The sequence below is a fragment of the Escherichia sp. WS568 genome (assembly GCF_046486085.1).
Lineage (GTDB): Bacteria > Pseudomonadota > Gammaproteobacteria > Enterobacterales > Enterobacteriaceae > Escherichia > Escherichia coli.
Genome location: NZ_JBJQMC010000008.1, coordinates 1 through 57,671, shown reverse-complemented (window position 1 = coordinate 57,671; position 57,671 = coordinate 1). Strand labels below are relative to the sequence as shown.

General features: G+C 49.9%; 53 protein-coding genes, 2 tRNA genes, 1 other RNA gene and 1 pseudogene (1 of these 57 running past the window's edge). 29 read left to right on the top strand and 28 right to left on the bottom strand.

From position 1 onward, the window contains the following. From treA to dhaK, 4 genes are all read right to left on the bottom strand, one after another. Window positions 1-751: the beginning of an alpha,alpha-trehalase gene (gene treA, locus ACJHWR_RS11070; RefSeq protein ID WP_000841922.1), read on the bottom strand. 947 nt of this gene lie to the left of the window's left edge; the window shows 751 of its 1,698 coding nt (coding positions 1-751); the start codon lies at window positions 749-751; its stop codon lies off the left edge, out of view. Window positions 752-1,069: 318 nt separating this feature from the next. Beyond that, window positions 1,070-2,488 (bottom strand): dihydroxyacetone kinase phosphoryl donor subunit DhaM, encoded by a 1,419-nt coding sequence (gene dhaM, locus ACJHWR_RS11065; protein WP_012311793.1) that lies wholly within the window; start codon window positions 2,486-2,488, stop codon window positions 1,070-1,072. A gap of 10 nt (window positions 2,489-2,498) precedes the next feature. Further along, the gene (gene dhaL / locus ACJHWR_RS11060) at window positions 2,499-3,131 is read right to left on the bottom strand and encodes a dihydroxyacetone kinase subunit DhaL (protein ID WP_001330441.1); all 633 of its coding nucleotides are present in this window, start codon (window positions 3,129-3,131) and stop codon (window positions 2,499-2,501) included. A 10-nt stretch (window positions 3,132-3,141) separates the two neighbouring features. Then, the gene (gene dhaK, locus ACJHWR_RS11055; RefSeq protein ID WP_000733694.1) at window positions 3,142-4,212 is read right to left on the bottom strand and encodes a dihydroxyacetone kinase subunit DhaK; all 1,071 of its coding nucleotides are present in this window, start codon (window positions 4,210-4,212) and stop codon (window positions 3,142-3,144) included. A 227-nt stretch (window positions 4,213-4,439) separates the two neighbouring features. On the opposite strand from dhaK, the gene dhaR reads away from it, so the two are divergent. Next, a complete protein-coding gene (gene dhaR / locus ACJHWR_RS11050; RefSeq protein ID WP_000011880.1) occupies window positions 4,440-6,359 on the top strand; it encodes a dihydroxyacetone kinase operon transcriptional regulator DhaR in 1,920 nt (639 codons plus the stop codon). Window positions 6,360-6,395: 36 nt separating this feature from the next. Here dhaR and ACJHWR_RS11045 read toward each other — a convergent pair whose 3' ends face one another. The 3 genes from ACJHWR_RS11045 to pth all read right to left on the bottom strand — a co-directional run bounded on the left by ACJHWR_RS11045 (window position 6,396) and on the right by pth (window position 8,556). Continuing rightward, a complete protein-coding gene (locus ACJHWR_RS11045; protein WP_169780884.1) occupies window positions 6,396-6,572 on the bottom strand; it encodes a hypothetical protein in 177 nt (58 codons plus the stop codon). A 191-nt stretch (window positions 6,573-6,763) separates the two neighbouring features. After that, window positions 6,764-7,855 (bottom strand): redox-regulated ATPase YchF, encoded by a 1,092-nt coding sequence (gene ychF / locus ACJHWR_RS11040; protein ID WP_000505866.1) that lies wholly within the window; start codon window positions 7,853-7,855, stop codon window positions 6,764-6,766. A gap of 116 nt (window positions 7,856-7,971) precedes the next feature. Beyond that, a complete protein-coding gene (pth, locus tag ACJHWR_RS11035; RefSeq protein ID WP_000152933.1) occupies window positions 7,972-8,556 on the bottom strand; it encodes an aminoacyl-tRNA hydrolase in 585 nt (194 codons plus the stop codon). 277 nt (window positions 8,557-8,833) lie between these two features. Here pth and ychH point away from each other — a divergent pair, with 277 nt between their 5' ends. Continuing rightward, the gene (gene ychH / locus ACJHWR_RS11030; protein WP_000823885.1) at window positions 8,834-9,112 is read left to right on the top strand and encodes a stress-induced protein YchH; all 279 of its coding nucleotides are present in this window, start codon (window positions 8,834-8,836) and stop codon (window positions 9,110-9,112) included. A 54-nt stretch (window positions 9,113-9,166) separates the two neighbouring features. On the opposite strand, the gene dauA is transcribed toward ychH, so the two are convergent. The 4 genes from dauA to lolB form a co-directional block, all read right to left on the bottom strand. After that, window positions 9,167-10,846 carry a C4-dicarboxylic acid transporter DauA gene (dauA, locus tag ACJHWR_RS11025; RefSeq protein ID WP_001033344.1) on the bottom strand — a complete coding sequence of 560 codons (1,680 nt, stop codon included), beginning with the start codon at window positions 10,844-10,846 and terminating at the stop codon, window positions 9,167-9,169. Window positions 10,847-10,970: 124 nt separating this feature from the next. After that, a complete protein-coding gene (gene prs / locus ACJHWR_RS11020) occupies window positions 10,971-11,918 on the bottom strand; it encodes a ribose-phosphate diphosphokinase (RefSeq protein WP_001298109.1) in 948 nt (315 codons plus the stop codon). 150 nt (window positions 11,919-12,068) lie between these two features. Then, entirely contained in the window at window positions 12,069-12,920 is an 852-nt protein-coding gene (gene ispE, locus ACJHWR_RS11015; protein WP_001260310.1) for a 4-(cytidine 5'-diphospho)-2-C-methyl-D-erythritol kinase, read from the bottom strand. Beyond that, entirely contained in the window at window positions 12,920-13,543 is a 624-nt protein-coding gene (gene lolB, locus ACJHWR_RS11010; RefSeq protein ID WP_001130698.1) for a lipoprotein insertase outer membrane protein LolB, read from the bottom strand. The genes ispE and lolB overlap by 1 nt, the downstream gene beginning before the upstream one ends. Before the next feature lie 213 nt (window positions 13,544-13,756). Here lolB and hemA point away from each other — a divergent pair, with 213 nt between their 5' ends. Genes hemA through kdsA form a run of 6 tightly spaced genes read left to right on the top strand, consistent with a single transcriptional unit; the run spans window position 13,757 to window position 19,062 of the window. Next, window positions 13,757-15,013, top strand: a complete 1,257-nt coding sequence (gene hemA / locus ACJHWR_RS11005) for a glutamyl-tRNA reductase (RefSeq protein WP_001330437.1) — start codon at window positions 13,757-13,759, stop codon at window positions 15,011-15,013. A 41-nt stretch (window positions 15,014-15,054) separates the two neighbouring features. After that, a complete protein-coding gene (prfA, locus tag ACJHWR_RS11000) occupies window positions 15,055-16,137 on the top strand; it encodes a peptide chain release factor 1 (RefSeq protein ID WP_000804726.1) in 1,083 nt (360 codons plus the stop codon). Further along, window positions 16,137-16,970 (top strand): peptide chain release factor N(5)-glutamine methyltransferase, encoded by an 834-nt coding sequence (prmC, locus tag ACJHWR_RS10995; protein WP_000456446.1) that lies wholly within the window; start codon window positions 16,137-16,139, stop codon window positions 16,968-16,970. The genes prfA and prmC overlap by 1 nt, the downstream gene beginning before the upstream one ends. Continuing rightward, window positions 16,967-17,359 carry an invasion regulator SirB2 gene (gene sirB2, locus ACJHWR_RS10990; RefSeq protein ID WP_000200374.1) on the top strand — a complete coding sequence of 131 codons (393 nt, stop codon included), beginning with the start codon at window positions 16,967-16,969 and terminating at the stop codon, window positions 17,357-17,359. The genes prmC and sirB2 overlap by 4 nt, the downstream gene beginning before the upstream one ends. Window positions 17,360-17,362: 3 nt before the next feature. Then, window positions 17,363-18,172 carry an invasion regulator SirB1 gene (gene sirB1, locus ACJHWR_RS10985; RefSeq protein WP_001257044.1) on the top strand — a complete coding sequence of 270 codons (810 nt, stop codon included), beginning with the start codon at window positions 17,363-17,365 and terminating at the stop codon, window positions 18,170-18,172. A gap of 35 nt (window positions 18,173-18,207) precedes the next feature. Then, window positions 18,208-19,062, top strand: coding sequence for a 3-deoxy-8-phosphooctulonate synthase (kdsA, locus tag ACJHWR_RS10980; protein WP_000811065.1), 855 nt, complete (start codon window positions 18,208-18,210; stop codon window positions 19,060-19,062). 148 nt (window positions 19,063-19,210) lie between these two features. On the opposite strand, the gene ACJHWR_RS10975 is transcribed toward kdsA, so the two are convergent. The 3 genes from ACJHWR_RS10975 to chaA form a co-directional block, all read right to left on the bottom strand. Then, a complete protein-coding gene (locus ACJHWR_RS10975; RefSeq protein WP_000176713.1) occupies window positions 19,211-19,318 on the bottom strand; it encodes a type I toxin-antitoxin system toxin Ldr family protein in 108 nt (35 codons plus the stop codon). A gap of 427 nt (window positions 19,319-19,745) precedes the next feature. After that, window positions 19,746-19,853 carry a type I toxin-antitoxin system toxin Ldr family protein gene (locus ACJHWR_RS10970; protein ID WP_000170956.1) on the bottom strand — a complete coding sequence of 36 codons (108 nt, stop codon included), beginning with the start codon at window positions 19,851-19,853 and terminating at the stop codon, window positions 19,746-19,748. A gap of 405 nt (window positions 19,854-20,258) precedes the next feature. Beyond that, the gene (gene chaA, locus ACJHWR_RS10965) at window positions 20,259-21,359 is read right to left on the bottom strand and encodes a sodium-potassium/proton antiporter ChaA (RefSeq protein WP_001317783.1); all 1,101 of its coding nucleotides are present in this window, start codon (window positions 21,357-21,359) and stop codon (window positions 20,259-20,261) included. A 269-nt stretch (window positions 21,360-21,628) separates the two neighbouring features. Here chaA and chaB point away from each other — a divergent pair, with 269 nt between their 5' ends. Both chaB and chaC read left to right on the top strand, forming a co-directional pair. Further along, window positions 21,629-21,859 carry a putative cation transport regulator ChaB gene (gene chaB / locus ACJHWR_RS10960; RefSeq protein ID WP_001146444.1) on the top strand — a complete coding sequence of 77 codons (231 nt, stop codon included), beginning with the start codon at window positions 21,629-21,631 and terminating at the stop codon, window positions 21,857-21,859. Window positions 21,860-22,016: 157 nt separating this feature from the next. Then, entirely contained in the window at window positions 22,017-22,712 is a 696-nt protein-coding gene (chaC, locus tag ACJHWR_RS10955) for a glutathione-specific gamma-glutamylcyclotransferase (protein WP_012311798.1), read from the top strand. A 43-nt stretch (window positions 22,713-22,755) separates the two neighbouring features. On the opposite strand, the gene ychN is transcribed toward chaC, so the two are convergent. After that, window positions 22,756-23,109 carry a DsrE/F sulfur relay family protein YchN gene (gene ychN / locus ACJHWR_RS10950; protein ID WP_001169669.1) on the bottom strand — a complete coding sequence of 118 codons (354 nt, stop codon included), beginning with the start codon at window positions 23,107-23,109 and terminating at the stop codon, window positions 22,756-22,758. Between the two features lie 184 nt (window positions 23,110-23,293). Here ychN and ychO point away from each other — a divergent pair, with 184 nt between their 5' ends. Further along, entirely contained in the window at window positions 23,294-24,688 is a 1,395-nt protein-coding gene (gene ychO, locus ACJHWR_RS10945) for an inverse autotransporter invasin YchO (RefSeq protein ID WP_000086193.1), read from the top strand. On the opposite strand, the gene narL is transcribed toward ychO, so the two are convergent. Both narL and narX read right to left on the bottom strand, forming a co-directional pair. Beyond that, window positions 24,689-25,339, bottom strand: a complete 651-nt coding sequence (narL, locus tag ACJHWR_RS10940; RefSeq protein WP_000070491.1) for a two-component system response regulator NarL — start codon at window positions 25,337-25,339, stop codon at window positions 24,689-24,691. Further along, on the bottom strand, window positions 25,332-27,128 hold the full coding sequence (gene narX, locus ACJHWR_RS10935) for a nitrate/nitrite two-component system sensor histidine kinase NarX (protein WP_000918063.1): 1,797 nt from the start codon (window positions 27,126-27,128) through the stop codon (window positions 25,332-25,334). The genes narL and narX overlap by 8 nt, the downstream gene beginning before the upstream one ends. A 338-nt stretch (window positions 27,129-27,466) precedes the next feature. On the opposite strand from narX, the gene narK reads away from it, so the two are divergent. The 5 genes from narK (at window position 27,467) to narI (ending at window position 35,914) form a co-directional block, all read left to right on the top strand. After that, window positions 27,467-28,858: a nitrate transporter NarK gene (gene narK, locus ACJHWR_RS10930; RefSeq protein WP_000019836.1), complete on the top strand. Its 1,392-nt coding sequence runs from the start codon at window positions 27,467-27,469 to the stop codon at window positions 28,856-28,858. A 393-nt stretch (window positions 28,859-29,251) separates the two neighbouring features. Further along, window positions 29,252-32,995 carry a nitrate reductase subunit alpha gene (locus ACJHWR_RS10925; RefSeq protein WP_024175803.1) on the top strand — a complete coding sequence of 1,248 codons (3,744 nt, stop codon included), beginning with the start codon at window positions 29,252-29,254 and terminating at the stop codon, window positions 32,993-32,995. Beyond that, window positions 32,992-34,530 carry a nitrate reductase subunit beta gene (gene narH / locus ACJHWR_RS10920; protein ID WP_000702650.1) on the top strand — a complete coding sequence of 513 codons (1,539 nt, stop codon included), beginning with the start codon at window positions 32,992-32,994 and terminating at the stop codon, window positions 34,528-34,530. The genes ACJHWR_RS10925 and narH overlap by 4 nt, the downstream gene beginning before the upstream one ends. After that, window positions 34,527-35,237: a nitrate reductase molybdenum cofactor assembly chaperone gene (gene narJ / locus ACJHWR_RS10915; protein ID WP_000571695.1), complete on the top strand. Its 711-nt coding sequence runs from the start codon at window positions 34,527-34,529 to the stop codon at window positions 35,235-35,237. The genes narH and narJ overlap by 4 nt, the downstream gene beginning before the upstream one ends. Further along, a complete protein-coding gene (gene narI, locus ACJHWR_RS10910; RefSeq protein WP_001160110.1) occupies window positions 35,237-35,914 on the top strand; it encodes a respiratory nitrate reductase subunit gamma in 678 nt (225 codons plus the stop codon). The genes narJ and narI overlap by 1 nt, the downstream gene beginning before the upstream one ends. 183 nt (window positions 35,915-36,097) lie before the next feature. Here narI and ACJHWR_RS10905 read toward each other — a convergent pair. From ACJHWR_RS10905 to ACJHWR_RS10885, 5 genes are all read right to left on the bottom strand, one after another. Then, window positions 36,098-36,228, bottom strand: a non-coding RNA gene (locus tag ACJHWR_RS10905) — RtT sRNA. A gap of 47 nt (window positions 36,229-36,275) precedes the next feature. After that, window positions 36,276-36,360, bottom strand: a tRNA-Tyr gene (locus ACJHWR_RS10900). A 34-nt stretch (window positions 36,361-36,394) separates the two neighbouring features. Further along, window positions 36,395-36,479: transfer RNA gene (locus ACJHWR_RS10895), tRNA-Tyr, on the bottom strand. 159 nt (window positions 36,480-36,638) lie between these two features. Next, a complete protein-coding gene (purU, locus tag ACJHWR_RS10890) occupies window positions 36,639-37,481 on the bottom strand; it encodes a formyltetrahydrofolate deformylase (protein ID WP_000555849.1) in 843 nt (280 codons plus the stop codon). Between the two features lie 49 nt (window positions 37,482-37,530). After that, entirely contained in the window at window positions 37,531-37,989 is a 459-nt protein-coding gene (locus ACJHWR_RS10885) for a YchJ family protein (protein WP_001389926.1), read from the bottom strand. Window positions 37,990-38,101: 112 nt separating this feature from the next. On the opposite strand from ACJHWR_RS10885, the gene rssA reads away from it, so the two are divergent. The 3 genes from rssA (at window position 38,102) to galU (ending at window position 41,222) form a co-directional block, all read left to right on the top strand. Then, the gene (gene rssA / locus ACJHWR_RS10880; protein WP_001226476.1) at window positions 38,102-39,007 is read left to right on the top strand and encodes a patatin-like phospholipase RssA; all 906 of its coding nucleotides are present in this window, start codon (window positions 38,102-38,104) and stop codon (window positions 39,005-39,007) included. A gap of 91 nt (window positions 39,008-39,098) precedes the next feature. Beyond that, a complete protein-coding gene (gene rssB, locus ACJHWR_RS10875) occupies window positions 39,099-40,112 on the top strand; it encodes a two-component system response regulator RssB (RefSeq protein ID WP_000193447.1) in 1,014 nt (337 codons plus the stop codon). Window positions 40,113-40,313: 201 nt separating this feature from the next. Continuing rightward, entirely contained in the window at window positions 40,314-41,222 is a 909-nt protein-coding gene (galU, locus tag ACJHWR_RS10870; RefSeq protein ID WP_000718991.1) for a UTP--glucose-1-phosphate uridylyltransferase GalU, read from the top strand. 144 nt (window positions 41,223-41,366) lie between these two features. Here the strand turns inward: galU and hns are convergent, their stop codons facing one another. After that, window positions 41,367-41,780 carry a histone-like nucleoid-structuring protein H-NS gene (gene hns / locus ACJHWR_RS10865; RefSeq protein WP_001287378.1) on the bottom strand — a complete coding sequence of 138 codons (414 nt, stop codon included), beginning with the start codon at window positions 41,778-41,780 and terminating at the stop codon, window positions 41,367-41,369. Window positions 41,781-42,383: 603 nt separating this feature from the next. Between hns and tdk the strand changes: the two genes are divergently transcribed. Further along, window positions 42,384-43,001, top strand: coding sequence for a thymidine kinase (gene tdk, locus ACJHWR_RS10860; protein ID WP_000068076.1), 618 nt, complete (start codon window positions 42,384-42,386; stop codon window positions 42,999-43,001). Between the two features lie 302 nt (window positions 43,002-43,303). Here tdk and adhE read toward each other — a convergent pair whose 3' ends face one another. Further along, window positions 43,304-45,979 carry a bifunctional acetaldehyde-CoA/alcohol dehydrogenase gene (gene adhE, locus ACJHWR_RS10855; RefSeq protein ID WP_000301651.1) on the bottom strand — a complete coding sequence of 892 codons (2,676 nt, stop codon included), beginning with the start codon at window positions 45,977-45,979 and terminating at the stop codon, window positions 43,304-43,306. 392 nt (window positions 45,980-46,371) lie between these two features. Between adhE and ychE (ACJHWR_RS10850) the strand changes: the two genes are divergently transcribed. Next, window positions 46,372-46,425 (top strand): protein YchT, encoded by a 54-nt coding sequence (gene ychE / locus ACJHWR_RS10850; RefSeq protein WP_211180492.1) that lies wholly within the window; start codon window positions 46,372-46,374, stop codon window positions 46,423-46,425. Between the two features lie 30 nt (window positions 46,426-46,455). Next, window positions 46,456-47,103 carry an NAAT family transporter YchE gene (ychE, locus tag ACJHWR_RS10845; RefSeq protein ID WP_000616773.1) on the top strand — a complete coding sequence of 216 codons (648 nt, stop codon included), beginning with the start codon at window positions 46,456-46,458 and terminating at the stop codon, window positions 47,101-47,103. Between the two features lie 157 nt (window positions 47,104-47,260). On the opposite strand, the gene ACJHWR_RS10840 is transcribed toward ychE (ACJHWR_RS10845), so the two are convergent. After that, window positions 47,261-47,422: a hypothetical protein gene (locus ACJHWR_RS10840; protein ID WP_000021850.1), complete on the bottom strand. Its 162-nt coding sequence runs from the start codon at window positions 47,420-47,422 to the stop codon at window positions 47,261-47,263. Window positions 47,423-47,840: 418 nt separating this feature from the next. Between ACJHWR_RS10840 and oppA the strand changes: the two genes are divergently transcribed. From oppA to oppF, 5 genes are all read left to right on the top strand, one after another. Next, on the top strand, window positions 47,841-49,472 hold the full coding sequence (gene oppA, locus ACJHWR_RS10835; RefSeq protein ID WP_000182039.1) for an oligopeptide ABC transporter substrate-binding protein OppA: 1,632 nt from the start codon (window positions 47,841-47,843) through the stop codon (window positions 49,470-49,472). Between the two features lie 85 nt (window positions 49,473-49,557). Then, window positions 49,558-50,478: an oligopeptide ABC transporter permease OppB gene (oppB, locus tag ACJHWR_RS10830; RefSeq protein WP_000911112.1), complete on the top strand. Its 921-nt coding sequence runs from the start codon at window positions 49,558-49,560 to the stop codon at window positions 50,476-50,478. 14 nt (window positions 50,479-50,492) lie between these two features. Beyond that, window positions 50,493-51,401, top strand: coding sequence for an oligopeptide ABC transporter permease OppC (gene oppC / locus ACJHWR_RS10825; protein WP_000979659.1), 909 nt, complete (start codon window positions 50,493-50,495; stop codon window positions 51,399-51,401). An 11-nt stretch (window positions 51,402-51,412) separates the two neighbouring features. Then, window positions 51,413-52,426 carry a murein tripeptide/oligopeptide ABC transporter ATP-binding protein OppD gene (gene oppD / locus ACJHWR_RS10820; protein ID WP_000110931.1) on the top strand — a complete coding sequence of 338 codons (1,014 nt, stop codon included), beginning with the start codon at window positions 51,413-51,415 and terminating at the stop codon, window positions 52,424-52,426. Next, on the top strand, window positions 52,423-53,427 hold the full coding sequence (gene oppF / locus ACJHWR_RS10815; RefSeq protein WP_000994905.1) for a murein tripeptide/oligopeptide ABC transporter ATP-binding protein OppF: 1,005 nt from the start codon (window positions 52,423-52,425) through the stop codon (window positions 53,425-53,427). Before oppD ends, oppF begins: the two co-directional genes overlap by 4 nt. A gap of 52 nt (window positions 53,428-53,479) precedes the next feature. Here oppF and ACJHWR_RS10810 read toward each other — a convergent pair whose 3' ends face one another. After that, the gene (locus tag ACJHWR_RS10810) at window positions 53,480-53,809 is read right to left on the bottom strand and encodes an HI1450 family dsDNA-mimic protein (RefSeq protein ID WP_000366959.1); all 330 of its coding nucleotides are present in this window, start codon (window positions 53,807-53,809) and stop codon (window positions 53,480-53,482) included. A gap of 34 nt (window positions 53,810-53,843) precedes the next feature. Next, complete coding sequence (gene cls, locus ACJHWR_RS10805) at window positions 53,844-55,304, bottom strand: cardiolipin synthase (RefSeq protein WP_000214516.1); 1,461 nt, start codon at window positions 55,302-55,304, stop codon at window positions 53,844-53,846. A gap of 143 nt (window positions 55,305-55,447) precedes the next feature. On the opposite strand from cls, the gene ACJHWR_RS10800 reads away from it, so the two are divergent. Next, window positions 55,448-55,621 carry a YciY family protein gene (locus ACJHWR_RS10800; RefSeq protein WP_001309467.1) on the top strand — a complete coding sequence of 58 codons (174 nt, stop codon included), beginning with the start codon at window positions 55,448-55,450 and terminating at the stop codon, window positions 55,619-55,621. Window positions 55,622-55,675: 54 nt separating this feature from the next. Here the strand turns inward: ACJHWR_RS10800 and kch are convergent, their stop codons facing one another. Continuing rightward, window positions 55,676-56,929 carry a voltage-gated potassium channel protein gene (gene kch, locus ACJHWR_RS10795; protein WP_001306570.1) on the bottom strand — a complete coding sequence of 418 codons (1,254 nt, stop codon included), beginning with the start codon at window positions 56,927-56,929 and terminating at the stop codon, window positions 55,676-55,678. Window positions 56,930-57,432: 503 nt separating this feature from the next. On the opposite strand from kch, the pseudogene ACJHWR_RS10790 reads away from it, so the two are divergent. After that, window positions 57,433-57,561: pseudogene (locus ACJHWR_RS10790) on the top strand (Arm DNA-binding domain-containing protein); the annotation flags it as partial. Window positions 57,562-57,671 lie beyond the last annotated feature (110 nt).

The following is a 57,671-nucleotide window of genomic DNA, read 5'->3' as shown; positions in this document are numbered from 1 at the left end:
CGGCTTGCAGGTTTTCAACACCGTCCATCCAGTAAGCATATTCTTTTTGCATTTGCGGCAGGTATTGTTTCAACGCGGCATCGCCTTCATGCTGCGCCAGTAACTCTACCATCAGGGCAAAGAAGGGCGGCTGCGAGCGGCTTAAATAGTAACTGCGGTTGCCGTTGGGAATATGACCGTAAGTGTCTATTTCATGAGCAAAATTGGCCACCATATCCGCGACTTTATCCCAGTGACCGCTTTCGGCAAGTCCTAACATGGTGAAGTAACTGTCCCAGTAATATACCTCGCGAAAACGTCCGCCCGGCACGACATAAGGTTCCGGCAGCGGTAACAGAGAATCCCATTTTTCGGTATTTTCGGTAGCACGCGTTAATACCGGCCAAAGTCCGTCAATATGTTCGCGCAGTGACTGCCCCTCTGGCGGAACATATTTCTCGCCCTCTTTTGGCAGGGTGAAATTGACGTTAACGAAATGGCGCAGATCAAATCCGCTCTGGTTTTGCTGCATCCGATAATCAGCAAGGATCATCAGCGGATCGCTGTTCGGCACGGCATCGGCAAAGGTTTTTTGGTCCGGAAAAAGTTTGGCGTTTTGCACATCATTAAACAGCGGCCCTAATAAAATATCAGGCGGCTGTGGCGTTACCGATGTTTCTTCTGCCTGCACCGATAGCGCAGCAAAACACAAAAAGATGCAGGCTGGAATTAACGCCATTTTTTGCGGGCGAGAAGGGGTGGGGGATTTCATCAATCATTCTCCTTTGGCGAAACCGAATAAAACGGTATTCAAGTATCAGAAAACCTTAGTTCAGGATCGCACTAGCTGCATGATCGAAATCACATTCTGCGAACTGACAGACATTTTAGAAAAGGGAATTAAAGGGATAAATAACGGCGAAATAGAGTGATTAAATAACGTCTGTTTATTAGCCAGCCAGCGACGTTGGGTTCGCGATTAGCGAAGAAAAATCATCATAATTTGGTGAAAAATATAACAGGTAGTTAAAAACATCAGTGCAGAGTAAATTGCCGGATGACATCAGAATGATGCCATCCGAACGGTGGTTTAACCCTGACGGTTGAAACGTTGCGTTTTAACGTCCAGCGTTAGCGTTTCTTCTGGTTGTATCGCATACAGTTTCTCACCCTGCTGGCAAATCCAGCCAATTCCCAGTTCACGGGCGATTAGGGCACTGTGGGATAGCGGACTTCCGGCGCTAAGGCAGATACCTTTTACAACCGCTGGATCCAGTTGCAGTACTGTGGAGGGATAAATGTTCTCCGCCAGTAGAATAGTTGGTGAGTTAAACTGCGGGAGTTCTTCTTTCGTTTGGGTCAGGTGGACCAGGGTGCGATGCAGAAGATCGTCCACATCGATATAGCGAGCCTGTAGATATTCATCATCCAGCTGTTGGTATTGCTGGCTAAGTTCTTTAAGAACGTGTTGCCAGGCATATTCCGCCGTGCAATGTTCATGCTGAAGGAGTTCGCTTGCCGCCGCCTGCAGTTCCGGATCATCTAACAGTGTATGGTGACCAGAAAAGATTGCGGCAATATCGTCAAGCCCGCTGGTTTCTGCTTTCGCTGTTAACGTCATCAGATCTAATAACGTGAAGTCAATGGCCTGGCGTAATCGTTCTTGTTCTTCTTCCACGGTCAGGATTGATTTTGCCTGTACCGTACATAAAACAGGTTGATAATAAAAGGCTTTACCCGAAACAGGCGGAACGGGACGCAGAGTAGGTGGAGCAACTTCCTCCGTTTCACCAAAGTTATCTTCAGCCAGCTGACGGAAGGCGATCAGTGCCTCTTCAGCTTCTGGTCCTTTCGCAATCAGGCGCAGCGTATCGTTATAGCGAACTTGTAGTAACGCAATCTGGTTAATACTCTCCGGTGTAACGCATTTGCCGTTTTTCTCCAGCAACATATCGGCATTAAATGTCGATAAGGTATAAACCAGCCGGGAGGCCGGACGTACATGCAGGCCGTTACGGTTTTTTATGACCACCGACAGAGAACGGGCTTCTTCATCGTACGGAGGACATGTGTCAGAGATTTCAGTGTCGGAGGACGGTAAACCCAGTTGTTCACGTTTGGCTTCCAGCGCATGCATGGCGTCAAAGATGACTTTGTCGATATCCGCCCCCGAGGCCGCGCTGACCGTTGCTGCCAGTGTACCTTCGACCAACGGCGCAGCACACAAACGTACTTTTGCGGCGATCTCGGGAGCCAGCAATTCCAGCGCAGTTTCAGCACTCAATAATGCGCTACCCATATCCATCATGACCAGCACATGGTCGGCATCAGCAACAGATTCGATGGCCTCCATCACTTTGACGGCATCGGTACCAATGGGATTTTGTGGATCGTCAATTCCCGCGGCAATGGCGATTTTACAAATATCACCCATTAACATCTGACGGGCTAGTTCACCGACACCTTCTCCCAGTCGGCTGCTATGTGAAACTATGACCAGGTTTACCATCACCAATTCCTTACTCTTTTGCGGCTAACGCCAACATTTGCATCATAAACATCACCGAGGTCGCGCCGGGATCCTGGTGACCAATACTGCGTTCACCGAGATAACTGGCGCGGCCTTTGCGGGCTTGCATCGTAATCGTACTTTGTGCAGCGGATTCGGCGATGCTACTGGCAGTGTCGAGGGCCGCCGGAACAGAAAGATTTTGCTCGCAGGACTGACGTAACGATTCCACCACCGACACCCAGACATCACACATGGTTTTATCGCCAGGTTCGGCTTTACCGCGACTGATTACGCCGTCCGCGCCATCGCGGAACATCTGATAAAGCTCTTCCAGCGTCAGGCTTTGCCGTGCCTGGGTCGCCTGTGCGGCGCGGATAAAGAAGGTACCGAACAGCGGACCACTGGCACCTCCGACGCTGGAAAGTAGCGTCATACCGGTATTCTTAAGAATGAAACCGATATCTTTATCTGCGATAGCAGGGAGTTTTTCCACCACTTTGCTAAAGCCTCGGTTCATATTTAGCCCGTGGTCAGCGTCGCCAATTTCGCGATCCAGTCCGGTAAGATACTCGCTCTCGGTGCTGAAAATATCGCCACAACGAGTGAGCCAGTTAACAATTTGAGTTCTGCTCAGTGACATAGCTATCTCCTTATTTACCCCAGTTAAGGGCCGGGGTGTGGACCGGGGCGTCCCAGAGTGCCAGCGTTTCGTCATCAACTTTCAGTAAGGTGATTGAGAAACCGGTCATATCCAGTGAGGTGCAGTACGCGCCAATTAAATTACGTTCGATAGTCAATCCCGCTTGCTGGCAACGTGTGGTCAGGCGGTTATAGACGCCGTACAGCTCAGAAAGCGGAGTTGCGCCAAGATTGTTAACCAGCGCAATCACCCGATCGCCAGACTGGAGCGGTTGTTTGGTTTGTGGTTCTTCCTGCCAGCTGCCTTGTTGATAATCCCAGAAACGCAAAGTGCGATGGTATGAGCCATTTTCCAGCAGGGTGTCGAACATTTCATCGACGGTTTGATCAAGGGAAGAGAAGGGGCGGCGGTCAATACCTGGCTCACCATGAATGCCGACGCCAAATTCCATCTCATTATCCGCCAGGGTAAAAGAAGGTTTGCCCGCGGCAGGAACAGTACAGGCACCGAGAGCGATACCTATTGAATGGCCTTGATTATTCAACTTACGCCCCAGTTCCGCACAGGCGTCCAGTGAGTCGCCACGCTCCGCCGCTGCACCTACGAGTTTTTCAATTAATACGGTGTTGGCAACGCCGCGCCGCCCGGCGGTATAAAGACTGTCTTTTACTGCAACGTCGTCATCAATGACCACAGTGGTCACTTTTACGCCGCTATCGTGCAGTAACTCGGTTGCTGTTTCGAAGTTAAGAATATCGCCGGTGTAATTTTTGATAATCAACAGTACACCTTCGCCGCCATCAATTTGCATGGCGCATTCAAAGATTTTATCGGGCGTCGGTGAGGTGAAAATTTCGCCCGGACAGGCTCCCGAAAGCATCCCCTGACCGATATAGCCACAGTGCATCGGCTCGTGTCCGCTGCCGCCACCCGACAGCAGGGCGACTTTACCTGCAACGGGGGCATCAGCTCGGGTGACATACACCGGATCCTGGTGCAGTGTCAGCGATGGATGCGCTTTCGCTAGTCCTGCCAGTTGTTCGTCCAGTACGTCTTGCACATCATTGATCAATTTTTTCATTATTTTGCTCCAGCAATTACGGTAGGGCATGGATGATGTTCAACGACACGGCGACCACTGACTGCCGATGAATCCATTGTGCATCAGGCAAGGGAAAAGAAAATTAGCCCAAATTATGTTTCATAGTGAAACATATTCTTTAATGAATGTTCCATATTGAAACTTTTACGTGTATTAATACTTAAAATTGCGAGCCGGAACACCTTTTGTCATAAGGGATGCGGGATATGAGTGGCGCTTTTAACAACGATGGTCGGGACATATCTCCCTTAATTGCAACCTCCTGGGAGCGATGCATTAAGCTGATGAAACGGGAGACATGGAACGTACCACACCAGGCCCAGGGCGTGACATTTGCTTCTATTTATCGGCGTAAGAAAGCGATGCTGACGCTCGGGCAGGCTGCGCTGGAAGATGCCTGGGAATATATGGCACCGCGAGAGTGTGCGTTGCTTATCCTCGATGAAACCGCCTGCATTCTCAGCCGTAATGGCGATCCGCAAACCTTGCAGCAGCTAAGTGCACTGGGATTCAATGACGGCACGTATTGCGCCGAGGGAATTATTGGTACTTGTGCGCTATCATTAGCGGCTATCTCTGGTCAGGCCGTGAAAACGATGGCCGATCAACATTTCAAACAGGCACTCTGGAACTGGGCCTTTTGTGCAACGCCGTTGTTTGACAGCAAGGGCCGATTGACGGGAACAATAGCGCTGGCGTGTCCGGTTGAACAAACTACCGCAGCTGATTTGCCGTTGACGTTGGCAATCGCACGCGAGGTCGGAAATTTACTGCTGACGGACAGTTTGCTCGCTGAAACTAACCGTCATTTAAATCAACTTAATGCCCTGTTAGAAAGTATGGATGATGGCGTGATTAGCTGGGACGAGCAGGGTAATTTGCAATTTATCAATGCCCAGGCGGCGCGGGTCTTGCGCCTTGACGCGACGGCAAGTCAGGGAAGGGCGATCACTGAACTCTTAACGTTACCCGCCGTATTGCAACAAGCAATAAAACAGGCACATCCGCTCAAACACGTAGAAGCAACCTTTGAAAGTCAGCACCAGTTTATTGATGCGGTGATAACCCTTAAACCGATAATAGAAACGCAGGGAACCAGCTTTATTTTGTTGCTCCATCCTGTGGAACAGATGCGGCAGTTAATGACCAGTCAATTAGGAAAAGTCAGCCATACTTTCGCTCATATGCCACAGGACGATCCGCAAACCCGCCGCTTGATTCATTTTGGTCGCCAGGCGGCGCGCAGTAGCCTTCCTGTCCTGCTTTGTGGAGAAGAGGGCGTGGGCAAGGCACTGCTAAGTCAGGCAATTCATAATGAAAGTGAGCGTGCAGCGGGGCCTTATATCGCCGTCAATTGTGAGTTATATGGTGATGCGGCGCTGGCGGAAGAATTTATTGGCGGCGATCGCACGGACAATGAAAATGGTCGTCTGAGTCGGCTGGAACTGGCGCACGGCGGCACGCTGTTTCTTGAAAAGATTGAATATCTGGCGGTGGAGTTACAGTCTGCTTTGCTTCAGGTTATCAAGCAGGGGGTTATCACGCGACTGGATGCGCGGCGTTTAATACCCATTGATGTCAAAGTGATTGCCACAACGACCGCGGACCTCGCAATGCTGGTGGAACAAAATCGTTTTAGTCGCCAGCTGTATTACGCGCTGCATGCATTTGAAATTACCATCCCGCCACTGCGTATGCGGCGTGGCAGCATTCCGGCGCTGGTGAATAACAAATTACGCAGCCTTGAAAAACGCTTCTCTACGCGGCTGAAAATTGATGACGATGCCCTCGCTCGCCTGGTTTCTTGTGCATGGCCAGGCAACGATTTTGAACTTTACAGCGTCATCGAGAATCTTGCTCTGAGTAGTGATAACGGGCGCATTCGCGTCAGTGATTTACCTGAACATCTGTTTACCGAGCAGGCGACAGATGATGTCAGCGCCACTCGCCTTTCCACCAGTCTGTCATTTGCGGAAGTTGAAAAAGAGGCAATTATTAACGCAGCCCAGGTCACAGGCGGTCGCATTCAGGAAATGTCGGCTTTACTTGGAATCGGCCGCACTACGCTGTGGCGGAAAATGAAGCAACATGGCATTGATGCAGGGCAGTTTAAGCGCCGTGGATAGCGGGAGAGTATGTACTTTCCCGCTATGAATTGCTAATTAATAGCCACCATGACTGCCGTGATTTGGTCCACCATTTGAAGGTGGCATTGCCTTATCGGAGGGCGCAGGACCACGAGGGCCATCGCTGTGGCGGTGATGATGGTGGGGAACACAAGCACTCAACAGGCTTGCAAAGACAATTGCTAACAGGCTGAAGGTAAATGTTTTTTTCATGACAAACTCTTGAACGGTTAATGCACTGTGATTGTTATCACATAAAAGCTGCATTGTTAATATTGTCAGGAGTCTGATTATGAGTTTTGGTAACTCAGAATTGAAAGAAGACGCGTAGCAGGCGTAAAAAAGCCATTACGTGCAACTCACATAATGGCTCGTTATTAACCGCCAGAGTAGTATTAGCGGAATTAGACGTTGAACAGGAAGTTCATTACATCGCCATCTTTAACGATGTAATCTTTGCCTTCTGCACGCATTTTGCCTGCTTCTTTCGCGCCTTGTTCACCTTTGTAAGTGATGAAATCTTCAAACGAGATGGTTTGTGCACGGATAAAGCCTTTTTCAAAATCAGTATGGATTTTGCCAGCGGCCTGCGGCGCGGTTGCACCAACCGGAATGGTCCATGCACGTACTTCTTTCACCCCAGCGGTGAAGTAAGTTTGCAGGTTCAGCAGCTTATAACCGGCACGGATCACACGGTTCAGGCCCGGCTCTTCCAGCCCAAGCTCCTGCATAAACTCGTCACGTTCTTCGTCGTCCAGTTCGGCAATGTCTGCTTCAACAGCAGCACAAACCGGAACCACAACAGAACCTTCTTTCGCCGCGATTTCACGCACCTGGTCAAGATACGGGTTGTTTTCAAAACCGTCTTCGTTGACGTTGGCGATGTACATTGTTGGTTTCAGCGTCAGGAAGCTCAGGTAACGAATAGCCGCTTTCTCTTCAGCGCTTAAATCCAGCGCGCGCAGCATACCTGCGTTTTCCAGCTGGGGCAGGCATTTTTCCAGGACCGCCAGCTCAGCTTTCGCGTCTTTATCGCCACCTTTGGCTTTCTTCTGTACGCGATGAATCGCACGTTCACAGGTGTCGAGATCCGCCAGCGCCAGTTCGGTGTTGATAACTTCAATATCATCCGCCGGGTTAACTTTGCCGGAAACGTGAATGATGTTGTCATTTTCAAAGCAGCGAACAACGTGACCGATCGCTTCGGTTTCACGGATGTTGGTCAGGAACTGGTTACCCAGACCTTCGCCTTTCGATGCGCCTTTTACCAGACCGGCGATATCGACAAATTCCATGGTCGTGGGAAGCGTACGCTGCGGTTTTACGATTTCAGCCAGTTGATCCAGGCGAGGGTCAGGCATTGGTACGACGCCTGTGTTCGGCTCAATGGTACAGAATGGAAAGTTGGCCGCTTCAATACCGGCTTTGGTCAGCGCGTTGAACAGGGTAGATTTCCCGACGTTGGGCAAACCGACGATACCGCATTTGAATCCCATGATTTAAATCACCTTAATATCTTAATAATCAACCTGTTATTGCTAACAGATTGCAGAAATGGAAATAACTTTGCCTATTATACACGGCACTCGGCAAAAATGCCGCAGACAACGACTTATTGCGCTTTAAAGGCGTGCAATCGGTTCGTTGCTTTGGTCAAGCCATCTGTAAACCACATTTCAGTACAACGTGCCGCTTCGTCGATGGCTTCATCAATTAACTTCTGTTCACTAACAGGCGGTTTGCCTAACACAAAACCGACAACTTTATTTTTATCGCCTGGATGACCAATTCCGATGCGTAAACGGTGAAAGTTAGGGTTATTACCCAATTTACTGATGATGTCTTTCAGTCCATTGTGACCACCATGGCCACCGCCCAACTTAAATTTGGCGACGCCAGGAGGCAGATCCAGTTCGTCGTGGGCCACCAGAATTTCGTCCGGATTAATACGGAAAAAACTGGCCATCGCCGCAACGGCTTTGCCGCTGAGATTCATAAATGTAGTCGGGACTAACAGGCGGACATCTTCGCCTCCAAGGGTGACTCGCGAAGTATAACCAAAGAATTTAGCCTCTTCGCGCAGCGGAGCGCGCAATCGCTCTGCCAGTAAGTCAACGAACCAGGCACCAGCATTATGTCGCGTTGCGGCGTATTCAGCGCCGGGGTTCGCCAGGCCGACAATCAATTTAATCGTCACGTTTTTTTGTCCTGAGTGTGTACATAACTGGCGCGTAGTTTACTGGTTGCGGCCCCGCTTGACAAAAAACTGCGTATCAAATGCAGATAACGCAATAATTGCCTGAGTGGACTATTAGAAAGCCAAGGTGTTCAGGCGTTTATTTGTAAAGTTTTGTTGAAATAAGGGTTGTAATTGTGATCACGCCCGCACATAACCCACAGGGTGTTGTCTATACTTTACACATAAGGAAGAGGGGTATTCCCTGTTACAACCCAGAAAGTTCCGGAGGTGACATATGAAACGCAAAAACGCTTCGTTACTCGGTAACGTGCTCATGGGGTTGGGTCTGGTGGTAATGGTGGTCGGTGTGGGGTATTCAATCCTCAACCAGTTACCACAGTTTAATATGCCCCAGTATTTCGCACATGGTGCAGTGCTAAGTATTTTCGTCGGTGCCATTCTCTGGCTGGCGGGTGCCCGTGTTGGCGGGCATGAACAGGTGTGCGACCGTTACTGGTGGGTTCGCCACTATGACAAACGTTGCCGCCGTAGCGATAATCGCCGTCATAGCTAACAAATACTGCAGTTTACTGACCAGTCAGTTTGCTCTGACTGGTCAATCTCGTACTTATAAATCCGCCATCGCCGCGCGACGATTCGGGAAGAAAGCAAGGCGGCCCGGGATCGGTTGAATGCCTGCGCGAGCCATCGTGCGCAGTGGCTGGAATTCCACGTTGCACACGCGCAGTTCACATCCTTCGGGTAGACGCTTCACAAAACGCTGGAACGCATCAAGACCACCAGCATCAAGTACCGGAACGGCATCCCACTTCAGAATCACAATCCGTTTGCCTTCAAGACGTGACTCCAGGTCTGTGAATAAGCCTTCAGCAGCAGCAAAAAACAGCGGGCCAATAACGCGCAGTACCAGGACATCGTCTGGAACATCTACGACTACCGGTGCCAGGCGAGTCATACGTGCGATACGACGCATAAACAGCAGCGATGCCAGCACGATCCCCACGCTGATGGCAATAACCATATCAAACAGCACGGTCAGCGACATGCACAACAGCATGACAATGATGTCATCTTTCGGTGCATGACGCAGCAAGTCGACCACTTTGTGCGCTTCACTCATGTTCCACGCCACCATCAACAGCAGGGCTGCCATGGCGGAAAGCGGCAGCCAGGAGAGCAGCGGTGCCAGTACCAGCAGGGCAAGAATAACCAGAATAGAGTGGATCACCGCCGAGATAGGGGAAGTTGCCCCGGCACGGACGTTAGCGGCAGAACGCGCGATGGCAGCTGTAGCGGTAATGCCACCAAAGAACGGAGCGATAATATTCCCCAGTCCCTGTCCAACCAGTTCGCTGTTCGCTTTGTGTTTCGTTCCGGTCATACCATCCAGTACCACGGCGCAGAGCAGAGATTCGATTGCGCCGAGCATTGCCATTGAGAATGCCGCAGGCAGCAGTGTGCGAATAGAATCCCAGGTTAGCGTGAATTCTGAATCAGGCAGATCCCACGGCAGCACAAGTTGCGGCAGCAGTTGCGGAATACCGTTACCCTGAGAACCATCGGCCAGGACGTAGTGGAATTGCGAACCGATGGTAGCAACATGTCCGCCGAGCAGATTAACAATCCCCATCACCGCGCAACCAGCCAGCAAGGCCGGAAGATGACCGGGTAAACGAATGCCCAGACGCGGCCAGAAAACCAGAATACCAAGCGTCACAATGCCAATGGCTGCATCACCCACATTAATGGTCGGCAGCGCCATAAATAATGCGCCGACTTTTTGTAGATAATGTTCCGGGACATGGGCCATTTGCAGACCGAGAAAATCTTTAATCTGCATGGTACCGATGGTGATCCCGATACCCGAGGTGAAACCTAAGGTGACGGAAACCGGAATATACTCAATCAGGCGCCCAAAGCGTGCCAGCCCCATCAGAATCAAAAAGATCCCCGACAGCAAGGTCGCAACCAGCAGTCCTGCCAGTCCAAACTGTTGCGAAACGGGATAGAGAATTACCACAAATGCCGCAGTCGGACCGGAAACGCTAAAGCGTGACCCCCCCGTCAGAGCAATGACAATCCCCGCAACAGCTGCGGTATATAAACCGTACTGGGGTGCCACACCACTACCAATAGCCAACGCCATCGCCAGCGGGATAGCAATAATCCCGACGGTTATCCCGGCAATCAGGTCACGGGTAAACCGTGCGGCAGTATATTTTTCTTTCCAGCAAGCGTCGATCAGAGCGCGGAAAGGCATCACATGTGAGGAAAATATTTTGTTCACAATAATGTTTCATCCGTGAGCGCATCATCTGTCAACTAAATGGCAGGTGAAGGAGGCATAGGTCATACAAATGGATATTACAGACAAAAAAACCCGCCGCAGCGGGTCTTTGAGCCGGGTTCGATTAGTGTTCGAACATGGCAGAGATCGATTCTTCGTTGCTGATACGACGAATCGCTTCGGCCAGCATACCTGACAGGGTCAGAGTACGCACGTTCGGCAGTGATTTGATTTCATCGCTCAGCGGAATGGTATCGCAGACAACGACTTCATCAATTACAGAGTTACGCAGGTTGTTCGCCGCGTTGCCAGAGAAGATCGGGTGAGTCGCGTACGCAAATACACGTTTAGCACCACGTTCTTTCAGAGCTTCAGCAGCTTTACACAGCGTACCGCCAGTGTCGATCATATCATCGACCAGTACGCAGTCACGACCTGCAACGTCACCGATGATATGCATCACCTGGGAAACGTTCGCACGCGGACGACGTTTGTCGATGATTGCCATATCGGTATCGTTCAGCAGCTTAGCGATAGCGCGGGCACGCACAACGCCGCCGATGTCCGGAGAAACCACAATAGGGTTATCCAGATTCAGCTGCAGCATGTCTTCCAGCAGGATCGGGCTACCAAATACGTTATCAACCGGAACGTCGAAGAAACCCTGAATCTGTTCAGCGTGCAGATCCACTGTCAGCACACGGTCAACACCGACGCTGGAGAGGAAGTCTGCAACCACTTTCGCAGTGATTGGTACACGAGCGGAACGGACGCGACGGTCCTGGCGCGCATAGCCAAAGTAGGGGATAACAGCGGTGATACGACCTGCGGAAGCACGACGCAGGGCATCAACCATAACGACTAATTCCATCAGGTTGTCGTTAGTAGGGGCACAAGTGGACTGGATGATGAAAATATCACCACCGCGTACATTTTCATTAATTTGTACGCTGACTTCGCCGTCGCTAAAGCGACCTACAGCGGCGTCGCCGAGTGAAGTGTACAGGCGGTTGGCAATACGTTGTGCTAGTTCCGGGGTGGCGTTACCAGCAAAAAGCTTCATATCAGGCACGAGAAGAACCTCAGGCATGCGTCCATTGGTGGAAAGAATCTGCCGAAAACTGTGCGGGCCAGGCATGATTCTTTCCAGGCGGTGTATTAAAGAGCGCGATGCAACGTCTGGAACAAGGTGACGTTGTCACCGAAACTCAGCTTGCCCGGCTTAAAGCATGGCTCTGTGCAATGGGGAAAGATTAACGCCTTTCGCCACAAAGCCATTGAGCCATTCCGGGGCTTGCTCTAGCACCTGGCGGGCTTCAGACTCTGTATCAAATTCAGCAAAGACACAGGCCCCTGTCCCAGTCAGGCGCGACGGGGCGTATTCTAACAGCCAGGAAAGCACCGCATCAACCTCGCGAAAACGTTTTCTTGCGATAACCTCGCAATCATTGCTGAATTCACATTTTAGCAACGTTTCTATTGACCTTTTTGGCGTATTGCGCGGGAGTTCAGGATCTTTAAAAATCACCGGTGTCGGAATACTTACACCAGGGTGCGCCACCAGATACCACTTCTCTGGCGGATCCACCGGCGTTAGTATTTCACCAACGCCTTCGGCAAACGCGGCATGCCCCCGAACAAAGACAGGAACATCTGCGCCCAGCGTCAGTCCCATTTCCGCCAGCTCATCCATGCTTAGCCCGCATTGCCAGAGATGATTTAATGCCACCAGGACCGTCGCGGCATTGGATGAACCACCGCCGAGACCGCCGCCCATCGGCAAACGCTTGTCAATGCTGATATTCGCACCGCTTCCCGTCGGAAGACGCCCGCTGTCTGCCGCAGTTTTCATCAATAACCGCGCTGCGCGAACGATCAGGTTATCTTCATGTTCCACGCCTTCAACGGGCGTTAACAGACGAATATCCCCATCGTCACGAAGCTCAATGTTGATGGTGTCGCCGTAATCAAGAAACTGAAACAGCGTTTGCAGCGTGTGGTAACCATCCGCACGCTGACCGGTAATGTATAAAAACAGATTAAGTTTTGCCGGAGAGGGCCACTGTGTCCGCATTATTTCACTATCCAGTTATCCATTTTTAACTTGATGCGTTGACCACCGTCGGTGAGTTCCATATTGGCTGGCATCGCAGGTTGAGTTTTTGTGTCATAACCACCGTAAACAACTTTCCAGTTTTTGCCATTCTGGCTGTAGGTGATTTCGCTGAGGCGATATTGATCGTCCAGTTTGTAGTCGGTTGCATCCCCCGGTAAACCTAAAATCCACTGGCGCAAACTGTTGAGCGGAATCGGCATTCCGGTCAATTTGCCAATCATCTCTTCGGCGTCATCGGAGGTATAACGCTGACCTTTATTGTCGACTAACTGCACGTTACCCGGTTGAGCATTCAGCTCCAGTTCCGTGCTGCCCAATGGGTTAGTCAGCAGCAGACGGTAGCGATCCTGGCCAGTTTGCTGCCAGAAGAAACGGGCGTACACTTTTTGTTGGTCAGAAATATAAGCGAACGCGCCGCGAGTTTGATACTGATTAAGATTGCGCACGTCTTGCTGATGCTGACGCCATTGTGGCGAATCCGGGCTTTTGCCAGGACCTTTGGGCGTGGTAACGGAACAGGCAGTGAGCACAAGAGCAGCCAGCGGTAGCAGGCGGATAAGACGAAAATCGGGCAGGGGCATAATAATGACAAGTCCTTGAGATACGTTGCAGTTATAACCCTTAATGCTAGCGTTACCGTTAGCCATCGTCTATGTTCACGTTGTCTTAATTGCCAGAATCTAACGGCTTTCGGCAATTACTCCAAAAGGGGGCGCTCTCTTTTATTGATCTTACGCATCCTGTATGATGCAAGCAGACTAACCCTATCAACGTTGGTATTATTTCCCGCAGACATGACCCTTTTAGCACTCGGTATCAACCATAAAACGGCACCTGTATCGCTGCGAGAACGTGTATCGTTTTCGCCGGATAAGCTCGATCAGGCGCTTGACAGCCTGCTTGCGCAGCCGATGGTGCAGGGCGGTGTGGTGCTGTCGACGTGTAACCGCACAGAACTTTATCTCAGCGTTGAAGAACGGGATGACCTGCAAGAGGCGCTCATTCGCTGGTTGTGTGATTACCATAATCTCAACGAAGACGATCTGCGTAATAGCCTCTACTGGCATCAGGATAACGATGCGGTCAGTCATTTAATGCGCGTTGCCAGTGGGCTTGATTCTCTCGTCCTTGGCGAGCCGCAGATCCTCGGTCAGGTTAAAAAAGCGTTTGCCGATTCGCAAAAAGGTCATATGAAGGCCAGCGAACTGGAACGCATGTTTCAGAAATCTTTCTCTGTAGCGAAACGCGTTCGCACTGAAACAGATATCGGTGCCAGTGCTGTGTCTGTCGCTTTTGCGGCTTGTACGCTGGCGCGGCAGATCTTTGAATCGCTCTCTACGGTGACGGTACTGCTGGTGGGTGCGGGCGAAACCATCGAGCTGGTGGCGCGTCATCTGCGTGAACACAAAGTACAGAAGATGATTATCGCCAACCGCACTCGCGAACGTGCCCAAATTCTGGCAGATGAAGTCGGCGCGGAAGTGATTGCCCTGAGCGATATCGACGAGCGTCTGCGCGAAGCCGATATCATCATCAGTTCCACCGCCAGCCCGTTACCGATTATCGGTAAAGGCATGGTGGAGCGGGCATTAAAAAGCCGTCGCAACCAACCAATGCTGTTGGTGGATATTGCCGTTCCGCGCGATGTTGAGCCGGAAGTTGGCAAACTGGCGAATGCTTATCTTTACAGCGTTGATGATCTGCAAAGCATCATTTCGCACAACCTGGCGCAGCGTAAAGCCGCAGCGGTTGAGGCGGAAACTATTGTCGCTCAGGAAACCAGCGAATTTATGGCGTGGCTGCGCGCACAAAGCGCCAGCGAGACCATTCGCGAGTATCGCAGCCAGGCAGAGCACGTTCGCGATGAGTTAACCGCCAAAGCGTTAGCGGCCCTTGAGCAGGGCGGCGACGCTCAAGCCATTATGCAGGATCTGGCATGGAAACTGACTAACCGCCTGATCCATGCGCCAACGAAATCACTTCAACAGGCCGCCCGTGACGGGGATAACGAACGCCTGAATATTCTGCGCGACAGCCTCGGGCTGGAGTAGCAGTACATCATTTTCCTTTTTTACAGGGTGCATTTACGCCTATGAAGCCTTCTATCGTTGCCAAACTGGAAGCCCTGCATGAACGCCATGAAGAAGTTCAGGCGTTGCTGGGTGACGCGCAAACTATCGCCGACCAGGAACGTTTTCGCGCATTATCACGCGAATATGCGCAGTTAAGTGATGTTTCGCGCTGTTTTACCGACTGGCAACAGGTTCAGGAAGATATCGAAACCGCACAGATGATGCTCGACGATCCTGAAATGCGTGAGATGGCGCAGGATGAACTGCGCGAAGCTAAAGAAAAAAGCGAGCAACTGGAACAGCAATTACAGGTTCTGTTACTACCAAAAGATCCTGATGACGAACGTAACGCCTTCCTCGAAGTCCGTGCCGGAACCGGCGGCGACGAAGCGGCGCTGTTCGCTGGCGATCTGTTCCGTATGTACAGCCGTTACGCCGAAGCCCGCCGCTGGCGTGTAGAAATCATGAGCGCCAGCGAGGGTGAACATGGTGGTTATAAAGAGATCATCGCCAAAATTAGCGGTGATGGTGTATATGGTCGTTTGAAATTCGAATCTGGCGGTCATCGCGTGCAGCGTGTTCCTGCTACGGAATCGCAGGGTCGTATTCATACTTCTGCTTGTACCGTTGCGGTAATGCCAGAACTGCCTGACGCAGAACTGCCGGACATCAACCCAGCAGATTTGCGCATTGATACTTTCCGCTCGTCAGGGGCGGGGGGGCAGCACGTTAACACCACCGATTCGGCAATTCGTATTACTCACTTGCCGACCGGAATTGTTGTTGAATGTCAGGACGAACGTTCACAACATAAAAACAAAGCTAAAGCACTTTCTGTACTCGGTGCTCGTATCCACGCTGCTGAAATGGCAAAACGGCAACAGGCCGAAGCGTCTACCCGTCGTAACCTGCTGGGGAGTGGCGATCGCAGCGACCGTAACCGTACTTACAACTTCCCGCAGGGGCGCGTTACCGATCACCGCATCAACCTGACGCTCTACCGCCTGGATGAAGTGATGGAAGGTAAGCTGGATATGCTAATTGAACCGATTATCCAGGAACATCAGGCCGACCAACTGGCGGCGTTGTCCGAGCAGGAATAATGGAATATCAACACTGGTTACGTGAAGCAATAAGCCAACTTCAGGCGAGCGAAAGCCCGCGGCGTGATGCTGAAATCCTGCTGGCGCATGTTACCGGCAAAGGGCGTACTTTTATTCTCGCCTTTGGTGAAACGCAGCTGACTGACGAACAATGTCAGCAACTTGATGCGCTACTGACGCGTCGTCGCGATGGTGAACCTATTGCTCATTTAACCGGGGTGCGAGAATTCTGGTCGCTGCCGTTATTTGTTTCGCCAGCGACCTTAATTCCGCGCCCGGATACGGAGTGTCTGGTGGAGCAGGCACTGGCGCGGTTGCCTGAACAGCCTTGCCGTATTCTCGATCTCGGGACGGGTACCGGGGCGATTGCGCTGGCGCTGGCTAGCGAGCGCCCGGACTGCGAAATTACCGCTGTAGATTGTATGCCTGATGCTGTCTCTCTGGCGCAACGTAATGCCCAGAATCTGGCGATCAAAAATATCCACATTCTGCAAAGTGACTGGTTTAGCGCGCTAGCCGGGCAGCAGTTTGCGATGATTGTCAGCAATCCGCCGTATATTGACGAGCAGGACCCACATCTTCAACAAGGCGATGTCCGCTTTGAGCCGCTCACTGCACTGGTTGCGGCTGACAGTGGAATGGCCGACATCGTGCATATCATCGAACAGTCGCGTAACGCGCTGGTATCCGGCGGCTTTCTGCTTCTGGAACATGGCTGGCAGCAGGGCGAAGCGGTGCGACAGGCATTTATCCACGCGGGATATCATGACGTCGAAACCTGTCGGGACTATGGTGATAACGAGCGCGTAACGCTCGGCCGCTATTATCAATGACAAGTTTTTCTACACTGCTTAGCGTTCATCTCATTAGCATTGCGCTTTCTGTAGGGCTATTAACCTTACGTTTCTGGCTACGTTATCAGAAACATCCACAGGCTTTTGCTCGTTGGACGCGCATTGTGCCGCCGGTTGTCGATACGCTGTTATTGTTAAGCGGCATTGCGTTGATGGCTAAAGCGCACATCCTGCCATTTTCCGGGCAGGCACAGTGGCTGACTGAAAAGCTGTTTGGAGTTATCATTTATATCGTTTTGGGTTTTATTGCACTCGATTATCGTCGTATGCACAGTCAGCAGGCGCGCATTATTGCCTTCCCGCTGGCGTTGGTGGTGCTGTACATCATCATTAAACTCGCCACCACAAAAGTACCGTTACTGGGGTAAGTCATGAGATCGTTAGCTGATTTCGAATTTAATAAAGCGCCATTGTGCGAAGGCATGATCCTGGCTTGCGAAGCAATCCGCCGCGATTTTCCCTCGCAAGATGTTTACGACGAACTGGAGCGTCTCGTTAGTCTGGCGAAGGAAGAAATCAGCCAGCTTCTGCCTTTAGAAGAACAGCTGGAAAAACTGATCGCGCTGTTTTACGGCGACTGGGGATTTAAAGCCTCACGCGGCGTTTATCGTCTTTCCGATGCATTATGGCTGGACCAGGTGTTAAAGAATCGACAGGGCAGTGCGGTATCATTAGGTGCCGTTTTATTATGGGTCGCGAATCGTCTCGATTTGCCGCTGCTGCCGGTGATTTTCCCTACGCAGCTGATATTGCGCATTGAATGTCCGGATGGCGAAATTTGGCTGATTAATCCTTTTAACGGTGAATCGTTAAGTGAACATATGCTGGATGTGTGGTTAAAGGGAAATATCAGCCCGTCGGCGGAACTGTTTTATGAAGACCTTGATGAAGCTGATAACATTGAGGTAATCCGCAAATTGCTGGATACACTCAAAGCCTCGTTGATGGAAGAAAATCAGATGGAGCTGGCGCTACGTACCAGCGAAGCTTTATTACAATTTAACCCGGAAGATCCCTATGAAATTCGCGATCGCGGGTTGATTTATGCGCAACTGGATTGCGAACACGTTGCGTTGAACGATTTAAGTTATTTCGTTGAACAGTGTCCGGAAGACCCGATCAGCGAAATGATCCGTGCGCAAATAAATAACATCGCGCATAAACATATTGTGCTGCATTAATTAATCGACATTTTACTCAAGATTAAGGCGATCCTATGAAACAAAAAGTGGTTAGCATTGGCGACATCAACGTAGCAAATGACCTGCCGTTCGTACTGTTTGGCGGTATGAACGTGCTGGAATCTCGCGATCTGGCGATGCGCATTTGCGAGCACTATGTAACCGTGACCCAGAAACTGGGTATCCCTTACGTATTCAAAGCCTCTTTTGACAAAGCCAACCGCTCCTCCATCCACTCTTATCGTGGACCGGGCCTGGAAGAAGGAATGAAAATCTTCCAGGAGTTGAAGCAGACTTTTGGCGTGAAAATTATCACCGACGTTCACGAACCAAGCCAGGCTCAGCCCGTTGCTGATGTTGTAGATGTGATTCAGTTGCCGGCGTTTCTTGCTCGCCAGACAGACCTGGTTGAAGCCATGGCGAAAACCGGTGCGGTAATTAACGTCAAGAAACCGCAGTTTGTCAGCCCGGGACAGATGGGTAATATCGTTGATAAATTCAAAGAAGGCGGCAACGAAAAAGTGATTCTTTGCGATCGCGGTGCTAACTTCGGTTACGACAACCTGGTCGTTGATATGCTGGGCTTCAGCATCATGAAGAAAGTGTCTGGTAATTCGCCGGTGATTTTCGACGTTACCCACGCACTGCAATGTCGCGATCCATTTGGCGCAGCTTCCGGCGGTCGTCGTGCTCAGGTGGCTGAGCTGGCAAGAGCCGGTATGGCGGTAGGTCTGGCGGGGCTGTTTATTGAAGCGCATCCGGATCCAGAACATGCGAAATGTGATGGGCCATCCGCGCTGCCGCTGGCTAAACTGGAACCGTTCCTCAAGCAAATGAAAGCGATTGATGATCTGGTGAAAGGTTTCGAAGAACTGGATACCAGCAAGTAATCTTTTTTGCTTGAAAAATAAAGTCTTAGCGTTCTGCGTTAAGACTTTTTTCATGGGTGCCGGATACAAAAAAGGCCGCAGGCTATTACCTCTGCGGCCGGTTTCGGGCGCATATTGCCATCACGGCAGCCTGACGCCCGTTTTCACCTTACTTCCGGTTACGCCACCAGCTGACAATCGCTGCGGTAATAATTCCCGCCAGGATCGGTGCTGCCAGGTCGTGCCAGAAAGTCATGGCAAACTGCGTGAGCGTCATATAGCCGCCTTGTTGTAATGACAACATTTTGCGGCTATTCTTGAATTGTTCTGGTTCAAGATTAGCCCCCGTTCTGTTGTCAGGTTGTACCTCTCAACGTGCGGGGGTTTTCTCTTTCCAGCAACCAATGCCACCAGGGATAAAGCCCCCGCAACATTGCGCCTCACCGGATAACTCCGGCTTGGTGTGGATACTACGTCTCAATTCATCTTCACTTCATCCCTGAAATGTTTGCAATGAAGAGTGCATTCCGGTTTTTCAACAGCTGTTACAGTCGTTTCATGAGTGCTCTGGATGATGCTTCCAGCTCGGGTTGCCAATATTTACTTGCAGAAGAGATAAAGACAAAAAGGGCCGCAGGCTGTTACCCCTGCGGCCGGTTTCGGGCGCATATTGCCATCACGGCAGCCTGACGCCCGTTTTCACCTTACTTCCGGTTACGCCACCAGCTGACAATCACTGCGGTAATAATCCCCGCCAGGATCGGTGCCGCCAGGTCGTGCCAGAAAATCATGGCAAACTGCGCGAGCGTCATATAGCCGCCTTGTTGTAATGACAACATTTTGCGGCTATTCTTGAATTGTTGATGGTTCAAGATTAGCCCCCGTTCTGTTGTCAGGTTTTACCTCTCAACGTGCGGGGGTTTTCTCTTTCCAGCAACCAATGCCACCAGGGATAAAGCCCCCGCAACATTGCGCCTCACCGGATAACGCCGGCTTGGTGTGGATATTACGTCTCAATTCATCTTCACTTCATCCCTGAAATGTTTGCAATAAAGAGTACATTCCGGCTTTTCAACAGCTGTTGCAGTGGTTTCGTGCAGGTTGTGGTACAGGCTCGCAATTCTGATTAACGACCTGTTCAGGTAGTATGAAGAAATACAATAAGCAGGAATTTATATTATCTCCCCCGATTTCTGTCATCAGAGGAGATATAACTGTCAGGCAAATATCGTCATCAAATAGGCGGCAAACAGTGCCAGATGCGCTGCGCCATTGAGCACGTTAGTTCGTCCGGTGGAGAAGGAGATATGGCACAGTACTAAAGAGGCCACCATCACCACCATTTCTGGCGCACCAAGTGCAAACTGTAATTCGTTACCCGTCATAAAGGCAATTAACGTGACGACAGGTACGGTAAGCGAAATGGTTGCTAACACTGAACCAAAGAACAGATTCATCGCGCGCTGGACCTGGTTATTCAACACTGCTTTTAACGCACCTAAACCTTCCGGCGACAGAATCAACAGAGCCACCAGGAAGCCAGTAAAGGCGACAGGCGCATTCATGCTGTCGAGCAATGTCTCCAGCGAGCTGGCGTTCATTTTGGTCACCGCAATAACGGCAATCAGATGGATAATCAACCAGATAGCATGCCACAGGCTGCTATGGGCAGACGGTTTACCGTGATGCGGGTCGTCATCATCACTGTCATCTTCGTGCTCGTAGACAAACAAACTTTGATGCGTTTTGGTCTGGATCAGCAAAAATACGCCATACATTGCCGCAGAAATTAATGCTACCAGTAACGCCTGACCGGTTGAAAAATTCGCCGCAGGCAGAGCCATTGGAAATACCAGTACGATTATCGCCAGGGGGAACAGCGCAATTAAATACTGCTTGATACCAAACAGATTCATATATTGGGTGGCAAACTTGCGTCCGCCCAACAATAATGAAAAGCCAACCAGCCCACCGGTAACAATCATAATGATTGAATAGAGCGTATCACGCATTAGCGTTGGCGCGGCGTCGCCGGTTGCCATTAAAGCTGAAATCAAACTGACTTCAAGAATAACCACTGAAAGGCTAAGAATAAGCGAACCGTAAGGTTCTCCCAGGCGATGGGCTAATACGTCCGCATGACGGACAACACTAAAGGCGCTACTTAAAATACCAATAAGAGCAAGAAGATTGATGCCAATGACCACTGGTAGTGTCTGGCTGCTTCCCCACAGGAACAGCACTACCAGCGCCAGAACCGGGAAAATAAGCGAAGTCTCCTTGTGGCGGGTTTTTACCGCCTCTTGAGCATTTGACATTATGGTTATCCCTTTGCAGATGAATTTATCGAAAATGTAAAAAATAGGTAGGAAAAATAACAGAAAGTGTCTGGATATCGGTAACATTTTACGAATTTTTACCCCGCTGTCGATTTTTTACTCATCGGGCCATAAAAATAAGCAATGCGTTTAGACAATGTTTGTTTTAGCACTCCTTAAGAAGAGTCTGACATGAAAATTCTTATGTTTTGGCAAGAGTAGATATTGTTGACCACACTTAATGTTCAACTTTGTAAAAGGAGTCAACGATGCCGTATAAAACGAAAAGCGATCTGCCGGAAAGCGTAAAGCACGTTCTACCGTCTCATGCCCAGGATATCTATAAAGAAGCGTTCAACAGCGCATGGGATCAATATAAAGATAAAGAAGATCGGCGTGATGACGCCAGTCGCGAAGAAACCGCGCATAAAGTGGCCTGGGCTGCTGTGAAGCATGAATATGCCAAAGGGGATGATGATAAATGGCATAAAAAATCGTAAAACCGGTAGCTTAGTTAAAGCTATTCGTGCGGTGTTGCCTTGCAAGTGGTCCGTGGATTGCATATTGTCCCGTTAGTGGTTTCAAAATGAGCAGTAAAAATGTCCGGAAGACACCAAAAAGTTGTCGCAGGGAAGTATGCAGTGGCGGAGGTGTAAGGTGATAACGCGTGATTTCTTGATGAATGCCGATTGTAAAACGGCATTTGGTGCCATTGAAGAATCACTCTTATGGTCAGCAGAGCAACGGGCGGCTTCGCTGGCGGCGACGCTGGCTTGTCGACCTGATGAGGGACCGGTGTGGATCTTCGGTTATGGATCGTTGATGTGGAATCCGGCACTGGAGTTTACCGAGTCGTGCACCGGTACACTGGTTGGATGGCATCGCGCGTTTTGCCTGCGCCTGACCGCCGGGCGCGGGACTGCGCACCAGCCGGGACGGATGCTTGCACTGAAAGAGGGCGGACGCACCACAGGCGTCGCCTATCGACTGCCAGAAGAGACGCTGGAGCAGGAACTAACCCTGTTGTGGAAGCGCGAGATGATTACCGGCTGTTATCTGCCAACCTGGTGTCAGCTTGATCTTGATGATGGACGCACAGTAAACGCCATTGTGTTTATTATGGACCCGCGACATCCAGAATATGAATCTGACACTCGCGCTCAGGTCATCGCGCCGTTGATTGCGGCGGCGAGCGGTCCGCTGGGAACCAACGCACAATACCTGTTTTCACTGGAACAGGAGCTTATCAAACTGGGAATGCAGGACGATGGGCTGAATGATTTGCTGGTATCGGTAAAAAAACTGCTGGCGGAGAATTATCCGGATGCTGTGTTACGGCCGGGATTCGCCTGAGTAAACTTCCCTCATAGTGGGGCGTCAGACGCCCCCTCAAACATTAAAATGTGAGCACTTTATCGGCTGACAGCGTCCATTGCGCCAGTTCAACAAGAGTACCGATTTCCACCCCATCAATCAGAGGAAGTGTGCTAATCCCGCGTCCGTCAGTACAGGTTTTGCACAATTTCACCGGTACATTCTGAGCGGTAAGGATCTCCAGCATTTGCTGAATGTTGTAGCCTTCCCCTGGTTTTTGCCCGCGCAACCCGGCTGTGACCGCATCAGACATCAGGAACAGACGCAGATCCAGATTGCTCTCCTGCTCTCGTAACGCAATGGCCAGCCGCAAGCTGTTAAACAAGGATTCGCTCCCGTAAGGTGCTCCATTGGCAACGATCACGATTTTTTGCATTATTTACTCCTGTATTCAGGGAATTAGACACTCATCTTCTATCTTACCGCTTCTGCAGCGTCTGACCAATCGGTCACATTTTTAAGGATTTTCCTGAAAGCGCGAGAAAATACGACAAAAGGTGCCAGTAATCGTTATTCTTTAAGGCTATGGTTTTTCATTTTTACCGGAAGTTACCGACGTTTTGAGCCGTTTCGTTCCTCGCATTATTCCGTTTTATTTACTCTTGCTGGCGGCAGGCGGTACAGCTAACGCACAATCTACCTTCGAGCAAAAAGCGGCAAATCCCTTTGATAATAACAATGATGGTCTGCCGGATTTAGGCATGGCACCTGAAAATCATGATGGGGAAAAACACTTTGCGGAAATTGTGAAAGATTTCGGCGAAACCAGTATGAATGATAACGGGCTGGATACTGGCGAGCAGGCAAAAGCTTTCGCATTAGGAAAAGTCCGCGACGCGCTTAGTCAACAGGTTAATCAGCACGTAGAGTCCTGGCTATCACCGTGGGGAAATGCCAGTGTTGACGTCAAAGTGGATAACGAAGGACATTTCACCGGCAGTCGCGGAAGCTGGTTTGTGCCGTTACAAGATAATGATCGTTATCTCACCTGGAGCCAGCTTGGTCTTACTCAGCAGGATGATGGCTTGGTGAGCAATGTGGGCGTAGGGCAACGCTGGGCGCGCGGCAACTGGCTGGTGGGTTATAACACTTTTTATGACAACTTGCTGGACGAAAATCTTCAGCGAGCGGGCTTTGGTGCCGAAGCGTGGGGCGAATATTTGCGACTATCGGCAAACTTTTATCAGCCGTTTGCTGCATGGCATGAACAGACAGCCACGCAGGAACAGCGGATGGCGCGCGGGTACGACCTGACAGCCCGGATGCGCATGCCGTTCTATCAACACCTCAATACCAGTGTCAGCGTAGAACAGTATTTTGGTGATCGTGTCGATTTGTTTAACTCTGGTACGGGTTATCACAATCCCGTCGCGTTGAGTCTGGGATTAAATTACACCCCTGTGCCCTTAGTCACTGTGACGGCCCGGCATAAACAGGGTGAAAGTGGCGAGAATCAAAATAACCTCGGGCTGAATCTTAACTACCGCTTTGGTGTACCGCTCAAAAAACAACTTTCTGCGGGCGAAGTTGCCGAAAGTCAGTCGTTACGTGGTAGTCGCTATGACAATCCGCAGCGAAATAATCTTCCGACTCTTGAGTACCGACAGCGAAAAACCTTAACGGTGTTTCTGGCGACACCGCCGTGGGATCTAAAACCTGGCGAAACAGTGCCGCTGAAATTACAAATCCGCAGTCGTTACGGTATTCGGCAACTGATTTGGCAGGGCGATACGCAGATATTAAGTTTGACGCCGGGCGCACAAGCCAACAGTGAGGAGGGCTGGACGCTGATCATGCCTGACTGGCAAAACGGGGAAGGCGCAAGCAATCACTGGCGATTGTCAGTAGTGGTGGAAGATAACCAGGGGCAGCGTGTCTCCTCCAATGAGATCACGCTAACGCTTGTCGAACCGTTCGACGCATTGTCAAACGACGAACTGCGCTGGGAACCGTAATCAGAAAATGCGCTCCTGATGCACCCATACCGCAGCTTCCACGCGAGACTTGAGCTTCATTTTCTTCAGCATGTGCTTGACGTGCACTTTTACTGTGCTTTCGGTGATATCCAGGCGGCGGGCAATCATCTTGTTCGGCAAACCCTGGGCAATCAGCTTGAGAATATCGCGCTCGCGTGGGGTTAACTGGTTAACATCGCGTTCAGTAGTGGCACGGTTAGCGCGCAAGCTGGCGGCCAGAACAGGCGTTAATGCTTCGCTTAATACCATTTCGCCAGCAGCTGCCTGATGCAATGCTTTCAGCAGATCTTCCGGTTCCATATCTTTTAACAGATAGCCATCCGCGCCGCGTTTCAGTGCGGTGACCACATCTTCTTCATGGTTAGAGACGCTGAATACCACAATGCGACCGGAGAGGGACTTTTCGCGCAGTTTATCCAGCGTTTCCAGACCGTTCATGCCGGGCATATTGAGATCTAACAGGATCAGATCGGGATCAAGAGATTCCGCCAGTTCAATACCCTGTTCGCCATTACTCGCTTCGCCAACCACGGTGATATCTGGTGCCATACTGATAAGCTGTTTTACGCCAGTTCGCAGCATCGGGTGATCGTCGATCAGCAGGATAGTAGCCGGTTCCTGATTACTCATGGGTATCTCCTTGGACGTCTGTGAAAGTTTTTTCGGGAATAAAGGTGACAACCACTTCGGTGCCACCTGATTCACGACGGCGGACGCGGCAATCGCCTCGTAAACTTTGCGCACGGTCGCGCATTATTATCATGCCGTAGTGATTGCTGCGGATGGCATTTTCAGGCACGCCGCAGCCGTTATCCTGGACGGTCAGTTTGACCTGATTATCGTTTTGCGCCACCGTCACCACGACCTCACTCGCTTGCGAATGTTTGAGGGCGTTACTTAATGCCTCACGGGCAATTTGCAACAAGTGGATTGCCTGATGCGAAGGCACCAGACGAGGCGGCAATTGATAATCCAGCTTCACCGGGAAGCCAAATTTGGCGCTGTACTCTTCGCAACTCGCCTCCAGCGCCGGACGTAATCCAGGCTCGGTGAGCTGCAAACGGAATGTGGTGAGCAATTCACGCAACTGCGCCCAGGATGCATTCAGTTCGTTACGGATCTGACTTAACAGTTCGCGGCTGCTTTCTGGCAGCGCATCGCCCTGCATCTGTAAACAACTCACCTGCATCTTCATGCAAGAGAGAGATTGGGCAATAGAATCATGCAGTTCGCGCGCAATGGTGGCACGCTCTTCCATCACGATCAACTGTTGCTGACGTTCCTGATGGCGATCCAGCGCCAGCGTGGCGGTGAGTTGTTCAACCAGGGTATCCACCAGTTGTTGTTGATCATGGCTAAGATGACGCCCCTGCGGCAGGGTCGCCAGCAAAATACCGTACTGCGTATGAGAGTCAGCCAGCCGCCACTTCAGGGTTGTGCCGCGATCGCCAACGGGTAATATGCCGCGCGGGCAGAGCTGGCAGCCTTTATCATCACAAGTCATATCTGGCTGGCAGGTAAACTCCTGATGATTCTCTTCATCATCAGTGTCATACACCCGCAGTTCGATATCACGTAGCAGGGTTAAATTCTGTAAGCCGTTGAGTACCGGTGACAGGCGTTCACACAGCGGGGCGCGGGAATGCAAACGGCGGTTAGCCTGCCATAAAAAAGAGAGGATCTGATTTTTATGCTCCAGCCCGGCAGTTTTCTCCTGAACCCGCTGCTCAAGTACGGCATAACTTTCGGCCAGTTCTGCAGACATATTGTTCAATGCAGTTCCAAGCATCGCCATTTCGTTGCGCCCGCTGATGTTTGCGCGTTGGGTAAAATCGCGATGGCTGACGGCACTCGCCATTGCCAGCAGTTGCCGCCACGGTTGTAGCAGTCGCGCCCGCAACCAGATAATAGTGAACACCAGTAAAAGTGCCATAAATACCGCCATTACCCGATGGACCAGTACCACTGTCTCAATGCGCATTTCCGTGGTGCGGTCAAAACCAGATACCAGCTGATCAAGCCCGGCAACAAACTGGCTGACATCCGCTGACACCGTTTCGCGGTTTTGTGCACGCATCAGCGCAGGGATCAGTTCATTACGCCAGTAATCTTGTAAACCCTGTAATTGCGCCAGTTGTCCGTCTCGTTCCGCTGCTCGAGTCAACTCGGCGCTAAATGCCGTTTGTTCCATTTCTTTAATTAAGGGCTTGTCTTTCTCGCTTAATGGCACTGCCGCCAACAGACGGTAACTTTGCATGCGCAGCGATCCCGCTTTGTTGATCGCATGGGCGCTGCCCTGAACGCCTTGCACCAGCCAGCCAGAAACTGCCATCCCTGCCAGTCCAATAGCAGTAGAAAGCAACACAATAAGCGCAACCTGATTAACCAGGGTGAGCGGAGAGAGACAACGTTTAAGCATGTAAACCTCTTCCTTCGGGCTTTAAATGAGCAATAACCTTAATGAATGTGACGATACATTCTGGAATGGCAGTATTCTCGGCTATTGGCTGAAGTATACCCATACCCGGAAAGAGTTACTCCTTATTTGCCGCGTGGTTAGTCGCTTTACATCGGTAAGGGTAGGGATTTTACAGCACCGTGAAAAATCTCATAATTTTTATGAAATCACTGTACTCACTATGGGTAATGATAAATATCAATGATAGATAAAGTTATCTTATCGTTTGATTTACATCAAATTGCCTTTAGCTACAGACACTAAGGTGGCAGACATCGAAACGAGTATCAGAGGTGTCTATGAGTCACTCATCCGCCCCCGAAAGGGCTACTGGAGCTGTCATTACAGATTGGCGACCGGAAGATCCTGCGTTCTGGCAACAACGCGGTCAACGTATTGCCAGCCGCAACCTGTGGATTTCCGTTCCCTGTCTGCTGCTGGCGTTTTGCGTATGGATGTTGTTCAGCGCTGTTGCGGTGAACTTACCGAAAGTCGGTTTTAATTTTACGACCGATCAGCTATTTATGTTGACTGCGCTGCCTTCGGTTTCTGGCGCGTTATTACGTGTTCCATACTCCTTTATGGTTCCTATCTTCGGTGGTCGTCGCTGGACGGCGTTCAGCACCGGTATTCTGATTATTCCTTGCGTCTGGCTGGGTTTTGCCGTGCAGGATACCTCCACGCCTTATAGCGTCTTCATCATCATCTCTCTGCTGTGCGGCTTTGCTGGCGCGAACTTCGCATCCAGTATGGCAAACATCAGCTTCTTCTTTCCGAAACAGAAGCAGGGTGGCGCGCTGGGTCTGAATGGTGGTCTGGGCAACATGGGCGTCAGCGTCATGCAGTTGGTTGCTCCGCTGGTGGTATCACTGTCGATTTTCGCAGTATTTGGTAGCCAGGGTGTCAAACAGCCGGATGGGACTGAGCTGTATCTGGCGAATGCGTCCTGGGTATGGGTGCCGTTCCTTGCCATCTTCACCATTGCGGCGTGGTTTGGCATGAACGATCTTGCTACCTCGAAAGCCTCCATCAAGGAGCAGTTGCCGGTACTCAAACGGGGTCATCTGTGGATTATGAGCCTGCTGTATCTGGCAACCTTCGGCTCCTTCATCGGCTTCTCCGCGGGCTTTGCGATGCTGTCAAAAACGCAGTTCCCGGATGTTCAGATTCTGCAATACGCTTTCTTCGGGCCGTTTATTGGTGCGCTGGCGCGTTCTGCAGGTGGTGCATTATCTGACCGTCTGGGCGGAACTCGTGTCACGCTGGTGAACTTTATCCTGATGGCGATTTTCAGCGGCCTGCTGTTCCTGACCTTACCGACTGACGGACAGGGCGGAAGCTTCATGGCGTTCTTCGCAGTCTTCCTGGCGCTGTTCCTGACAGCTGGGCTGGGTAGTGGTTCCACTTTCCAGATGATTTCCGTGATCTTCCGTAAACTGACAATGGATCGCGTGAAAGCAGAAGGGGGTTCTGACGAACGTGCGATGCGTGAAGCGGCAACCGACACGGCGGCGGCGCTGGGTTTCATCTCTGCGATTGGCGCGATTGGTGGCTTCTTTATCCCGAAAGCGTTTGGTAGCTCGCTGGCATTAACGGGTTCGCCAGTCGGCGCAATGAAAGTATTTTTGATTTTCTATATCGCCTGCGTGGTGATTACCTGGGCGGTATATGGTCGGCATTCTAAAAAATAAATCTTAATATTTGATTATCCTTTGCGCGGCATGATGTCGCGCTTTTTTTATGCGTCATTTAGTTACAACATACTCATATTATATTGGCTTATTTCGCCGGATTTCATTAAGAGCCATTAATATGTTACCCATGGGGAATACTCCTTAATACCCATCTGCATAAAAATCTTAATAGTTTAAATAACTACAGGTATAAAACGTCTTAATTTACAGCGTGTTATGCTGTAACTGCTAATTATCCTAAAGGGGTATCTTAGGAATTTACTTTATTTTTCATCCCCATCACTCTTGATCGTTATCAATTCTCACGCTGTTTCAGAGCGTTACTTTGCCCTTAAACATTAGCAATGTCGATTTATCAGAGGGCCGACAGGCTCCCACAGGAGAAAACCGATGAGTAAATTCCTGGACCGGTTTCGCTACTTCAAACAGAAGGGTGAAACCTTTGCCGATGGGCATGGCCAGCTTCTCAATACCAACCGCGACTGGGAGGATGGATATCGCCAGCGTTGGCAGCATGACAAAATCGTCCGCTCTACCCACGGGGTAAACTGCACCGGCTCCTGCAGCTGGAAAATCTACGTCAAAAACGGTCTGGTGACCTGGGAAACCCAGCAGACTGACTATCCGCGTACTCGCCCGGACCTGCCAAACCATGAACCTCGCGGCTGCCCGCGCGGTGCCAGCTACTCCTGGTATCTTTACAGCGCCAACCGCCTGAAATACCCAATGATGCGCAAACGCCTGATGAAAATGTGGCGTGAAGCGAAGGCGCTGCATAGCGATCCGGTTGAGGCATGGGCTTCTATCATTGAAGACGCCGATAAAGCGAAAAGCTTTAAGCAGGCGCGTGGACGCGGTGGTTTTGTTCGTTCTTCCTGGCAGGAAGTGAATGAACTGATCGCCGCCTCTAACGTTTACACCATCAAAAACTACGGCCCGGACCGCGTCGCTGGCTTCTCGCCAATTCCGGCAATGTCGATGGTTTCTTACGCATCGGGTGCACGCTATCTTTCGCTGATTGGCGGTACTTGCTTAAGCTTCTACGACTGGTACTGCGACCTGCCTCCTGCGTCTCCGCAAACCTGGGGCGAGCAAACTGACGTACCGGAATCTGCTGACTGGTACAACTCCAGCTACATCATCGCCTGGGGTTCAAACGTGCCGCAGACGCGTACCCCGGATGCTCACTTCTTTACTGAAGTGCGTTACAAAGGCACCAAAACTGTTGCCGTCACACCAGACTACGCTGAAATCGCCAAACTGTGCGATCTGTGGCTGGCACCGAAACAGGGCACCGATGCGGCAATGGCGCTGGCAATGGGTCACGTAATGCTGCGTGAATTCCACCTCGACAACCCAAGCCAGTATTTCACCGACTATGTGCGTCGCTACACCGACATGCCGATGCTGGTGATGCTGGAAGAACGCGACGGTTACTACGCCGCAGGTCGTATGCTGCGCGCTGCCGATCTGGTGGATGCGCTGGGCCAGGAAAACAATCCGGAATGGAAAACTGTCGCCTTTAATACCAATGGCGAAATGGTTGCGCCGAACGGTTCTATTGGCTTCCGCTGGGGCGAGAAGGGCAAATGGAATCTTGAGCAGCGCGACGGCAAAACTGGCGAAGAAACCGAGCTGCAACTGAGCCTGCTGGGTAGCCAGGATGAGATCGCTGAGGTGGGCTTCCCGTACTTTGGTGGCGACGGCACGGAACACTTCAACAAAGTGGAACTGGAAAACGTGCTGCTGCACAAGCTGCCGGTGAAACGCTTGCAACTGGCTGATGGCAGCACCGCCCTGGTGACCACCGTTTATGATCTGACGCTGGCAAACTATGGTCTGGAACGTGGCCTGAACGACGTTAACTGTGCAGCCAGCTATGACGATGTGAAAGCTTACACTCCGGCGTGGGCCGAGCAAATCACTGGCGTTTCTCGCAGCCAGATTATTCGCATCGCCCGTGAATTTGCCGATAACGCTGATAAAACGCACGGTCGTTCGATGATTATCGTCGGTGCGGGACTGAACCACTGGTATCACCTGGACATGAACTATCGTGGTCTGATCAACATGCTGATTTTCTGCGGCTGTGTCGGTCAGAGCGGGGGGGGCTGGGCGCACTATGTAGGTCAGGAAAAACTGCGTCCGCAAACCGGCTGGCAGCCGCTGGCGTTTGCCCTCGACTGGCAGCGTCCGGCGCGTCACATGAACAGTACCTCTTATTTCTATAACCACTCCAGCCAGTGGCGTTATGAAACCGTGACTGCGGAAGAACTGCTGTCGCCGATGGCGGATAAATCTCGCTATACCGGGCACTTGATCGACTTTAACGTCCGTGCAGAACGCATGGGCTGGCTGCCGTCTGCGCCGCAGTTAGGCACTAACCCGCTGACTATCGCTCGCGAAGCAGAAAAAGCCGGGATGAATCCGGTGGACTATACGGTGAAATCCCTGAAAGAGGGTTCTATCCGTTTCGCTGCGGAACAGCCGGAAAACGGTAAAAACCACCCGCGTAATCTGTTCATCTGGCGTTCTAACCTGCTCGGTTCTTCCGGTAAAGGTCATGAGTTTATGCTCAAGTACCTGCTGGGGACGGAGCACGGTATCCAGGGCAAAGACCTGGGGCAGCAGGGCGGCGTGAAGCCGGAAGAAGTGGACTGGCAGGACAACGGTCTGGAAGGCAAGCTGGATCTGGTGGTGACGCTGGACTTCCGTCTGTCGAGCACCTGTCTCTATTCCGACATCATTTTGCCGACGGCGACCTGGTACGAAAAAGACGACATGAATACTTCGGATATGCATCCGTTTATTCACCCGCTGTCTGCGGCGGTCGATCCGGCCTGGGAAGCGAAAAGCGACTGGGAAATCTACAAAGCCATTGCGAAGAAATTCTCCGAAGTGTGCGTTGGTCATCTGGGTAAAGAAACTGACATCGTCACGCTGCCGATCCAGCACGACTCTGCCGCTGAACTGGCGCAGCCGCTGGATGTGAAAGACTGGAAAAAAGGCGAATGCGACCTGATCCCAGGCAAAACTGCACCGCACATTATGGTCGTAGAGCGCGATTATCCGGCAACTTACGAACGCTTTACCTCTATCGGCCCGCTGATGGAGAAAATCGGTAACGGCGGTAAAGGGATTGCCTGGAACACCCAGAGCGAGATGGATCTGCTGCGTAAGCTCAACTACACCAAAGCGGAAGGTCCGGCGAAAGGCCAGCCGATGCTGAACACCGCAATTGATGCGGCAGAGATGATCCTGACGCTGGCACCGGAAACCAACGGTCAGGTAGCTGTAAAAGCCTGGGCTGCCCTGAGCGAGTTTACCGGCCGTGATCATACGCATCTGGCGCTGAATAAAGAAGACGAGAAGATTCGCTTCCGCGATATTCAGGCACAGCCGCGCAAAATCATCTCCAGCCCGACATGGTCTGGCCTGGAAGATGAACACGTTTCTTACAACGCCGGTTACACCAACGTTCACGAGCTGATCCCGTGGCGTACGCTCTCTGGCCGTCAGCAGCTGTATCAGGATCACCAATGGATGCGTGATTTCGGTGAAAGCCTGCTGGTTTATCGTCCGCCGATCGACACCCGTTCGGTGAAAGAAGTGATGGGCCAGAAATCTAACGGTAATCCGGAAAAAGCGCTCAACTTCCTGACACCGCACCAGAAGTGGGGTATCCACTCCACCTACAGCGACAACCTGCTGATGCTGACTTTAGGTCGCGGTGGTCCGGTGGTCTGGTTGAGTGAAGCCGATGCCAAAGAGCTGGGTATCGCCGACAACGACTGGATTGAAGTCTTCAACAGCAACGGTGCATTGACTGCCCGTGCGGTTGTCAGCCAGCGTGTTCCGGCAGGGATGACCATGATGTACCACGCGCAGGAACGTATCGTTAACCTGCCTGGTTCGGAAATTACCCAACAGCGTGGTGGTATCCATAACTCGGTCACCCGTATCACGCCGAAACCGACGCATATGATCGGCGGCTATGCCCATCTGGCATACGGCTTTAACTACTACGGCACCGTAGGTTCTAACCGCGATGAGTTTGTTGTAGTGCGTAAGATGAAGAACATTGACTGGTTAGATGGCGAAGGCAATGACCAGGTACAGGAGAGCGTAAAATGAAAATTCGTTCACAAGTCGGCATGGTGCTGAATCTCGATAAGTGCATCGGCTGCCACACCTGTTCAGTTACCTGTAAAAACGTCTGGACCAGCCGCGAAGGCGTGGAATACGCGTGGTTCAACAACGTGGAAACCAAGCCGGGCCAGGGCTTCCCGACTGACTGGGAAAACCAGGAAAAATACAAAGGCGGCTGGATCCGTAAAATCAACGGCAAACTGCAGCCGCGCATGGGTAACCGCGCCATGCTGCTGGGTAAAATCTTCGCTAACCCGCATCTGCCGGGGATCGACGATTATTACGAGCCGTTCGATTTTGACTATCAGAACCTGCATACCGCGCCGGAAGGCAGCAAGTCGCAGCCGATTGCCCGTCCGCGTTCGCTGATTACCGGCGAACGGATGGCGAAAATCGAAAAAGGGCCGAACTGGGAAGATGACCTGGGCGGTGAGTTCGACAAGCTGGCGAAAGACAAGAACTTCGACAACATCCAGAAGGCGATGTATAGCCAGTTCGAAAACACCTTCATGATGTATTTGCCGCGCCTGTGCGAACACTGCCTGAACCCGGCATGTGTGGCGACCTGCCCGAGCGGTGCGATTTACAAGCGTGAAGAAGATGGCATCGTCCTGATCGACCAGGATAAATGCCGTGGCTGGCGTATGTGCATCACCGGATGCCCGTACAAAAAAATCTATTTCAACTGGAAGAGCGGTAAGTCTGAGAAGTGCATCTTCTGCTATCCGCGTATTGAAGCGGGTCAGCCGACCGTGTGCTCAGAAACCTGTGTCGGTCGTATCCGTTATCTCGGCGTGCTGTTGTACGATGCCGACGCTATTGAACGTGCAGCCAGCACTGAGAACGAGAAAGATCTTTACCAGCGTCAGCTGGACGTGTTCCTCGATCCGAACGATCCGAAAGTCATCGAGCAGGCGATTAAAGACGGTATTCCGCTGAGCGTTATTGAAGCCGCACAGCAGTCGCCGGTTTATAAAATGGCGATGGAATGGAAACTGGCGCTGCCGCTGCATCCGGAATATCGCACACTGCCGATGGTCTGGTACGTGCCGCCTCTGTCTCCGATTCAGTCTGCAGCAGACGCGGGTGAGCTGGGTAGCAACGGCATTCTGCCAGACGTCGAAAGCCTGCGTATTCCGGTGCAGTATCTGGCGAATCTGCTGACCGCCGGTGATACCAAACCGGTACTGCGCGCGCTGAAACGTATGCTGGCGATGCGTCATTATAAACGTGCTGAAACCGTTGACGGGAAAGTGGATACCCGTGCGCTGGAAGAGGTCGGTCTGACCGAAGCCCAGGCACAGGAGATGTACCGTTATCTGGCGATTGCTAACTACGAAGATCGCTTTGTGGTGCCGAGTAGTCATCGTGAACTGGCGCGGGAAGCCTTCCCGGAGAAAAATGGCTGCGGCTTTACCTTTGGTGATGGCTGCCACGGTTCAGATACCAAATTCAATCTGTTCAACAGCCGCCGTATCGATGCCATCGACGTAACCAGCAAAACGGAGCCGCACCCATGATCGAACTCGTGATTGTATCGCGTCTCCTTGAATATCCGGATGCTGCCTTATGGCAGCATCAACAAGAGATGTTTGAGGCGATTGCTGCGTCGAAAAATCTGTCGAAAGAAGATGCCCATGCGCTGGGCATTTTCCTGCGCGATTTAACGGCGATGGATCCGCTCGATGCTCAGGCCCAGTACAGCGAACTGTTCGACCGTGGTCGTGCCACGTCACTGTTGCTGTTTGAACATGTGCACGGTGAATCCCGCGACCGCGGTCAGGCGATGGTAGACCTGCTGGCGCAGTATGAGCAGCACGGTTTGCAGTTAAACAGCCGCGAATTGCCCGACCATCTGCCGCTGTATCTGGAGTACCTGGCGCAGCTGCCGCAAAGCGAAGCCGTGGAGGGTTTGAAAGATATTGCGCCGATTCTGGCATTGCTGAGTGCGCGTCTGCAACAGCGTGAAAGCCGTTATGCCGTGCTGTTTGATCTGCTGCTGAAACTGGCGAATACCGCTATCGACAGCGACAAAGTGGCGGAAAAAATTGCCGACGAAGCGCGCGACGATACGCCGCAGGCGCTGGATGCCGTCTGGGAAGAAGAGCAGGTTAAATTCTTTGCTGACAAAGGCTGCGGTGATTCAGCAATCACTGCTCATCAGCGTCGCTTTGCCGGTGCCGTCGCGCCGCAATATCTGAATATCACCACCGGAGGACAGCACTAATGCAATTCCTGAATATGTTCTTCTTTGATATCTACCCGTACATAGCCGGGGCGGTCTTCCTGATTGGTAGCTGGCTGCGTTATGACTACGGGCAGTACACCTGGCGCGCGGCGTCCAGCCAGATGCTGGATCGCAAAGGGATGAACCTGGCGTCGAACCTGTTCCATATCGGTATTCTGGGGATTTTTGTCGGTCACTTCTTCGGTATGCTGACGCCGCACTGGATGTATGAAGCCTGGCTGCCGATTGAAGTGAAACAGAAAATGGCGATGTTTGCTGGTGGTGCCAGCGGTGTGCTGTGTCTGATTGGCGGCGTGCTGTTGCTGAAGCGTCGTCTGTTCAGCCCACGCGTGCGTGCAACCACTACCGGAGCGGATATCCTGATCCTGTCGCTGCTCGTTATCCAGTGCGCGCTGGGCTTGCTGACCATTCCGTTCTCAGCCCAGCATATGGACGGTAGCGAGATGATGAAACTGGTTGGCTGGGCGCAGTCGGTAGTGACCTTCCACGGTGGTGCTTCTCAACATCTTGATGGTGTGGCATTTATCTTCCGTCTGCACCTGGTGTTGGGGATGACGTTATTCCTGCTGTTCCCGTTCTCGCGTCTGGTGCACATCTGGAGCGTACCGGTGGAGTATCTGACACGTAAGTATCAGCTGGTGCGCGCCCGTCACTAAGCGAATTTTAGTTCACATAGACCCTGCTTCGGCGGGGTTTTTTTATGGGCACGGTGCGGGGTGAGTTGTCGGATGCGCTTCGCTTATCCGAACTTCAGGGGAGGATATTTTAGGTCCGGTAAACGCGGTGCCATCGGGCAGAATTAGCTCGGAGTAACAGGTTTTGAGTATTTCAGGAAGTAATGGTGGTGGGGGAAGGATTACTAGCGCTGCGCGCTTCACCCTTCGGATCGTTGCCTGCGGCAACGCTTTCTCGCTGGCGCTCGAGTCGCACCTTGGTCGAAGCTTCTCATCCCTCCCCGCATGGGCAGAATATTTAATTGCGGATTCGTTTGAGAGTTCACGGACTTTTGAAAAGTGATGGTGGTGGGGGAAGGATTCGAACCTTCGAAGTCGATGACGGCAGATTTACAGTCTGCTCCCTTTGGCCGCTCGGGAACCCCACCAGGGGTAATTCAAATTTTGAGGTAATGCTTGAGATGGTGGTGGGGGAAGGATTCGAACCTTCGAAGTCGATGACGGCAGATTTACAGTCTGCTCCCTTTGGCCGCTCGGGAACCCCACCACGGGGTAATGCTTTTTACTGGCCTGCTCCCTTATCGGGAAGCGGGGCGCATCATATCAAATGACGCGCCGCTGTAAAGTGTTACGTTGAGAAAAATGAACTGGTTGCGTAATTTTCATCCGTAACGGATTAAAGGTAACCAGTTATTTTTGCTGGCGATTAAAGAATAATCGTCCGATTACCGTAAACAAAGACGCGCTGCGCCAGTACTTTGTAGAGTGCGCGACTTAAGACGTTTTTCTCGACGTCACGACCTGCGCGCATCATATCTTCAGCTGTGTAGGTATGATCGACATGAATAACGTCCTGCATGATGATTGGACCTTCGTCCAGATTGTCATTCACATAGTGAGCGGTTGCGCCAATAATCTTCACGCCACGTTCATAGGCCTGGTGATAAGGACGTGCGCCGATAAACGCTGGCAGGAATGAATGGTGAATATTGATGATCTTATTCGGGAAGCGTGCCACAAATTCTGGCGTTAATACCCGCATATACTTCGCCAGCACCACGTAGTCAGGCTGATAAGCATCAATGGCATCCGCCATCTTTTGATCGTGCTCGTTGCGACTTAATCCTTCATGACTTACCAGCTCAAACGGAATATCAAAACGCTCAACCAGAGAACGTAAAGTATCGTGGTTACCAATAACTGCCGCGATTTCGACATCCAGGCCGCCGTAATTGGCTTTCATCAACAAATCGCCAAGGCAATGCGCCTCTTTAGTGACCAGAATCACTATCCGGCGACGACCGGCAGGATTCAGCTCACGTACGGAGCCTTCTGGCAATGCGCTATCGAGATCCGCCAGCAGGGTGGAATCATTAAAAATCCCCTCCAGTTCCGTGCGCATAAAAAAGCGCCCGGTACGGTGATCAACAAATTCATTGTTCTGTACGATATTTAACTCGTGCTTGTAGCAAATATTGGTGATACGTGCGATCAGACCTTTTTGGTCCGGACAAATAGTACGCAGAACTTTACGTTGGAGTGAATGCATTGCTGGAAAAACCTTGTTGAGAGTGTTTGCTAAACCGTACCGTCAACCATTATTGGCCGCAGCACTTTTTAAATTTTTTACCTGAACCACAAGGGCAGGGATCGTTGCGGCCAAACTGCGGACGTGTACCGTCAATATAGTACCATTGACCGTTTTCTTTCAAAAATCGCGAACGTTCAATGATTGCACCTGTTTTGCCACCTTCGGTAAATCGAGCAACAAAACTGACAAATCCGATATTGTCGCCGTCCTGCCAACAATGTTCAAATACGGTCAATCCCAACCATTCAGTATGCGCAAATCCGGCCATCAATTCGGCACGTAACGCCGCTGCTCCACAAGATGGATGCCAGGTCTTTATTAAATAATCTGCGTCTTGCATCACAAAAGCGCAGTAACGCGAACGCATGAGATGTTCTGGATCAGGTGCAACCTTTTCACCAGACACATAAGGGTGGCAACATAGGCTATACTCGACAGCACTACCACAGGGACAAAGCTGAGACACAAATAATCTCCCTGGAAACAATAACGGCGTATTAACCGCCTGAGTAGCACTATGTTAACCGAGCAGTAGCGATGTGGCTACGATTGCATTCCAGGGGAATCTTGCGGGAATAATGAGAAAGATAAAAATAGGGCTGGCGCTGGGATCTGGCGCGGCGAGAGGTTGGTCGCATATTGGCGTTATTAATGCGCTAAAAAAAGTGGGTATTGAAATTGATATCGTTGCAGGATGCTCAATTGGTTCGCTGGTGGGCGCGGCCTATGCATGCGATCGATTATCTGCGCTGGAAGATTGGGTAACCTCTTTCAGTTATTGGGATGTTTTACGCCTGATGGATCTCTCCTGGCAGCGCGGTGGGTTACTGCGCGGCGAGCGTGTCTTCAATCAATATCGCGAAATAATGCCGGAAACAGAGATCGAAAATTGTTCCCGTCGCTTCGCGGCTGTTGCCACCAATTTAAGTACTGGGCGCGAATTATGGTTTACTGAAGGCGATCTCCATCTTGCTATTCGTGCATCATGCAGTATTCCAGGACTAATGGCACCCGTTGCGCATAACGGCTACTGGCTGGTTGATGGCGCTGTAGTTAACCCAATTCCTATTTCGCTCACGCGTGCATTGGGTGCTGATATTGTGATAGCGGTCGACCTGCAGCACGATGCTCATTTGATGCAACAAGATCTGCTCTCCTTTAATGTCAGTGAAGAAAATAGCGAGAATGGTGATTCTCTGCCGTGGCATGCGCGTCTGAAAGAAAGGTTGGGCAGCATAACGACACGTCGGGCGGTGACAGCGCCAACGGCAACAGAGATTATGACCACTTCTATCCAGGTGCTGGAGAACCGCCTTAAAAGGAACCGCATGGCAGGTGATCCGCCCGATATTCTGATTCAACCTGTTTGCCCGCAAATATCTACGCTTGATTTCCATCGCGCGCACGCTGCCATTGCGGCTGGGCAGCTGGCAGTGGAAAAGAAAATGGACGAACTTTTGCCGTTGGTACGCACCAACATTTGACCAGAATTTTTATCTACACTTAAGTTAATTCTGACAGGCGCAGGTGGCAATAGCATGCCACTATTGAGTAAAGCCAGTCAGGGGAGAGAACATGACGCAGCCATTGGTCGGAAAACAGATTCTCATTGTTGAAGATGAGCAGGTATTTCGCTCGCTTCTGGATTCGTGGTTTTCCTCATTGGGAGCGACAACGGTACTGGCGGCTGATGGGGTGGATGCCCTTGAGTTGCTGGGAGGTTTCACTCCAGACCTGATGATATGTGATATCGCGATGCCCAGAATGAACGGGCTTAAACTGCTGGAACATATACGCAACAGAGGTGACCAGACACCGGTTCTGGTGATATCTGCCACTGAAAATATGGCAGATATTGCCAAAGCGTTACGTCTGGGCGTTGAAGATGTTTTGCTGAAACCAGTTAAAGATCTGAATCGCTTGCGCGAGATGGTTTTTGCCTGTCTCTATCCCAGCATGTTTAATTCCCGCGTTGAGGAAGAGGAAAGGCTTTTTCGCGACTGGGATGCAATGGTTGATAACCCTGCCGCAGCGGCGAAATTATTACAGGAATTGCAACCGCCGGTTCAGCAGGTGATTTCCCATTGCCGGGTTAATTATCGTCAATTGGTTGCCGCGGACAAACCCGGCCTGGTGCTTGATATTGCCGCACTTTCGGAAAACGATCTGGCATTTTATTGCCTTGATGTCACCCGAGCTGGACATAATGGCGTACTTGCTGCCTTGTTATTACGCGCATTGTTTAACGGATTATTACAGGAACAGCTTGCACACCAAAATCAACGGTTGCCAGAGTTGGGCGCGTTATTGAAGCAGGTAAACCATTTACTCCGTCAGGCCAATCTGCCGGGGCAGTTTCCGCTATTAGTTGGCTATTATCATCGCGAACTGAAAAATCTCATTCTGGTTTCTGCGGGTCTGAATGCGACGTTAAATACCGGCGAACACCAGGTACAAATCAGTAATGGTGTTCCGTTAGGCACTTTAGGTAACGCTTATTTGAATCAATTGAGCCAGCGATGCGATGCCTGGCAATGCCAAATATGGGGAACCGGTGGTCGGCTGCGCTTGATGTTGTCTGCAGAATGAGCAAACGATAACGCGGGCTAAATTTGCATTACCTGCTAATGTCGGCTGGTGGTACTATCGTCGCCATTCGTATAAGTAATTGTCTTAATTATGCTAACTCGCCTCCTTTTCAGAACTTAGCCCCTTCGGGGTACTGATATACTGGGATGCGATACAGAAATATGAACACGTTCAAAACACGAACAGTCCAGGAGAATTTAAATGGCTGCCATTAATACGAAAGTCAAAAAAGCCGTTATCCCCGTTGCGGGATTAGGAACCAGGATGTTGCCGGCGACGAAAGCCATCCCGAAAGAGATGCTGCCACTTGTCGATAAGCCATTAATTCAATACGTCGTGAATGAATGTATTGCGGCTGGCATTACTGAAATTGTGCTGGTTACTCACTCATCTAAAAACTCTATTGAAAACCACTTTGATACCAGTTTTGAACTGGAAGCAATGCTGGAAAAACGTGTAAAACGTCAACTGCTTGATGAAGTGCAGTCTATTTGTCCGCCGCACGTGACTATTATGCAAGTTCGTCAGGGGCTGGCGAAAGGCCTGGGACACGCGGTATTGTGTGCTCACCCGGTAGTGGGTGATGAACCTGTGGCTGTTATTTTGCCTGACGTTATTCTGGATGAATATGAATCCGATTTGTCACAGGATAACCTGGCAGAGATGATCCGCCGCTTTGATGAAACGGGTCATAGCCAGATCATGGTTGAACCGGTTGCTGATGTGACCGCATATGGCGTTGTGGATTGCAAAGGCGTTGAATTAGCGCCGGGTGAAAGCGTACCGATGGTTGGCGTGGTTGAAAAACCAAAAGCGGATGTTGCGCCGTCTAATCTCGCTATTGTGGGTCGTTACGTTCTTAGCGCGGATATTTGGCCGTTGCTGGCAAAAACCCCTCCGGGTGCTGGTGATGAAATTCAGCTCACCGACGCAATTGATATGCTGATCGAAAAAGAAACGGTGGAAGCCTATCATATGAAAGGGAAGAGCCATGACTGCGGTAATAAATTAGGTTACATGCAGGCCTTCGTTGAATACGGTATTCGTCATAACACCCTTGGCTCGGAATTTAAAGCCTGGCTTGAAGAAGAGATGGGCATTAAGAAGTAACATCCGTATCGGTGTTATCCACGAAACGGCGTTGAGCAATCGACGCCGTTTTTTTATAGCTTATTCTTATTAAATTGTCTTAAACCGGACAATAAAAAATCCCGCCGATGGCGGGATTTTTAAGCAAGTGCAATCTACAAAAGATTATTGCTTGATCAGGAAATCGTCGAGGGATTTACCTTGCTCATCCATTGCTTTTTTGATTACAGCTGGAGTACGGCCCTGGCCAGTCCAGGTTTTAGTTTCGCCGTTTTCGTCAACGTAGCTATATTTTGCCGGACGCTGAGCACGTTTAGCTTTGGTGCCAGATTTAACGGCAGCAAGGCTATTCAGCAGTTCGTTCGGGTCAATACCGTCAGCGATCAGCATTTCGCGATATTGCTGCAGTTTACGAGTGCGCTCTTCAACTTCAGCAGCAGCCGCGCTTTCTTCTTCGCGACGTTCGTTAACAACAACTTCTAATTTTTCCAGCATTTCTTCCAGCGTTTCAAGTGTACATTCTCTTGCCTGCGCACGAAGAGTACGGATGTTGTTCAGAATTTTAAGTGCTTCGCTCATTGTAGTAATCTCAAACTTATATTGGGGTGGTTTGTTGAGGTAATAATAGAGCCTTAAATTCAGTTGTGCAATAGCCAGGAATGTAAGGAATTCAAAATTGTTCTTTATTTTGTGCCGCCAATAAATATCTTTTCATAAAATTAGCCAGAAAAGACGCGGCATATAGCCCTATTTGCACCGATGATTTCGCAGCACGTGAGGTTAAAACTTCCTGATTCATGTCACATTTTATGGGGAGATTATCGTAGGCTGACGACCTTTCAGTCTTCTGTATTAGTCGTGTTTACGAGAATTCCCTATTAAGCGAATGATGAAAAGTAGAACAGTCGCAATAAGAGCAGGGACTTAGTATTGCACTATCTCCAGGAGGTCAACAGAGGGCTATTACTTGCGCAACAGGTTAAAGATTGTGAATAGTTACCAGCAGTCATTTACCCGCTTATAACAAGCGAGGCAGTTGTAATGATAGCTCAGAAGGATTATGCAAGGCTTCGTAAGGGAGAACGCATATACCACTTCTGTGCATACTGTTGAGCTGAAAAACTGACGAATTATGATAAACTCCAGCCAACTTTAATTCATATCATTGAGGGCCTGTGGCTGATGGCACAGCTATATTTCTACTATTCCGCAATGAATGCGGGTAAGTCTACAGCATTGTTGCAATCTTCATACAATTACCAGGAGCGCGGCATGCGCACTGTCGTATATACGGCAGAAATTGATGATCGCTTTGGTGCCGGGAAAGTCAGCTCGCGTATAGGTTTGTCATCGCCTGCAAAATTATTTAACCAAAATTCATCATTATTTGATGAGATTCGTGCGGAACATGAACAGCAGGCAATTCATTGCGTACTGGTTGATGAATGCCAGTTTTTAACCAGACAACAAGTATATGAATTATCGGAGGTTGTCGATCAACTCGATATACCCGTACTTTGTTATGGTTTACGTACCGATTTTCGAGGTGAGTTATTTATTGGCAGCCAATACTTACTGGCATGGTCCGACAAACTGGTTGAATTAAAAACCATCTGTTTTTGTGGCCGCAAAGCAAGCATGGTGCTGCGTCTTGATCAAGCAGGCAGACCTTATAACGAAGGTGAGCAGGTGGTTATTGGTGGTAATGAACGCTACGTTTCTGTATGCCGTAAACACTATAAAGAAGCGTTAGAAGTCGGCTCATTAACGGCTATTCAGGAAAGGCATCGCCACGATTAATAAGAATTTCTTTACTGACAGGGTGAGCAGGGCGCTTTTATCCTGTCAGTTCATTTTACGCACTTCATCCGGTGTATATACCCTTCTCGACAGTTCTTTAACGCCACTATACCCCTCACAGATCGCTTTTACAGTGACGTTGACTTGTGACCTGTAAAGTACAATATCGCTGTGTGTAGGCGTTATACATCGCCGTAAATATGATGAAGGCAAATGCTGTCGGTTTATGGGAAAGTTGCTTTGGGTAAAACAAAAAAACGGCCCCAGAAGGGACCGTTTATGTTGCCAGACAGCGCTACTGATTAAGCGGATTTCTTCGCTTTTTTCTCAGCTTTAGCCGGAGCGGCTTCTTTTTTCGCTGCAGTTTCACCTTCTACATAATCACGACCGTAGTAGGTATCCAGCAGAATCTGTTTCAGCTCGGAGATCAGTGGGTAACGCGGGTTAGCGCCGGTGCACTGGTCATCGAATGCATCTTCAGACAGTTTATCCACATTCGCCAGGAAGTCTGCTTCCTGAACGCCAGCTTCACGGATAGATTTCGGAATACCCAGTTCAGCTTTCAGCGTTTCCAGCCATGCCAGCAGTTTCTCGATCTTAGCAGCAGTACGGTCGCCCGGTGCGCTCAGACCCAGGTGGTCAGCAATTTCAGCATAACGACGGCGAGCCTGCGGACGGTCATACTGGCTGAATGCAGTCTGCTTGGTCGGGTTGTCGTTCGCGTTGTAGCGAATAACGTTACAAATCAGCAGGGCGTTTGCCAGACCGTGCGGAATATGGAACTGGGAACCCAGTTTGTGCGCCATTGAGTGACATACACCCAGGAAGGCGTTCGCAAACGCGATACCCGCGATAGTTGCTGCACTGTGAACACGTTCACGCGCTACCGGATTTTTAGAACCTTCGTGGTAGGACGCTGGCAGATATTCTTTCAGCAGTTTCAGTGCCTGCAGTGCCTGACCATCAGAGAACTCAGATGCCAGTACAGAAACATAAGCTTCCATGGCGTGAGTTACTGCGTCCAGACCACCGAAAGCACACAGAGACTTCGGCATGTCCATAACCAGGTTGGCATCGACAATCGCCATATCCGGGGTCAGCGCATAGTCTGCCAGCGGATATTTCTGACCAGTAGCGTCGTCAGTTACAACCGCAAACGGAGTGACTTCAGAACCTGTACCAGAAGTGGTGGTGACAGCGATCATTTTCGCTTTCACGCCCATTTTCGGGAACTTGTAGATACGTTTACGGATATCCATAAAGCGCAGCGCCAGCTCTTCGAAGTGAGTTTCCGGATGTTCGTACATAACCCACATGATCTTCGCGGCGTCCATCGGGGAACCACCACCTAGCGCGATAATCACGTCTGGTTTGAAGGAGTTTGCCAGTTCTGCACCTTTACGAACGATGCTCAGGGTCGGGTCAGCTTCTACTTCGAAGAAGACTTCAGTTTCAACGCCTGCTGCTTTCAGTACGGAAGTGATCTGATCAGCATAACCATTGTTGAACAGGAAGCGGTCAGTCACGATGAGCGCACGTTTGTGGCCATCAGTAATCACTTCATCCAGCGCGATTGGCAGGGAGCCACGGCGGAAGTAGATAGATTTCGGAAGTTTGTGCCACAACATGTTTTCAGCTCGCTTAGCAACGGTTTTCTTGTTGATCAGGTGTTTCGGACCAACGTTTTCAGAGATGGAGTTACCACCCCAGGAACCACAACCCAGAGTCAGGGAAGGTGCGAGTTTGAAGTTATACAGGTCACCGATACCACCCTGAGAAGCCGGGGTGTTAATCAGGATACGAGCCGTTTTCATTTTCTGACCGAAGTAAGAAACGCGAGCCGGTTGGTTATCCTGGTCAGTGTACAGGCAAGAGGTATGACCGATACCGCCCATAGCAACCAGTTTCTCTGCTTTTTCTACCGCATCTTCGAAATCTTTAGCACGGTACATTGCCAGAGTCGGGGACAGTTTTTCATGTGCGAACGGTTCGCTTTCATCAACAACGGTCACTTCACCGATCAGAATCTTGGTGTTTTCTGGTACAGAGAAGCCTGCCAGTTCAGCAATTTTATAGGCTGGCTGACCAACGATAGCCGCGTTCAGCGCACCGTTTTTCAGGATAACATCCTGAACAGCTTTCAGCTCTTTACCCTGCAACAGATAGCCGCCGTGGGTTGCGAAACGTTCACGTACTGCGTCATAAACAGAGTCAACAACAACAACAGACTGTTCAGAAGCACAGATTACGCCGTTGTCGAAGGTTTTGGACATCAGCACAGATGCAACTGCACGTTTGATATCAGCAGTTTCATCGATAACAACAGGCGTGTTACCCGCGCCTACACCGATAGCTGGTTTACCGGAGCTGTATGCGGCTTTAACCATGCCCGGACCACCAGTCGCGAGGATCAGGTTGATGTCTGGGTGGTGCATCAGTGCGTTAGACAGTTCAACCGAAGGTTGATCGATCCAGCCGATCAGATCTTTCGGAGCACCGGCAGCGATAGCAGCCTGCAGAACGATATCAGCTGCTTTGTTGGTTGCATCTTTTGCACGCGGGTGCGGGGAGAAGATAATAGCGTTACGGGTCTTCAGGCTGATCAGCGATTTGAAGATAGCAGTTGAAGTCGGGTTAGTGGTCGGAACGATACCGCAAATAATACCGATTGGTTCAGCGATAGTGATGGTACCAAAAGTGTCGTCTTCAGACAGAACACCACAGGTTTTTTCATCTTTATAGGCGTTGTAGATATATTCAGAAGCAAAGTGGTTTTTGATCACTTTATCTTCGACGATACCCATGCCGGATTCGGCAACGGCCATTTTCGCGAGTGGGATTCGAGCATCTGCAGCAGCCAGAGCGGCGGCGCGGAAGATTTTGTCTACTTGCTCTTGAGTGAAACTGGCATATTCACGCTGGGCTTTTTTTACACGCTCTACGAGTGCGTTAAGTTCAGCGACATTAGTAACAGCCATAATGCTCTCCTGATAATGTTAAACTTTTTTAGTAAATCATCTGCTCGAATACGAGAGTATAGTCAGTGCGGTGATGATTTGCTTAACCGATGGAAATCAAAAGCTTACTCGCGCTCACACTCACTGTGATTTACTAAAAGAGTTTAAACATTAGAGTTATTATCTCTAATGCGTCACTTCCAGGTGGCGTAAGCAAGATTACTCACTTCTGGGTACTGATTACGTGATCTAAATCAAAATTTTGCAAAGCTGACACCTTTCAGCATGGCTTTTCGCCATTATAGCTAACAGTTAATAAATTGTAGTATGATTTGTTGACTACATTAGCATGTTTTGCACAAATAGATAACAATAACGAATGATAGCAATTTTAAGTAGTTAGGAGGTGAAAAATGCTGTCAAAAGGCGTATTGTCAGCGCGTCTTTTCAACCTTATTTATGGCTAACATTATCCGGCTTTTGCTTCGGAGCTAACCGTGATTCAGACCCTTTTTGATTTTCCCGTTTACTTCAAATTTTTCATCGGGTTATTTGCGCTGGTCAACCCGGTAGGGATTATTCCCGTCTTTATCAGCATGACCAGTTATCAGACAGCGGCAGCGCGAAATAAAACTAACCTTACAGCCAACCTGTCTGTGGCCATTATCTTGTGGATCTCGCTTTTTCTCGGCGACACGATTCTACAACTTTTTGGTATATCAATTGATTCATTCCGTATCGCCGGTGGCATCCTGGTGGTGACAATAGCGATGTCGATGATCAGCGGCAAGCTTGGCGAGGATAAACAGAACAAGCAAGAAAAATCAGAAACCGCGGTACGTGAAAGCATTGGTGTGGTGCCGTTGGCGTTGCCGTTGATGGCGGGGCCAGGGGCGATCAGTTCTACCATCGTCTGGGGTACGCGTTATCACAGCATTAGCTATCTGTTTGGTTTCTTTGTGGCTATTGCTTTGTTCGCTTTATGTTGCTGGGGATTGTTCCGCATGGCACCGTGGCTGGTACGGGTTTTACGCCAGACCGGCATCAACGTGATTACGCGTATTATGGGGCTATTGCTGATGGCATTGGGGATTGAATTTATCGTTACTGGTATTAAGGGGATTTTCCCCGGCTTGCTTAATTAATTCCTTTCAAATGAAACGGAGCTGCCATGCTCCGTTTACTTCGTCATTATTTTTACTTTGTTCCGGTGCAGTTATCAAAAGCAAAAGGAATGGGTAAAAATATTCTTCTTAAATTACAGTTTGTTATAAGGATTTCCTTAACTGCTTCTCGTCACCATCATGTTATTTTCGCCACATCATAATCCTGGGCTTGCTGAAGAATAATTGAAATGATATTAGTAATTCCACTGCCTTTGGTAGAGGAAAGTGCTAAATAATAATCAATTGTTAAATTATTGTGCATTTCACTACTGGAACTGTAATCAGAAAAGATAGACATGCTTAACCCATCTCTATTTGATTGAATTGAAAGATGTTTGTTAAGACATGGATGCAAGCTATAGATTCTGATACGGTCAATAAAAGAGAATTGCTTAACAATTTTGCAAAATGTATTGGCGAGTAAGAACCGCATTTGGTACTTTCCGGGCAACCGCCAGGCGATTCTTTATTGGTAATGAGAATAATTAACAATTAAAGAGCGTCGTGAAAGAATAATGTGTCTCGACAGGGGAGACACAGTACGAATCGACATAAGGTGATCGTCTGAATCACCAGAATAAATAAAGTCGGTGATAGCAATCCGTAACGATAAAGTAACCTGACAGCAGAAAGTCTCCGAGCCTGTGCAGGGTCCCAATCCGGGATTACACATGCTGGTTAATACCAGTAATTATAATGAGGGAGTCCAAAAAACAATGACCAACATCACCAAGAGAAGTTTAGTAGCAGCTGGCGTTTTGGCTGCGCTTATGGCAGGGAATGTCGCGCTGGCAGCTGATGTACCCGCAGGTGTCACACTGGCGGAAAAACAAACGCTGGTACGTAACAATGGTTCAGAAGTTCAGTCATTAGATCCGCACAAAATTGAAGGTGTTCCGGAGTCTAATATCAGCCGAGACCTGTTTGAAGGCTTACTGGTTAGCGATCTTGACGGCCATCCGGCACCTGGCGTCGCTGAATCCTGGGATAATAAAGACGCGAAAGTCTGGACCTTCCATTTGCGTAAAGATGCGAAATGGTCTGATGGCACGCCAGTCACAGCACAAGACTTTGTGTATAGCTGGCAACGTTCTGTTGATCCAAACACTGCTTCTCCGTATGCCAGTTATCTGCAATATGGGCATATCGCCGGTATTGATGAAATTCTTGAAGGGAAAAAACCGATTACCGATCTCGGCGTGAAAGCTATTGATGATCACACATTAGAAGTCACCTTAAGTGAACCTGTTCCGTACTTCTATAAATTACTTGTTCACCCATCAACTTCACCGGTGCCAAAAGCCGCTATCGAGAAATTCGGCGAAAAATGGACCCAGCCTGGTAATATCGTCACCAACGGTGCCTATACCTTAAAAGATTGGGTCGTAAACGAACGAATCGTTCTTGAACGCAGCCCGACCTACTGGAACAACGCGAAAACCGTTATTAACCAAGTAACCTATTTGCCTATTGCTTCTGAAGTTACCGATGTCAACCGCTACCGTAGTGGTGAAATCGACATGACTTATAACAACATGCCGATCGAATTGTTCCAGAAGCTGAAAAAAGAGATCCCGGACGAAGTTCACGTTGATCCATACCTGTGCACTTACTATTACGAAATTAACAACCAGAAACCGCCATTTAATGACGTGCGTGTGCGTACCGCACTGAAATTGGGTATGGACCGCGATATCATTGTTAATAAAGTGAAAGCGCAGGGCGACATGCCCGCCTATGGTTACACTCCACCATATACTGATGGCGCAAAATTGACTCAGCCGGAATGGTTTGGCTGGAGTCAGGAAAAACGTAACGAAGAAGCGAAAAAACTGCTGGCTGAAGCGGGTTATACCGCAGACAAACCGTTGACCATCAACCTGTTGTATAACACCTCCGATCTGCATAAAAAGCTGGCGATTGCTGCCTCTTCATTGTGGAAGAAAAACATTGGTGTAAACGTCAAACTGGTTAACCAGGAGTGGAAAACGTTCCTCGACACCCGTCACCAGGGCACTTTTGATGTGGCCCGTGCAGGCTGGTGTGCAGACTACAACGAACCAACTTCCTTCCTGAACACCATGCTGTCGAACAGCTCGATGAATACCGCGCATTATAAGAGCCCGGCCTTTGACAGCATTATGGCGGAAACGCTGAAAGCGACTGACGAGGCGCAGCGCACAGCTCTGTACACTAAAGCAGAACAACAGCTGGATAAGGATTCGGCCATTGTTCCTGTTTATTACTACGTGAATGCGCGTCTGGTGAAACCGTGGGTTGGTGGCTATACCGGCAAAGATCCGCTGGATAATACCTACACCCGGAATATGTACATTGTGAAGCACTAATGGCAATACGTGGGGCAGGAGTGTCCTGCTCCACGGTGTCTGATTTTTATCGCATTACAGAAGGCACAGGCCAGAAGGTAGGGCAATGTTAAAATTTATTCTACGTCGCTGTCTGGAAGCGATTCCGACGCTATTTATTCTTATTACTATTTCGTTCTTTATGATGCGCCTCGCACCGGGCAGTCCTTTTACCGGCGAACGTACTTTACCACCGGAAGTGATGGCCAATATCGAAGCGAAATATCATCTTAATGATCCGATCATGACACAGTATTTCAGCTACCTGAAACAACTGGCGCATGGCGATTTCGGTCCATCGTTTAAATATAAAGATTATTCGGTCAACGACCTGGTTGCATCCAGTTTTCCCGTTTCTGCCAAACTGGGAGCCGCAGCATTTTTCCTTGCGGTAATACTGGGTGTTAGTGCTGGCGTTATTGCCGCATTAAAACAAAACACCAAATGGGACTATACCGTGATGGGGCTGGCAATGACCGGGGTTGTTATCCCCAGTTTTGTGGTTGCGCCATTATTAGTCATGATATTTGCGATCATTTTGCATTGGCTGCCGGGCGGTGGCTGGAATGGTGGTGCGCTTAAATTCATGATACTGCCAATGGTGGCGTTGTCACTCGCCTATATCGCCAGTATTGCGCGTATTACCCGTGGCTCTATGATTGAAGTATTACACTCCAACTTTATTCGTACTGCCCGGGCGAAAGGGTTACCTATGCGGCGGATCATTTTACGCCACGCATTAAAACCTGCTCTGTTACCCGTGCTCTCCTATATGGGCCCTGCATTTGTCGGCATTATTACCGGTTCTATGGTCATCGAAACCATTTATGGTTTGCCGGGGATTGGGCAATTGTTCGTTAATGGTGCATTGAACCGTGACTATTCCTTAGTGTTAAGCCTGACCATCCTGGTTGGTGCTTTAACCATTTTGTTTAATGCCATTGTCGATGTGCTATATGCGGTTATCGACCCGAAAATCCGTTACTGATACTGGAGCTCGCGATGATGTTAAGTAAGAAAAACAGCGAGACGCTGGAAAATTTCAGTGAAAAGCTGGAGGTCGAAGGGCGCAGCTTGTGGCAGGACGCACGTCGACGTTTTATGCATAACCGTGCGGCGGTTGCCAGTCTGATAGTGCTGGTGCTGATCGCGTTATTTGTCATCCTGGCACCGATGCTTTCGCAGTTTGCCTATGACGATACTGACTGGGCGATGATGTCCAGCGCCCCGGATATGGAGTCCGGTCACTACTTTGGTACTGACTCATCTGGTCGCGACCTGCTTGTGCGCGTTGCGATTGGCGGGCGTATCTCACTCATGGTCGGTGTTGCTGCGGCACTGGTGGCAGTGGTCGTGGGGACACTTTATGGTTCGCTTTCCGGTTATCTGGGCGGTAAAGTGGATTCGGTAATGATGCGTCTGCTGGAAATCCTCAACTCCTTCCCATTCATGTTCTTCGTCATTTTGCTGGTGACCTTTTTCGGTCAAAACATCCTGCTGATTTTCGTGGCGATTGGCATGGTTTCCTGGCTGGATATGGCTCGTATTGTGCGTGGGCAAACCCTGAGTCTGAAGCGCAAAGAGTTTATTGAGGCGGCACAAGTTGGCGGTGTATCGACGCCGGGCATTGTTATTCGCCACATTGTGCCGAACGTACTCGGTGTGGTGGTGGTCTACGCATCGCTATTGGTGCCCAGCATGATCCTCTTTGAATCTTTCCTTAGCTTCCTGGGGTTGGGGACGCAAGAGCCGTTAAGCAGCTGGGGCGCATTGCTGAGTGATGGCGCGAACTCGATGGAAGTCTCTCCATGGTTACTGTTGTTCCCAGCGGGATTCCTCGTGGTGACGCTATTTTGTTTCAACTTTATCGGCGATGGCTTGCGTGATGCCCTCGACCCGAAAGATCGTTAAGGAGTGCAGCCATGAGCGTAATTGAAACTGCAACTGTGCCGCTCGCACAACAACAGGCTGACGCACTGCTGAACGTGAAAGATTTGCGTGTCACCTTTAATACCCCGGACGGCGACGTCACGGCGGTCAATGATCTGAATTTTTCCCTACGTGCCGGAGAAACGCTGGGCATTGTAGGTGAGTCTGGTTCGGGTAAATCGCAAACTGCATTTGCGTTGATGGGCCTGTTGGCTGCCAACGGACGTATTGGCGGATCGGCAACCTTCAATGGGCGTGAAATCCTCAATTTGCCAGAGCGTGAACTCAATAAACTGCGCGCTGAACAAATCTCAATGATTTTTCAGGACCCAATGACTTCGTTGAATCCCTATATGCGCGTCGGTGAGCAGTTGATGGAAGTGCTGATGCTGCATAAGAACATGAGCAAAGCTGAGGCGTTTGAAGAGTCGGTGCGGATGCTCGATGCGGTAAAAATGCCGGAAGCGCGTAAACGCATGAAAATGTACCCGCACGAATTTTCTGGCGGCATGCGTCAGCGAGTTATGATTGCGATGGCATTGCTATGTCGACCTAAGCTGCTGATTGCGGATGAACCCACTACTGCGCTGGACGTCACCGTACAGGCGCAGATCATGACGCTATTGAATGAACTGAAGCGGGAATTTAATACCGCCATCATTATGATTACCCACGATCTTGGCGTGGTGGCGGGGATCTGCGACAAAGTGCTGGTAATGTACGCCGGGCGCACGATGGAATATGGCAACGCGCGCGATGTCTTTTATCAACCCGTTCATCCTTATTCTATCGGTTTGCTCAACGCGGTGCCGCGTCTCGATGCGGAAGGTGAAACAATGTTGACCATCCCTGGTAATCCGCCAAACCTGCTGCGATTACCGAAAGGTTGCCCGTTCCAGCCACGTTGTCCGCATGCGATGGAAATTTGTAGTAGCGCACCGCCGCTGGAAGAGTTTACGCCTGGCCGTCTGCGTGCTTGCTTTAAACCGGTGGAGGAACTGTTATGAATGCTGTAACCGAAGGAAGAAAAGTCCTCCTCGAAATCGCCGATCTGAAAGTGCACTTTGAAATCAAAGATGGCAAACAGTGGTTCTGGCAACCGCCGAAAACGCTCAAAGCCGTCGATGGTGTAACTCTTCGCCTGTATGAAGGGGAAACATTAGGTGTGGTAGGGGAATCGGGATGCGGTAAGTCCACCTTTGCTCGCGCCATCATCGGTTTGGTCAAGGCGACCGACGGTCATGTTGCCTGGTTAGGTAAAGAGTTGCTGGGCATGAAGCCCGATGAATGGCGTGCCGTTCGCAGTGATATTCAGATGATTTTCCAGGATCCGTTGGCATCGCTGAACCCGCGTATGACCATCGGCGAGATCATCGCTGAACCACTGCGTACTTATCATCCGAAAATGTCACGCCAGGAAGTTCGCGAGCGCGTGAAGGCGATGATGCTGAAAGTCGGGTTATTGCCTAACCTGATTAACCGCTATCCGCATGAGTTCTCTGGTGGGCAGTGCCAGCGTATCGGGATTGCACGTGCACTTATTCTTGAACCGAAGCTGATTATCTGTGATGAGCCGGTGTCGGCGCTGGATGTGTCAATTCAGGCGCAGGTGGTCAACCTGCTCCAGCAGTTACAACGTGAGATGGGATTGTCATTAATTTTTATCGCTCACGACCTGGCCGTGGTAAAACACATTTCCGATCGTGTGTTGGTGATGTATCTCGGCCATGCGGTAGAACTGGGGACCTATGATGAGGTCTACCACAATCCACTACATCCTTACACCAGGGCATTGATGTCGGCAGTCCCCATACCTGATCCGGATCTGGAGAAGAACAAAACCATCCAGTTACTGGAAGGGGAATTACCGTCGCCGATCAACCCGCCTTCCGGTTGTGTTTTCCGTACCCGTTGCCCGATTGCCGGTCCGGAGTGCGCCAAAACACGTCCTGTGCTGGAGGGCAGTTTCAGACACGCCGTTTCTTGCCTGAAAGTCGATCCACTTTAAACACAATAAGGGCTGACAGTTGTCAGCCCTTTTTCACGCCGAAAGCGATTATTTATTCCCGCCAGATGATATGGCAAAGTTTGTGATCTTTTTCGCGGCATAACAGAATGCGGGCGAAAACATCGTTGATTTCACCATCTTCACTGTCCGCCAGACCAATCACCACTTCGGCAAAAAAGTCCGGGTTCAAATCGAAATCAACATGTTCCTGCCAGTCTTCCGCCGGATCGAATAACTCCGCGCCGCCGCGCTCTTCAAACTGAAGATTGAACAGCAGAACATCAGCTGGATCGAGATTGTCGGCAGCCAGTTCGAGAAAAATATCGTAGGCCTGCTCAAGCGTTTCATCTTCAGTCAGGCGATTGTTTAGATCCATATCCATAGTCACTACCTGTTTAACCTCTGTTGGCGACGTTTTACAGCAACGGACTGAAGAAGTAAAACAGTCGCTCGGCGACACGTTGCCATAATGGACGTTTTAGCCATAAACGGGCATCGAGCAGACGTGAACGCGAAATATAATCGTCCTGAACGGCAGCAAGGTCTGCACCAAAACCTTTATCGTCGATTGCCAGGGTAATCTCGAAATTTAGCCACAGACTCCGCATATCAAGGTTAACGGTGCCAACCAGACTTAGTTCGCCATCGACCAGCACGCTCTTGGTATGCAGTAACCCGCCTTCAAACTGATAAATTTTAACCCCAGCAGCAAGAAGTTCCGTAAAGAATGCGCGACTGGCCCAGCCGACCAGCATCGAGTCATTTTTTCGCGGAAGGATAATACTGACATCCACCCCGCGCTGTGCCGCCGTGCAAATCGCATGAAGTAAATCATCGCTTGGCACAAAGTAGGGCGTGGTCATGATCAAATATTCACGCGCCGAATAAGCCGCAGTCAATAATGCCTGGTGAATGAGATCTTCCGGAAAGCCGGGGCCAGAAGCAATTGTGTGAATGGTGTGACCGCTGGCCTGTTCAAACGGCATAATATTGACATCTGGTGGTGGTGGCAGAATACGTTTTCCGGTTTCAATCTCCCAGTCGCAGGAATAAATAATCCCCATCGCGGTAGCGATGGGGCCTTCCATACGCGCCATCAGATCAATCCATTGCCCTACGCCCGCATCTTGTTTGAAGTAGCGAGGGTCGACCATATTCATGCTGCCGGTGTACGCGATGTAATTATCGATCATGATCATCTTGCGATGTTGGCGCAGGTCCATACGGCGTAAAAACACACGCATCAGATTGACCTTTAAGGCTTCGACCACTTCAATACCGGCATTACGCATTAGCTCGGGCCACGGGCTGCGGAAAAAAGCCACACTCCCGGCGGAGTCGAGCATCAATCGGCAATGAATGCCGCGTCGCGCAGCGGCCATTAATGATTCAGCCACCTGGTCCGCCATGCCGCCGGGCTGCCAGATATAAAACACCATCTCAATATTATGGCGAGCGAGCTGGATGTCGCGGATTAACGCCTGCATCACATCATCTGACTCGGTCATCAGTTGCAGCTGATTCCCTTTGACCCCAGCGATCCCCTGACGACGCTCACAAAGCTTGAATAGTGGCGCAGCGACACTGCTATTTTCTTCGGCGAAGATATGCTTACAGGCTTTAAGGTCGTTAAGCCACTTTGCGGTGGAAGGCCACATCGCTCTGGCGCGCTCAGCGCGGCGTTTGCCTAAATGGAGCTCGCCAACAGCAAGATAGGCAATAATTCCGACTAACGGCAGAATGTAAATAATCAACAGCCAGGCCATCGCGGAGGGAACTGCGCGTCGTTTCATTAGAATGCGTAAAGTTACGCCTGCAATGAGCAACCAGTATCCCAGAATGGCCAACCAACTCACCAACGTATAAACGGTTGTCATAGATTAGAAATCCTTTTGAAAGCGCATTGTTATGAGTTTACGCATATGGATTCATCTGGCAAATAAAAACGCGGGAAAAGCACTGGTCAGCGTCGGGGGGGGGGGGTATAATGACCATTCTGTTATTGCATAGAGTAGTTAACATGAAGCGGAGTAGAACGGAAGTGGGGCGCTGGCGCATGCAGCGTCAGGCTAGCCGACGTAAATCGCGTTGGCTTGAGGGGCAGTCGCGCCGAAATATGCGTATCCACAGCATCAGGAAGTGCATTCTAAACAAACAGCGTAACTCGTTATTGTTTGCGATCTACAATATCTAAATGTACTGGGCACCATTGCGGTGCCCAATAAGTTTACTCTTCCGTCTTTAAAGTCTATTTTTGCGCTGATTCTTTATTGTCAGCTTTCGTTTCTTGTTCATCGTTATCGCTGAAAATACCATGACCGGAGTTCAACAACATTGAAACGAGCATATCATTATTAATCTCTTCACCATTTAAAACTCGTGCCAGAATTTCGCTGCCAAACAGTTGCGGCGAGAGAATGATATCCGGATGTACCATCTTAATCTTATTCAGGTTTTTGCTATCACTGACGGCGAGAACTGTTTTGACATCACTGCTCATATCTTTTGCCGAGAGTACAACAAACGCGTTATCTGCATCGTTATCACTCAGCGCCAGAATGGCCCGGCATCGATCGATTCCTGCTTTCTTTAATACTGAACTGTCATTACTGTCACCGGGGATAACATCAGCGTTATCACCTAAGCGTTGCTCAAGTTGCTTGATATCATCTTCAGGCAAGTTGCTGATAACCGTTACATTTTGTCCGCGTTGATTCAGTTGCAGAATCGTATTGATGGCGAGAATCGAATGTCCGCAAACAATAAAATGATCTTTACGATGCATTGTATGATTGTTTCCTTTTACAAGTTTGTTGAATCCCCCGCGGATAAGCGGGCCAAAAATTGAAGTCATGGAGGTGGCAAAAACGGTAATGCCGGAAATAATGACCGAAATAGTGAACAATCGTGCTGATTCAGAAACAGGGACAATATCGCCGTAGCCGACGGTTGACATGGTTTCTATCGAAAAATAGAACGCGGTCATCAAACTTTCTATTCGCGGATTAAAACCTTCGCTTAAATAAAGCGCACCGTAGGTGGAGTAAAACAGTAACGTCGTGAAACTAATAAATGCGAAAATTGTCCCGGCTGCGGCGCTACTGTGGGAGAAGTCTTTGCGCAGTATCAGCAAAAACACCAGCGTAAAAATGCAAAATCCAATACTAAATTTCAGCCAGGGATAAAAATGCAGGGTGTAAATTAGCGCTATCAACAACAAAATGATACTGATTGCCCATGCGAGCTTTGCCCGGAACAGTAAGCCAATGGAGTTCAGGACAAGAAAGACGCCGAGCATAAATAGAGGGGCGTTTGCCAGCAAGGAGAGATCCAACTCTGAAAATGCTTTGATATGGAAAATATCTAGCAAATTGACCGACATACCATAGATTGTTTTAAAAATAAGCAATCCATTTAAAAAGACGGCCAGCGCGAGAATGTCGTGCCGTAGGGTCACCCATAAATTAGTTGCTGTTTGTTTGAATGTAGCCCAGTGACTCACTGATACCTCTGTAACCACAATTTTGTTTAATTATCTCAACGTGCACATTTTCTGAACATACATGCAGCGCGTGAATGTGTTAAACAATAGTAGATGACTTTATCCGCAGTAATCAAAGGTTTTGAGTGAGCAACTCTGCGTCAGGAAAGGGCATTTTCCTGAATATGTTCACATCATATAAAGAAATACAGATAAAGTTATTATCTGCTTGTGGTGGTGAATGCACTGACCGACCTATAAGGAAAGGCCAAACAAGAACACGGTTGCAAAAACCGTGCCCTTAAATATTGAATTTCTATTCAGAACACTTTCTTAAAATGTCATTCAGACCATTTCGAAGAATTTCGCATAAAAACGTTCTGTTACGTTGAACCCTTACGCCATCTGCCTTTCAGCCCCTAAGCCATCACACTTCGAGTACAAGTGTTACATTGCGGGTATCTTTGAGCAACGAGTTTTGTGTACACTTTTGCGTACTCGCAAGCCAGATGTGTACACATTCAATGATTACCGACACAAAGCTCAGGAAGTCCCTGGGCAAGAAACGAGATGATATCGAAACCATTTCAGATTCTCATGGGCTGAACGCAAGGATCAGTCAGGCTGGTAAAGTTTCTTTTTTCTACCGATACTGTAGTGGTCAAGTAATATTGGCCACGGTTTTACAGTAAAAACGGTATCTGTTCTCTGATTCTTCCGGCGTCAACCCACCGTTGTAATGGTGAGGCCTGACGCTATTGTA

Coding starts and splice junctions, on each gene's coding strand:
- dhaM (WP_012311793.1), bottom strand. CDS start 2,488: ATGGTAAACCTGGTCATAGTTTCACATAGCAGCCGACTGGGAGAAGGT.
- dhaL (WP_001330441.1), bottom strand. CDS start 3,131: ATGTCACTGAGCAGAACTCAAATTGTTAACTGGCTCACTCGTTGTGGC.
- dhaK (WP_000733694.1), bottom strand. CDS start 4,212: ATGAAAAAATTGATCAATGATGTGCAAGACGTACTGGACGAACAACTG.
- dhaR (WP_000011880.1), top strand. CDS start 4,440: ATGAGTGGCGCTTTTAACAACGATGGTCGGGACATATCTCCCTTAATT.
- ACJHWR_RS11045 (WP_169780884.1), bottom strand. CDS start 6,572: ATGAAAAAAACATTTACCTTCAGCCTGTTAGCAATTGTCTTTGCAAGC.
- ychF (WP_000505866.1), bottom strand. CDS start 7,855: ATGGGATTCAAATGCGGTATCGTCGGTTTGCCCAACGTCGGGAAATCT.
- ychH (WP_000823885.1), top strand. CDS start 8,834: ATGAAACGCAAAAACGCTTCGTTACTCGGTAACGTGCTCATGGGGTTG.
- ispE (WP_001260310.1), bottom strand. CDS start 12,920: ATGCGGACACAGTGGCCCTCTCCGGCAAAACTTAATCTGTTTTTATAC.
- lolB (WP_001130698.1), bottom strand. CDS start 13,543: ATGCCCCTGCCCGATTTTCGTCTTATCCGCCTGCTACCGCTGGCTGCT.
- hemA (WP_001330437.1), top strand. CDS start 13,757: ATGACCCTTTTAGCACTCGGTATCAACCATAAAACGGCACCTGTATCG.
- prfA (WP_000804726.1), top strand. CDS start 15,055: ATGAAGCCTTCTATCGTTGCCAAACTGGAAGCCCTGCATGAACGCCAT.
- prmC (WP_000456446.1), top strand. CDS start 16,137: ATGGAATATCAACACTGGTTACGTGAAGCAATAAGCCAACTTCAGGCG.
- sirB2 (WP_000200374.1), top strand. CDS start 16,967: ATGACAAGTTTTTCTACACTGCTTAGCGTTCATCTCATTAGCATTGCG.
- sirB1 (WP_001257044.1), top strand. CDS start 17,363: ATGAGATCGTTAGCTGATTTCGAATTTAATAAAGCGCCATTGTGCGAA.
- kdsA (WP_000811065.1), top strand. CDS start 18,208: ATGAAACAAAAAGTGGTTAGCATTGGCGACATCAACGTAGCAAATGAC.
- ACJHWR_RS10975 (WP_000176713.1), bottom strand. CDS start 19,318: ATGACGCTCACGCAGTTTGCCATGACTTTCTGGCACGACCTGGCAGCA.
- ACJHWR_RS10970 (WP_000170956.1), bottom strand. CDS start 19,853: ATGACGCTCGCGCAGTTTGCCATGATTTTCTGGCACGACCTGGCGGCA.
- chaA (WP_001317783.1), bottom strand. CDS start 21,359: ATGTCAAATGCTCAAGAGGCGGTAAAAACCCGCCACAAGGAGACTTCG.
- chaB (WP_001146444.1), top strand. CDS start 21,629: ATGCCGTATAAAACGAAAAGCGATCTGCCGGAAAGCGTAAAGCACGTT.
- ychN (WP_001169669.1), bottom strand. CDS start 23,109: ATGCAAAAAATCGTGATCGTTGCCAATGGAGCACCTTACGGGAGCGAA.
- narL (WP_000070491.1), bottom strand. CDS start 25,339: ATGAGTAATCAGGAACCGGCTACTATCCTGCTGATCGACGATCACCCG.
- narX (WP_000918063.1), bottom strand. CDS start 27,128: ATGCTTAAACGTTGTCTCTCTCCGCTCACCCTGGTTAATCAGGTTGCG.
- narK (WP_000019836.1), top strand. CDS start 27,467: ATGAGTCACTCATCCGCCCCCGAAAGGGCTACTGGAGCTGTCATTACA.
- ACJHWR_RS10925 (WP_024175803.1), top strand. CDS start 29,252: ATGAGTAAATTCCTGGACCGGTTTCGCTACTTCAAACAGAAGGGTGAA.
- narH (WP_000702650.1), top strand. CDS start 32,992: ATGAAAATTCGTTCACAAGTCGGCATGGTGCTGAATCTCGATAAGTGC.
- narJ (WP_000571695.1), top strand. CDS start 34,527: ATGATCGAACTCGTGATTGTATCGCGTCTCCTTGAATATCCGGATGCT.
- narI (WP_001160110.1), top strand. CDS start 35,237: ATGCAATTCCTGAATATGTTCTTCTTTGATATCTACCCGTACATAGCC.
- purU (WP_000555849.1), bottom strand. CDS start 37,481: ATGCATTCACTCCAACGTAAAGTTCTGCGTACTATTTGTCCGGACCAA.
- rssA (WP_001226476.1), top strand. CDS start 38,102: ATGAGAAAGATAAAAATAGGGCTGGCGCTGGGATCTGGCGCGGCGAGA.
- rssB (WP_000193447.1), top strand. CDS start 39,099: ATGACGCAGCCATTGGTCGGAAAACAGATTCTCATTGTTGAAGATGAG.
- galU (WP_000718991.1), top strand. CDS start 40,314: ATGGCTGCCATTAATACGAAAGTCAAAAAAGCCGTTATCCCCGTTGCG.
- hns (WP_001287378.1), bottom strand. CDS start 41,780: ATGAGCGAAGCACTTAAAATTCTGAACAACATCCGTACTCTTCGTGCG.
- tdk (WP_000068076.1), top strand. CDS start 42,384: ATGGCACAGCTATATTTCTACTATTCCGCAATGAATGCGGGTAAGTCT.
- adhE (WP_000301651.1), bottom strand. CDS start 45,979: ATGGCTGTTACTAATGTCGCTGAACTTAACGCACTCGTAGAGCGTGTA.
- ACJHWR_RS10840 (WP_000021850.1), bottom strand. CDS start 47,422: ATGTCTATCTTTTCTGATTACAGTTCCAGTAGTGAAATGCACAATAAT.
- oppA (WP_000182039.1), top strand. CDS start 47,841: ATGACCAACATCACCAAGAGAAGTTTAGTAGCAGCTGGCGTTTTGGCT.
- oppB (WP_000911112.1), top strand. CDS start 49,558: ATGTTAAAATTTATTCTACGTCGCTGTCTGGAAGCGATTCCGACGCTA.
- oppC (WP_000979659.1), top strand. CDS start 50,493: ATGATGTTAAGTAAGAAAAACAGCGAGACGCTGGAAAATTTCAGTGAA.
- oppD (WP_000110931.1), top strand. CDS start 51,413: ATGAGCGTAATTGAAACTGCAACTGTGCCGCTCGCACAACAACAGGCT.
- oppF (WP_000994905.1), top strand. CDS start 52,423: ATGAATGCTGTAACCGAAGGAAGAAAAGTCCTCCTCGAAATCGCCGAT.
- ACJHWR_RS10810 (WP_000366959.1), bottom strand. CDS start 53,809: ATGGATATGGATCTAAACAATCGCCTGACTGAAGATGAAACGCTTGAG.
- cls (WP_000214516.1), bottom strand. CDS start 55,304: ATGACAACCGTTTATACGTTGGTGAGTTGGTTGGCCATTCTGGGATAC.
- ACJHWR_RS10800 (WP_001309467.1), top strand. CDS start 55,448: ATGAAGCGGAGTAGAACGGAAGTGGGGCGCTGGCGCATGCAGCGTCAG.